General features: G+C 65.5%; 40 protein-coding genes and 1 tRNA gene. 16 read left to right on the top strand and 25 right to left on the bottom strand.

Annotated features, from left to right (window positions below):
* Positions 1–58: 58 nt before the first annotated feature.
* Positions 59–1,228 (bottom strand): methionine adenosyltransferase, encoded by a 1,170-nt coding sequence (metK, locus tag AC3WJD_RS14770; protein WP_492747452.1) that lies wholly within the window; start codon positions 1,226–1,228, stop codon positions 59–61.
* A 54-nt stretch (positions 1,229–1,282) separates the two neighbouring features.
* Positions 1,283–2,770 (bottom strand): apolipoprotein N-acyltransferase, encoded by a 1,488-nt coding sequence (gene lnt, locus AC3WJD_RS14765; RefSeq protein WP_492747451.1) that lies wholly within the window; start codon positions 2,768–2,770, stop codon positions 1,283–1,285.
* A gap of 72 nt (positions 2,771–2,842) precedes the next feature.
* On the opposite strand from lnt, the gene AC3WJD_RS14760 reads away from it, so the two are divergent.
* The 4 genes from AC3WJD_RS14760 (at position 2,843) to AC3WJD_RS14745 (ending at position 5,482) form a co-directional block, all read left to right on the top strand.
* Positions 2,843–3,229 (top strand): hypothetical protein, encoded by a 387-nt coding sequence (locus AC3WJD_RS14760; protein WP_492747450.1) that lies wholly within the window; start codon positions 2,843–2,845, stop codon positions 3,227–3,229.
* Positions 3,222–3,869 (top strand): hypothetical protein, encoded by a 648-nt coding sequence (locus tag AC3WJD_RS14755; protein ID WP_492747449.1) that lies wholly within the window; start codon positions 3,222–3,224, stop codon positions 3,867–3,869. Before AC3WJD_RS14760 ends, AC3WJD_RS14755 begins: the two co-directional genes overlap by 8 nt.
* 13 nt (positions 3,870–3,882) lie before the next feature.
* A complete protein-coding gene (locus AC3WJD_RS14750) occupies positions 3,883–4,266 on the top strand; it encodes a YbaN family protein (protein WP_492747448.1) in 384 nt (127 codons plus the stop codon).
* A gap of 91 nt (positions 4,267–4,357) precedes the next feature.
* The gene (locus AC3WJD_RS14745; RefSeq protein ID WP_492747447.1) at positions 4,358–5,482 is read left to right on the top strand and encodes a protein-glutamine glutaminase family protein; all 1,125 of its coding nucleotides are present in this window, start codon (positions 4,358–4,360) and stop codon (positions 5,480–5,482) included.
* 83 nt (positions 5,483–5,565) lie between these two features.
* Here AC3WJD_RS14745 and AC3WJD_RS14740 read toward each other — a convergent pair whose 3' ends face one another.
* From AC3WJD_RS14740 to AC3WJD_RS14680, 13 genes are all read right to left on the bottom strand, one after another.
* Positions 5,566–6,921 carry a PQQ-dependent sugar dehydrogenase gene (locus AC3WJD_RS14740; protein ID WP_492747446.1) on the bottom strand — a complete coding sequence of 452 codons (1,356 nt, stop codon included), beginning with the start codon at positions 6,919–6,921 and terminating at the stop codon, positions 5,566–5,568.
* Positions 6,922–7,332: 411 nt separating this feature from the next.
* Positions 7,333–8,229 (bottom strand): hemolysin family protein, encoded by an 897-nt coding sequence (locus AC3WJD_RS14735; RefSeq protein WP_492747444.1) that lies wholly within the window; start codon positions 8,227–8,229, stop codon positions 7,333–7,335.
* Positions 8,230–8,240: 11 nt separating this feature from the next.
* A complete protein-coding gene (gene ybeY, locus AC3WJD_RS14730) occupies positions 8,241–8,750 on the bottom strand; it encodes an rRNA maturation RNase YbeY (protein WP_492747443.1) in 510 nt (169 codons plus the stop codon).
* Complete coding sequence (locus AC3WJD_RS14725) at positions 8,743–9,738, bottom strand: PhoH family protein (RefSeq protein ID WP_492747442.1); 996 nt, start codon at positions 9,736–9,738, stop codon at positions 8,743–8,745. The genes ybeY and AC3WJD_RS14725 overlap by 8 nt, the downstream gene beginning before the upstream one ends.
* The gene (gene miaB / locus AC3WJD_RS14720; RefSeq protein WP_492747441.1) at positions 9,738–11,078 is read right to left on the bottom strand and encodes a tRNA (N6-isopentenyl adenosine(37)-C2)-methylthiotransferase MiaB; all 1,341 of its coding nucleotides are present in this window, start codon (positions 11,076–11,078) and stop codon (positions 9,738–9,740) included. Before miaB ends, AC3WJD_RS14725 begins: the two co-directional genes overlap by 1 nt.
* Positions 11,079–11,088: 10 nt before the next feature.
* Positions 11,089–11,820, bottom strand: coding sequence for a lysophospholipid acyltransferase family protein (locus AC3WJD_RS14715; protein WP_492747439.1), 732 nt, complete (start codon positions 11,818–11,820; stop codon positions 11,089–11,091).
* Between the two features lie 19 nt (positions 11,821–11,839).
* Positions 11,840–12,262, bottom strand: a complete 423-nt coding sequence (locus AC3WJD_RS14710) for a Fur family transcriptional regulator (RefSeq protein ID WP_492747438.1) — start codon at positions 12,260–12,262, stop codon at positions 11,840–11,842.
* A gap of 119 nt (positions 12,263–12,381) precedes the next feature.
* Complete coding sequence (locus AC3WJD_RS14705) at positions 12,382–12,795, bottom strand: Ros/MucR family transcriptional regulator (RefSeq protein ID WP_492747437.1); 414 nt, start codon at positions 12,793–12,795, stop codon at positions 12,382–12,384.
* Between the two features lie 82 nt (positions 12,796–12,877).
* Positions 12,878–13,381: a ribosomal protein S18-alanine N-acetyltransferase gene (rimI, locus tag AC3WJD_RS14700; protein ID WP_492747436.1), complete on the bottom strand. Its 504-nt coding sequence runs from the start codon at positions 13,379–13,381 to the stop codon at positions 12,878–12,880.
* Complete coding sequence (gene tsaB, locus AC3WJD_RS14695; RefSeq protein WP_492747435.1) at positions 13,378–13,989, bottom strand: tRNA (adenosine(37)-N6)-threonylcarbamoyltransferase complex dimerization subunit type 1 TsaB; 612 nt, start codon at positions 13,987–13,989, stop codon at positions 13,378–13,380. The genes rimI and tsaB overlap by 4 nt, the downstream gene beginning before the upstream one ends.
* A gap of 4 nt (positions 13,990–13,993) precedes the next feature.
* Entirely contained in the window at positions 13,994–14,587 is a 594-nt protein-coding gene (locus AC3WJD_RS14690; protein ID WP_492747434.1) for a malonic semialdehyde reductase, read from the bottom strand.
* Between the two features lie 35 nt (positions 14,588–14,622).
* On the bottom strand, positions 14,623–15,198 hold the full coding sequence (locus tag AC3WJD_RS14685) for a NifU family protein (protein ID WP_492747455.1): 576 nt from the start codon (positions 15,196–15,198) through the stop codon (positions 14,623–14,625).
* A gap of 52 nt (positions 15,199–15,250) precedes the next feature.
* Entirely contained in the window at positions 15,251–16,582 is a 1,332-nt protein-coding gene (locus AC3WJD_RS14680) for a M20/M25/M40 family metallo-hydrolase (RefSeq protein WP_492747454.1), read from the bottom strand.
* 271 nt (positions 16,583–16,853) lie between these two features.
* Here AC3WJD_RS14680 and AC3WJD_RS14675 point away from each other — a divergent pair, with 271 nt between their 5' ends.
* Together AC3WJD_RS14675 and AC3WJD_RS14670 are read left to right on the top strand one after the other, a co-directional pair.
* Positions 16,854–18,188 (top strand): DEAD/DEAH box helicase, encoded by a 1,335-nt coding sequence (locus AC3WJD_RS14675; RefSeq protein ID WP_492747433.1) that lies wholly within the window; start codon positions 16,854–16,856, stop codon positions 18,186–18,188.
* A 106-nt stretch (positions 18,189–18,294) separates the two neighbouring features.
* Positions 18,295–21,186, top strand: a complete 2,892-nt coding sequence (locus AC3WJD_RS14670) for a M16 family metallopeptidase (RefSeq protein WP_492747432.1) — start codon at positions 18,295–18,297, stop codon at positions 21,184–21,186.
* Between the two features lie 107 nt (positions 21,187–21,293).
* On the opposite strand, the gene AC3WJD_RS14665 is transcribed toward AC3WJD_RS14670, so the two are convergent.
* The 4 genes from AC3WJD_RS14665 to hslV all read right to left on the bottom strand — a co-directional run bounded on the left by AC3WJD_RS14665 (position 21,294) and on the right by hslV (position 25,838).
* The gene (locus AC3WJD_RS14665) at positions 21,294–21,689 is read right to left on the bottom strand and encodes a nuclear transport factor 2 family protein (RefSeq protein WP_492747430.1); all 396 of its coding nucleotides are present in this window, start codon (positions 21,687–21,689) and stop codon (positions 21,294–21,296) included.
* 9 nt (positions 21,690–21,698) lie between these two features.
* On the bottom strand, positions 21,699–23,816 hold the full coding sequence (locus tag AC3WJD_RS14660) for a S9 family peptidase (protein ID WP_492747429.1): 2,118 nt from the start codon (positions 23,814–23,816) through the stop codon (positions 21,699–21,701).
* A gap of 55 nt (positions 23,817–23,871) precedes the next feature.
* Complete coding sequence (gene hslU, locus AC3WJD_RS14655; protein ID WP_492747428.1) at positions 23,872–25,173, bottom strand: ATP-dependent protease ATPase subunit HslU; 1,302 nt, start codon at positions 25,171–25,173, stop codon at positions 23,872–23,874.
* 113 nt (positions 25,174–25,286) lie between these two features.
* Complete coding sequence (gene hslV, locus AC3WJD_RS14650) at positions 25,287–25,838, bottom strand: ATP-dependent protease subunit HslV (RefSeq protein ID WP_492747427.1); 552 nt, start codon at positions 25,836–25,838, stop codon at positions 25,287–25,289.
* Between the two features lie 163 nt (positions 25,839–26,001).
* On the opposite strand from hslV, the gene AC3WJD_RS14645 reads away from it, so the two are divergent.
* Positions 26,002–28,089 carry a PAS domain S-box protein gene (locus tag AC3WJD_RS14645; protein WP_492747426.1) on the top strand — a complete coding sequence of 696 codons (2,088 nt, stop codon included), beginning with the start codon at positions 26,002–26,004 and terminating at the stop codon, positions 28,087–28,089.
* 90 nt (positions 28,090–28,179) lie between these two features.
* Entirely contained in the window at positions 28,180–28,554 is a 375-nt protein-coding gene (locus AC3WJD_RS14640; RefSeq protein ID WP_492747425.1) for a response regulator, read from the top strand.
* A 121-nt stretch (positions 28,555–28,675) separates the two neighbouring features.
* Here AC3WJD_RS14640 and AC3WJD_RS14635 read toward each other — a convergent pair whose 3' ends face one another.
* The 3 genes from AC3WJD_RS14635 to AC3WJD_RS14625 form a co-directional block, all read right to left on the bottom strand.
* Entirely contained in the window at positions 28,676–30,556 is a 1,881-nt protein-coding gene (locus AC3WJD_RS14635) for an ABC-F family ATP-binding cassette domain-containing protein (RefSeq protein WP_492747453.1), read from the bottom strand.
* A gap of 168 nt (positions 30,557–30,724) precedes the next feature.
* Complete coding sequence (locus AC3WJD_RS14630; protein WP_492747424.1) at positions 30,725–31,138, bottom strand: holin family protein; 414 nt, start codon at positions 31,136–31,138, stop codon at positions 30,725–30,727.
* Positions 31,139–31,254: 116 nt separating this feature from the next.
* The gene (locus AC3WJD_RS14625; RefSeq protein WP_492747423.1) at positions 31,255–31,794 is read right to left on the bottom strand and encodes a glycoside hydrolase family 108 protein; all 540 of its coding nucleotides are present in this window, start codon (positions 31,792–31,794) and stop codon (positions 31,255–31,257) included.
* A 259-nt stretch (positions 31,795–32,053) separates the two neighbouring features.
* Here AC3WJD_RS14625 and AC3WJD_RS14620 point away from each other — a divergent pair, with 259 nt between their 5' ends.
* On the top strand, positions 32,054–32,578 hold the full coding sequence (locus tag AC3WJD_RS14620) for a GNAT family N-acetyltransferase (RefSeq protein WP_492747422.1): 525 nt from the start codon (positions 32,054–32,056) through the stop codon (positions 32,576–32,578).
* 138 nt (positions 32,579–32,716) lie between these two features.
* On the opposite strand, the gene AC3WJD_RS14615 is transcribed toward AC3WJD_RS14620, so the two are convergent.
* Positions 32,717–32,793, bottom strand: a tRNA-Pro gene (locus tag AC3WJD_RS14615).
* A 155-nt stretch (positions 32,794–32,948) separates the two neighbouring features.
* On the opposite strand from AC3WJD_RS14615, the gene yajC reads away from it, so the two are divergent.
* The 4 genes from yajC (at position 32,949) to AC3WJD_RS14595 (ending at position 36,395) form a co-directional block, all read left to right on the top strand.
* Positions 32,949–33,290, top strand: a complete 342-nt coding sequence (yajC, locus tag AC3WJD_RS14610; RefSeq protein WP_492747421.1) for a preprotein translocase subunit YajC — start codon at positions 32,949–32,951, stop codon at positions 33,288–33,290.
* A gap of 8 nt (positions 33,291–33,298) precedes the next feature.
* Positions 33,299–34,891 carry a protein translocase subunit SecD gene (gene secD / locus AC3WJD_RS14605; RefSeq protein ID WP_492747420.1) on the top strand — a complete coding sequence of 531 codons (1,593 nt, stop codon included), beginning with the start codon at positions 33,299–33,301 and terminating at the stop codon, positions 34,889–34,891.
* 146 nt (positions 34,892–35,037) lie between these two features.
* Positions 35,038–36,012, top strand: a complete 975-nt coding sequence (gene secF / locus AC3WJD_RS14600) for a protein translocase subunit SecF (RefSeq protein ID WP_492747419.1) — start codon at positions 35,038–35,040, stop codon at positions 36,010–36,012.
* A complete protein-coding gene (locus AC3WJD_RS14595) occupies positions 36,012–36,395 on the top strand; it encodes an Mth938-like domain-containing protein (protein WP_492747418.1) in 384 nt (127 codons plus the stop codon). The genes secF and AC3WJD_RS14595 overlap by 1 nt, the downstream gene beginning before the upstream one ends.
* Here the strand turns inward: AC3WJD_RS14595 and AC3WJD_RS14590 are convergent.
* On the bottom strand, positions 36,378–37,541 hold the full coding sequence (locus tag AC3WJD_RS14590) for a glycosyltransferase (RefSeq protein WP_492747417.1): 1,164 nt from the start codon (positions 37,539–37,541) through the stop codon (positions 36,378–36,380). The genes AC3WJD_RS14595 and AC3WJD_RS14590 overlap by 18 nt on opposite strands.
* Positions 37,542–37,581: 40 nt before the next feature.
* Positions 37,582–38,427, bottom strand: coding sequence for a class I mannose-6-phosphate isomerase (locus AC3WJD_RS14585; protein WP_492747415.1), 846 nt, complete (start codon positions 38,425–38,427; stop codon positions 37,582–37,584).
* Positions 38,428–38,561: 134 nt separating this feature from the next.
* Here AC3WJD_RS14585 and AC3WJD_RS14580 point away from each other — a divergent pair, with 134 nt between their 5' ends.
* From AC3WJD_RS14580 to AC3WJD_RS14570, 3 genes are all read left to right on the top strand, one after another.
* On the top strand, positions 38,562–39,344 hold the full coding sequence (locus AC3WJD_RS14580) for an outer membrane protein assembly factor BamD (protein WP_492747414.1): 783 nt from the start codon (positions 38,562–38,564) through the stop codon (positions 39,342–39,344).
* Between the two features lie 58 nt (positions 39,345–39,402).
* Entirely contained in the window at positions 39,403–41,067 is a 1,665-nt protein-coding gene (gene recN / locus AC3WJD_RS14575) for a DNA repair protein RecN (protein WP_492747413.1), read from the top strand.
* Between the two features lie 212 nt (positions 41,068–41,279).
* Complete coding sequence (locus tag AC3WJD_RS14570; RefSeq protein WP_492747412.1) at positions 41,280–41,948, top strand: TylF/MycF/NovP-related O-methyltransferase; 669 nt, start codon at positions 41,280–41,282, stop codon at positions 41,946–41,948.
* The last annotated feature ends 12 nt before the right edge of the window (positions 41,949–41,960 follow it).

Raw genomic sequence — 41,960 nt, 5'->3', positions numbered from 1 at the left:
CGCTGCGCTCGCCACCCACCCCAACCCCTCCCTGATAGGGAGGGGCTGAGCACAGCGATCAGATCGCCTGCTTGAGCGCGTCGACGAGGTCGGTCTTTTCCCAGGTGAAGAAATCGCCCTCCGCCTTGCGGCCGAAATGGCCATAGGCGGCGGTCGGGCGGTATATCGCCTTGTTGAGACCGAGATGCGTGCGGATGCCCTTCGGGGTCAGGCGCACGAGCTGGGGCAGGATCGCCTCGAGCTTCGCCTCGTCGACCGAACCGGTGCCGTGCGTGTCGACATAGAGCGACAGCGGCTCGGCGATGCCGATCGCGTAGCTGAGCTGGATCGTGCACTTTTTCGCGAGGCCCGCGGCAACGATGTTCTTGGCGAGATAGCGCGAGACATAGGCGGCCGAGCGATCGACCTTGGTGGGGTCCTTGCCCGAGAACGCGCCGCCGCCATGCGGTGCAGCGCCGCCATAGGTGTCGACGATGATCTTGCGGCCGGTGATGCCCGCGTCACCATCGGGACCGCCGATCTCGAACAGGCCGGTCGGGTTGACGAAGATCGCGGCGTCGTCATTGGGCATCCAGCCCTGCGGGAGTACGTCGTTCATCACGCTCTTGGCATAGTCGCGCAGAAGCGCCTGATCGGTGCCCGTGGCATGCTGGGTCGAGACCACCAGCGCGGTCGCGCGGACCGGGCGGCCATTCTCATAGGCGAGCGTGACCTGGCTCTTGGCGTCGGGCTCGAGGAAATCGACGACCTTGTTGTGGCGATCGGCGGCCATCTTCTCGAGGATGCGGTGCGAGTAATAGAGCGTCGCGGGCATCAGGTCGGGGGTTTCGTCGCAGGCGAAGCCGAACATGATGCCCTGGTCGCCCGCGCCCTCGTCCTTGTTGCCGCTCTCGTCGACGCCCATCGCGATATGCGCCGACTGGCCGTGCAGGTGGCACGCGAAATCGGCGTACTGCCAGTGGAAGCCGTGCTGCTCATAGCCGATGCGCTTGACGGTCTCGCGCGCGGCGGCCTCGATCTCGGCCTGGGTCGGGGTGACGTCTTCGCGGCAGCGGACTTCGCCCGCGAGCACGATGCGGTTGGTGGTGACGAGCGTTTCGCAGGCGACGCGCGCTTCGGGATCGCGGCCGATGAAGAGGTCGACGACAGCGTCCGAGATCTGATCGGCAACCTTGTCGGGATGGCCTTCGGAAACCGATTCGGACGTGAAGAGATAGTTGCTGCGCATTGCACTCGCCTTCGTAGATATAAGGAAAACTTTATGTGTGGTGCTGAGCCCCCTTTAGCGGGCGCGACGGCGCAAGGCAACGGCGAGCCCGACAAGAATCATTGCCAGCATGAAAGGCAGGATATTGCCCAAACGCGCGAAGAGCGTGGGCGCGTGCGGTGCGGGCAGGCGCGCGTCGATGAAGCCGGCCCTTTGGTGCGGCAGGCTTTTGAGAACGCGGCCCTCGGCATCGATCACCGCCGAGACTCCAGTGGGGGTCGAGCGGATGACGGGGATACCCTCCTCGATCGCGCGCAGCCGGGCCTGCGCCAGGTGCTGGGGCGGGCCCCAGCGCCCGAACCATGCGTCGTTGGAGGGATTGAAGATGAAGTCCGGCCGGTGCTTCGAGTCGATCACATTCCCAGAAAAGATGATCTCGTAGCAGATCTGTCCGCCCACGCGGCCGAAGCCGGGGAGGGCGTGGCTTTGCGGGCCGGGACCCGGCCAGAAGTCCATGTCGCCAGGCACCAGCCGCGAAAATCCGATCGCCGAGAGGATCGGGCGCATTGGGAGATATTCGCCATAGGGCACGAGATGCGCCTTGTCGTAGCGTGCGATCAGCCGCGCATCGGGGGTCAGCGCGAACAGGCTGTTGCGCGCGCCGATGACGTTGCCGTCCCTGTCGCCGATCAGCGCGAGCCCGCCGGTGAGGAGGAGGTCGCCGCGGCCCAGCAGACCGGCGAGGCGCGCGCGCGCGAACGGGTCTTCCTCGAGGAACTCGGGGATCGCGGCCTCGGGCCAGAAAATCAGTCGTGGCTCGGCGCCCGGCTTGCCGGTGAGGCTGGCGAGCTTGTTGTAGTTGACCGCGTCAAAGGCCTCGTTGTGCTTGTCCTGCTGGCCGATATTGGGCTGGACCACGCGGATGAGCGGTCCCGCTGTGTCGGGCGTGCGCGACAGACTCTTGGGCAGCACGGTCAGCAGCACGAGCGGCACGCCGATCAGCAGCGCCGGTTTCCACAGCCGATGCGCGAACAGCCAGAGCATGCCGGCGCCGAGCACTGCGAAGCCCGACAGGCCGTAGGTGCCGATATAGCGCGCGAGATCGGGCAGTGAACCCAGCGGCACCAACGCGACGCCGAGCGGGTTCCACGCAAAACCCGTGAACATCGTCGCGCGGAGCCATTCGGTGACGATCCAGGCCGCGGCGAAGATCAGCACGAAGGCGGTTCGATGGTCACGGCCCCAACGCCATGCCAGCCCCGCGGCGCAAGCGGGCCAGACCGCGAGATAAAGCGAGAGCAGCAGCACCGCGCCATAGCCGAACCAGTGCGGCATCGCGTCCTGATAGGTGAAGGCGTGGGCGATCCAGTTGAGGCCGACAGTGAAGTGGCCGATACCGAACAGCCATCCGGTCAGAAGCGCGCGCTTCATGCCGGGCGCCTGATGGACGAGATGGAGCAGCAGCGCAAAGGCGACGAGCGTCACGGGCCAGAGATCAAGGGGCGCGAAGCCCGTGGCGGAGGCAAGCCCCGCTAATGTCGCGAGAATCAGCGGGTGGAGCATCACGCGGCGAGCTATCGCCCGCAATTCGCTTGTTTTCAAGCGGCCGCGCGCGTGGCAAGCAGGAATACGAGTATGAGCGTTGGGGAGTTGACTGTGCCGCTATCCGTGCTGGCCGCATTGCTGTTGATTGTCGGGCAGGAGGCGCCGCCCGCGCCGCTGCCCAGTTCGGTGCACTGCGCGGCGCTGTTCAGCCTGACGCATGAGGCGCTGCGCCAGAAGAGCGGCGATCCCGCGATGACGCAGGGCTTTGCCGAAGATGCCGCGGCGCTCCGCAAGATCGTGATTGCCGAACAAGGCTCCATATCCGAGGCCGAAGCACGCGCCGATGCCACGATCGCGGTCGAGAAGAAGGCGATCGCGGCCGAGCGCGCGGCACGCGCCGCACGCGGTGTCGAACCCGCCGAGGAGGATCTGAACCCCTGCTATCGCGTGAAGGCGCTGGGACCGCGGGGTGAATAGCCTGTTGCTCGCGGCTATCGCCGCCCTCGCCGCGGCGGCGCCGCAAACGTCCCTCAATTCCGAGCAGCAACGCCAGATCGGCTGCGTCGCCACGCTGGCGATCGTTGCATCGGAGCAGGAGCGCGGCCGTGCGGGCGAATGGCCACCAATGAAGCAGCGCGGCGCGCGCTTCGCGCAGGTCGTCGGCGAAACCGTGATGAAGGACAGCGGCTGGACCAAGGAACAGGTGCGCGACGCGATCCTGGCCGCGGTGGCGGAGCGGCAGAAGACCGCGAAGGCGGGCGGTGCGGCGCAGGACCTGCCGCACGCGGCGGTCGCTGAATGCACCGCGTTGATGGATGCGCTCACACCGGCGCCACCCGCACCCGGCCTGCCCCAATGCGCCGCGATGCTGGCACTGGCCCATGACGACGCCGCCGCACGTCAGGCGGGCGAGGCGCGGGACCTCAAGACGCTTGCCGCGGTGCTCGACTATCGTGCGCGTGAAGCGCTGCGCGGTGAAGGCAGGAGCGGCAACGAGGTCGACCGCGAAATGGCCGAGGCGCGCGAGGCGATCGCCGCCGAGGCGCAGCGGCGTGCGGCCGATCCCGTCGCGCCCGGGCTCGACTATGGTCCGTGCCTGGAGATGGCGCGGCCATGAGCGGCGGCGGCGCATGCGGCGCTCGCTGAACCTTGCGGCGGGGCTGATCGCGCTCGCGCTCGGGATCATCGGCGCGTTCGTGCCGCTGCTGCCGACCACGATCTTCCTGATCATCGCGGCGTTCTTCTTCGGGCGGTCGTCGGACAGGCTCGAGGCATGGCTGCTCAACCATCCGCGCTTCGGCCCCACGATCGTCGCCTGGCGGCGCGAGCGCGCGATCAGCCCGGGCGCCAAGCTGATGGCGTGTACGGGCATGGCCTTCGGTTTCGGCGTGCTGCATTTCGCGACGCGTCCGGGCGTGCTCGTCGAGACGGGCGCGGCGCTGTTCCTGCTGGCTTGCGCGGGCTATGTCGTCACGCGGCCGAACCCCAAGGCGGGGCCGCTCACCCGCGAATAGTCGTCCGCCAAGCGTGCGATATGGGTGTTTTCGCCGCGACGACAGCGGCGCATCACTCTGATATCATGGCGCATCTGCCGGGAGCACCGCGATGCCCAACCCTAATGCGATCGTTTCGACCCGTATCCGGTTGGAGCCGCCGCTCGATCGGCCTGCGGCCGAGATACTGCGTTCCGAGCGCGGGCTTTCGGTCGAGCTCGATGAGGGGCGTCGCATCCGCTTCGACCCCGCCGACCCAAAATCGCCGGGCTTCGCGCAGGTGCTCGACGGCCTCGCGCGGTTGAAGGCGCCCGTCTATCTCGAGGTTGATCCCGCGACCGACGCGATCGCGCGGCTGCTTATCCCGCATGTCACGCGGATCGCCGCTATCAGCGCGAGCGAGCCCGGCTATGACGTCGAACTGCACTTCTCGCACGCGCGCCACCGGATCTTGCGCGAGAATCCCGATTTCACGGCGCTCGCGGAACAGGCGCGCGCCGCGCTCGAGCGGGGACAGACGGTGATCCTGACCGAGGATGAGGCGCACAATGTCATCGACATCCGCGCCTATATGCCAGGACCCGATGATGGCCCGCTGCCGCCCTGGCCTAAGGAAGACATCCCGCCGCTCGAACGCCGCTGGAACCTTTTCGACTGGATCTGGCGCTGGCCCTTCTGGCCGTGGTGGTGGTTTCGCTGTGTCTCGCGGACGAGGGCGCAGCAGATCTTCGACGCGATGGCGGCAACGACCTGCCCGCCCCTGACCGTGCCCGCGCCGTGCATCCCCTTTCTCTATCCCGATGACGGTTGCTGGGGCCGCGCGCACGAAATGTGCCGGCTGATGATCAACATGGGGCGCAAGCCGCGCAAAGTCTGGATCGAGCACAGCACCGGCTACTGGCTGCATGTCGACACGAAAAACAACCCGCAATGCTTCGTCGAATGGGGCTGGCACGTCGCGCCCACGCTGTGCGTGCGTCGGTACTGGTTCTGGAGCGAGGAGATGGTGATCGACCCCGCACTGTTCACGACGCCGGTGTCGAAGGCGACGTGGAAGTCCGTCCAGAACGACCCTGGCGCGACGCTGACGCCGAGCGATGCGTCGATCTTCTATCTCTGGGGCAGCGTGACCGATCCGGGCTATACGCAGACCAACCAGGTGCTCGCGACCTATCGGCTGGCGCTCCAGAACCGCGCGATCCAGCTCGGCGCCCCGCCCTATGCCTATTGCCCGTGATCGCCGCCCATTTCCTGCAAATGTCCTCGCGCGCCCGAAAAGCGAGCGAGGGGCTCAGGGCATTGCCCGCCTTTTGAACTCGATCAACGTGCCGGCGTTGCCGCGGGCGCCTTGGGCCCGCTGACCCGCCAGATGACGTTGCCGACATCGTCCGCCACCAGCAGTGCGCCCGTCTTGTCCTTGATCACGCCGACCGGGCGACCCTGTGCCTCGCCCTCGGCGTTGAGGAAGCCGGTGAGGAAATCCTGTGGCTTGGCGTTGGGCAGCGGGTAGCCATTGTCGCCAAAGGGCACGAAGACGACCTTGTAGCCCGAGGGCGGCTCGCGGTTCCATGAGCCGTGCAGGCCGACAAAGGCGCCGCTCGCATAATTGGCACCGAGACTGGCGCCATCGGCGAAAGTGAGGCCGAGCGCTGCCACATGCGGCCCGAGCGCATAGTCGGGCCGCTTCACATATTCGAGCCGATCGGGGCGGCGGGGTTCGACGCGGATGTCCTCGTAGCCGCCCCAATAGCTGTTGGGCCAGCCATAGTCGGCGCCGAATTCGACGCAGGTCATATAGTCGGGCACGAGATCGCCGCCGAGCATGTCGCGTTCGTTGACCGTGGTCCACAGGCAGCCATTGTGCGGCTCATAGGCGAGGCCGTTGGGGTTCCTGAGCCCCGCGGCAAAGATGCGCGAATTGCCCGTCGCGATGTCGATCTCGTGGATGGCGGCGCGGTTGACCTCCTTGTCCATGCCGCGCTCGCCGATATTGCTCGCCGAGCCGACGGTGACAAACAGCTTCTTGCCGTCAGGGCTGGGGATCAGGTTGCGCGTCCAGTGGTTGAAGCCAGCGGGCAGGTTGCTGATCTTGCGGCCCGGGGTGGTGATCTTCGTATCGCCGGGCTTGTAGGGGAAGGCGAGGATCGCATTGGTATTGGCGACGTAGAGTGTGTCCCCGATCAGTGCCATGCCGAAGGGCGAGTTGAGCCCTTCGAGCAGCGCCGAGCGCTGATCCGCGACGCCGTCGCCATCGCTGTCGCGCAGCAGCGTGATACGGTTGGCGGAGGCGGAGCCCGCGCCCGCGCGACCCATCAGCAAATTCATCACCCGATCCCTGATCCCCTCGACCACGCGTGGCGGTGAATTGGTCTCGGCCACCAGCACATCGCCATTGGGAAGCAGGTACATCCAGCGGGGATGGTCGAGCTTGTCCGCGAAGGCGGCGACCTGAAGTCCCGCAGGTGCGGTCGGCTTCGCGCCGCCCGCCCAGCCCACAGGTTTGGCAATGTTGATCAGCGGGAAGGTCTCGCGATTGGGCGCGGCGATCTCTGGCTTTGCGCCCGTCACCGCATCGACGGAGAGCTTCGCGGGCTCGCCCCTGCCGACATAATAATAAACGCCTGCGAATACCGCGAGCAGCGCCACGACGATGAGGATAATGACCGACTTTTTCATGGGTTGCGACAATATGCCTGAGCGTGCGCCGGTCAAGGGGATCCGGCGCACGCATCAGGCGCTCCTGTCGCCGGTCTTGGGAGGGGGCCCCGGCGGCAGGGAACTGGCACCGGCGGGAGCTAATTTCGCCAGTGCCGTGGTCCGCGCATCTTAGGGGGCTGAGATGGCGGCTTTGGAGTGACTCTTCGGTGGATCCTCCCAGGCTTTGCGCGGGCGCATCATAACCGGGATGGCCCAGGTTGAACATTGCGATTTGTCGTGCACTGATCATGCCTCAGCCGTGCCGGATAACGAAACGCATTAATCCCATCAGATTGATCGATTGCGTGACTAATCGGCGGTGTGCGTGTCGCAAAGGGATTAGCGGCGCGCGCGAAAGGGTGGGGCGCGTGGATGCGCACCCTGATCCGATCAGGCTTCTTCCTCGACCACGGGTTCGGGTGGATGCAGTCGGATGCGCGTTGCACGGCGCGAATCGCCTTCGGTGATCTCGAGCTTCCAGCCGCTGTCGTGCGCGACGATCTCGCCCGGCTGGGGAACATGGCCCGCCAGCACGAAGGCGAGGCCGCCCAAGGTGTCGACATCCTCCTCGACCTCGGCCAGTCGCGGGTCGACAATCTCGCCGACATCCTCCAGCTCGGCGCGCGCATCGGCGTCCCAGCAGCCATTGTCGATCGCGACGAGCAGCTCTTCGGGCTCGTCGTCATGCTCGTCCTCGATCTCGCCGACGATCTCCTCGACCAGATCCTCGATCGTGACGAGCCCCTCGGTGCCCGAATATTCATCGAGCACGATCGCGAGGTGCGTGCGCGTCGCGCGCATCTCGGCGAGCAGGTCGAGCACGCCCATCGTTTCGGGCACGTAGCGCGGCTGGCGCATGAGTTCGGCGATGTTCGCGGGCTCGGGGCGGCCCTCGGCACGGATCGCGAAGGCGTCGCGGACATGGATCATGCCGATGATCGTGTCGAGGCTGTCGCGATAGACGGGGAGGCGGCTAAGGCCGCTCTCGACGAACAGCGCCGACAGTTCCCTGAAGCTCGCGGTTTCGGCGATCGCGATGATGTCTGCACGCGGCACCGAGACGTCGCTCGCGGTGCGTTCGCCGAAATGGAGGAGGTTCTTGAGCATCTGGCGCTCGATCCGCGACAGGTCGCCATTGGACGGCCGGTCGGCGTCTTCCTCATGCTCCTCGATCGCTTCCTCGATCTGGTCGCGCAGCGTCGGTTCGCTGTCCTCGCCGAAGATCAGGCTGCGCAGTCCGCGCCACAATCGGCCGCTACTGTCTCCGCTACTGGAATCGTCTGGCATGGTCTTTGTAGTCAGCCCCTGATGTCATCATATGGATTGGCCAGGCCCAGCGATGCCAGCGCGCGTATCTCGAGCGCTTCCATCGCCTCGGCCTCGGCGTCCTCCAGATGGTCATAACCTAGCAAATGGAAAGTACCATGAACAATCAGGTGTGTCGCATGGTCGGCCACGCTGATTCCCTTATCGGCGGCCTCGTGCCGGCAGACACCCCGCGCGAGCACGATGTCGCCGAGGAGCACCTCGCCGTCATCGGTATTGGCGAGGCCGTCGAGCAGGTCTGCCTGGACCATCGGGAAGCTCAGCACGTTGGTCGGCTTGTCCTTGCCGCGATACTGCGCGTTGAGCGTTTTCACCTCATCGTCGTCGGTGAGGCGGATCGCGACCTCGATCGCGAGGTTGCGTTCGATCCATTCGCCATAGGGGCTGATCTGCAGCGCAGCGGTCACCGCGCGCGCTGCCAGTGCTTCCCAATCCTCGATCTTGCCCCAGCCGGGTCCGGCCTGGACGGCTATATCAAGCACCGCGCCCCTCATAGGCTTCGACGATCCGCCCGACGATCGGATGGCGGACGACGTCCGAGACACCGAAGGGGACGACGTTGATGCCCTGCACGCCGGTCAGCTTGGAGACCGCGTCGGCGAGCCCCGATTTGGTGGGATCGGGCAGGTCGACCTGATTGGGGTCGCCACAGATGACCATCCGGCTGCCCTCGCCGAAGCGGGTGAGGAACATCTTCATCTGGAGCGGCGTGGTGTTCTGCGCTTCGTCGAGAATGATGAAGGCATTGGCGAGCGTCCGGCCGCGCATGAAGGCGATCGGCGCGATCTCGATCTCGCCCGAGCCGATGCGCCGCTCGACCTGCTCGGCGGGCAGGCAGTCGTGCAGCGCGTCGTAGAGCGGACGGAGATAGGGATCGACCTTCTCCTTCATGTCGCCGGGGAGGAAGCCGAGCTTTTCCCCCGCCTCGACTGCGGGGCGCGAGAGGATCAGCCGGTCGACCGAGCCGGTGATGAGCTGGCTCACCGCCTGCGCGACCGCGAGGTAGGTCTTGCCGGTACCCGCGGGCCCCAATGCGAAGATGATCTCGTCGCGCGCAAGCGACTGCATATAGGTGATCTGCCCCGCCGAGCGCGGCACGATCGTCTTCTTGCGCGTGCGGATCATCACCTCGGGCGGCTGCGAGACGTCGGCGCGGATGATGCCCTCGAGCGTCGGCTCGGAGGACATGGCGATCACCGCCTCGACCGCGCCGGTGTCGAGATCCTGACCCCGAACGATGCGGTTGTAGAGGCCCGTCAGCACGTCGCGCGCGCGGGCGGCTGCCTCGGCCTCGCCCTCGATCTGGATCTTGTTGCCGCGCGCCGAGATATAGACGCCCAGCCGGTTCTCGATCGCGACGAGGTTCTGGTCATATTCGCCGAAGAGGCGGCCGAGCAGCTGCGGTTTGTCGAAGAGGATTTCGAGACGGGCCTTTTGCCCGGGTTGCGCCTGTTCGGCCTTGCGCGACATCAGGCAGCCACCTTTTCCAGCATTGCGCCTCCTAGACTGTTGGGCCCGGCCGAGATGATCTCGACATCGAGCATGTCGCCGATCGCGGCCCCTTCCGCGATGACGTGGATCGATTGCAGCCAGGGCGACTTGCCGATGAGCTGGCCGGGGAGCTTGCCGTTGCGTTCGAGCAGTACCCGTGTGCGCCGGCCGAGCGTGGTGCGGTTGAAGGCATGCTGCTGTTCGTTGAGCAGGTCCTGCAATGCCTTGAGCCGTTCGTCCATCAGCGCGGGCGCAATCTGCGCGTCCATGTCGGCGGCAGGGGTGCCGGGGCGCGGCGAATATTTGAACGAATAGGCCATCGCATAGTCGACATCGCGGACGATCTGGAGCGTCGCCTCGAAATCGGCGTCGCTTTCGCCGGGGAAGCCGACGATGAAGTCGCCCGAGACTGCGATGTCGGGGCGCACTGCGCGGACGCGCTCGATGATCGCCAGATAACTCGCAGTGCTATGGCTGCGGTTCATCGCCTTCAGGATCGGGTCGCTGCCCGATTGCACGGGCAGGTGCAGGAACGGCATCAGCCTTTCGACATCGCCATGCGCGGCGATCAGCCCCTCGGTCATGTCGTTGGGATGGCTGGTCGTGTAGCGGATGCGTTCAAGCCCCGGCAGCCGGTCGAGCGCGCGGATCAGGCCGTCGAGACCCTGCGTCGTGCCCTTGTGGTCCTCGCCCGTCCAGGCGTTGACGTTCTGGCCGAGCAGCGTGATTTCCCTGGCGCCGCCGTCGATCAGCGCCTTCGCCTCGTCGACGATTGCACTCCACGGCCGCGAGACCTCGGCGCCGCGCGTATAGGGGACGACGCAATAGGTGCAGAACTTGTCGCAGCCTTCCTGCACGGTCAGGAAGGCGCTCGGCCGCTGCTGGCGCGCACGCCGGGGCAGCGCGTCGAATTTGGAGAGGAGCGGCATATCGGTGTCGAGCGCGCTTTCGCCGCGCGCCGCCTTGGCCACCAGCTCGGGGAGGCGGTGATAGGCCTGCGGGCCGACGACGATGTCGACATCGCGCGCGCGGCGCACGATTTCCGGCCCCTCGGCCTGCGCGACGCAGCCCGCGACCGCGATCATCGGGCGTTCGCCGGTCTCGGGCTTCGCGAGGCGGCCGATGTCCGAATAGACCTTTTCCGCGGCTTTTTCGCGGATGTGGCAGGTGTTGAGCACGACGATGTCGGCGGCCTCGCCGTCGCCCGCGGGACGCATGCCCTGCTGGCTGAGCATTTCGGCCATGCGATCGCCGTCATAGACGTTCATCTGGCAGCCGAAGGATTTGACCTGATATGTGCGGGGATTGGAGCGAGTCATCTGACCTGCGCTATAAGCCAAGCCGGCGCTGGCGGGAAGCGGCGTCCAACCGGCTCGCGATCTGCGATTGTGCCATCAGCGCGATCGCCTTGCGATCGGCCAGCACATCCTCCGGTAATGGCTCGAGAAAATGGATGGTGAGCGGAATCGTGCCCTTGCGATTGAGGATCCGCTTGGCGTTGGCGCCCGCGGGCTCGGCATCGGTCCATGCGATCTCGGTCGCGGCGGCACCATAATCGAGCGCGACGGGCTGGACGCACACGCCATCGGGCGGCGGCGCGACCGCGGCGAAGAGCGAGGCGCGAAAGGGCAGCAGCGCGATCCCGTCGCCGGTCGTACCCTCGGGGAAGAGGGTGACGGGCTTTCGGTTGACGAGCGCCTGGCGCACCGCGCCGGCCTGCCCCCTTACCGCCGTGCGATCCTCGCGCTCGACATAGACGGTATGATTGAGCCCGGCGAGCCAGCCGATGATCCCCCAGCGTCCGACCTCGGCCTTGGCGACGAAGGCCGTGCGCGCCGCGCCGCCCAGCGCGAGGATCTCGAGCCAGCTGATATGGTTCGATGCAAAAAGAACATTTTGTCGAATGGGTTCGCCGACGACCGCCACGCGTACGCCCGCGGCACGGCCGCAAAGTCCCAGGAAGATCGGGGGCCAGGGCGATCGCGCGCGCATCAGCCGCCAGAGTCCATGCAGGGGAAGGCAGAGGATGAGCGCGCCGACCATGCCAGCGATGCGAAACATCGCCCGCGGTGTCAGCCGATCAGCTCTTGCGATCGATCGAGACGCCATAGAGCTCCATGCGATGATCGACGAGGCGGAAGCCGAGTTTCTCGGCGATCTGCTTCTGCAGCGCCTCGAGCTCGGGATCGACGAACTCGATCACATTGCCCGTCTCGACATCGATCAGATGGTCGTGGTGCGATTCGGGCGCGGCTTCGTAGCGTGCGCGGCCGTCGCCGAAATCATGGCGTTCAAGGATGCCAGCCTCTTCGAACAGGCGGACGGTGCGATAGACCGTCGCGATCGAGATGCCCGGATCGATCGCGGATGCGCGCTCGTGCAGCTTCTCGACATCGGGGTGGTCCTCGGCCTCCGACAGCACGCGTGCAATCACGCGGCGCTGCTCGGTGATGCGCAGCCCGCGTTCATGACACAATGCTTCCACGTCGATCTTGCGGCTCATCAGTTCCTGCTTTCACCCCGGAAATAAAAATATGGGGAGAGCCTAGCCGCTTTTGAAGACTGGCGAAAGCCGTGGCGGCACGTTTCCCAGCCGTGCCGCCTGCGTCTTCGCGCCGGGGGTCAGCGCTTGCGACGCTTGGTGCCGAGCCCGATTTTCTTGGCCAGGCTGCGGCGCTGTTCGGCATAGTTGGGCGCCACCATCGGATAGTCCGCGGGCAGGTTCCACTTTGCGCGATATTGCTCGGGCGTCATCTGATAGTGCGTCATAAGGTGACGCTTGAGCATCTTGAGCTTCTTGCCGTCTTCGAGGCAGACAATGTAGTCGGGCTTCACCGAAGCACGAACCGAAACGGCAGGTTCCTGCTTTACTTCGGGTGCTGCCTCGACGCTGCCAAGGCTGGCGAGCGCACCATGCACATTCTGAATAAGCAGCGGCAAATCCGAGACCGCGACGCTGTTGTTGCTGACATGCGCTGCAACAATGTCGGCCGTAAGCGTGATAAGGGTTTCGGACAGTTCGTTCTGGTTGTCCATCTTGTTCTCTCTATGACCCGAGGCTGGACGTGCATTCTTGCATCGTCCCATCCTATATGGCGGCACAATCGGGGCGTTGCAATCAAGCGTTTTGCAATTTCATAATTTTTTGGAGGGCAAGACTGTAACTGTGCGCGTCGAACAATTGCCCATTTGCTCCGCGATAGTAATTGGTGCGCTCACCAACCTTTGAAAAGCCGAAAGCGGTGTAAAGTGCGATTGCCGGATTGCCTGCACGTACTTCGAGAAACAGGCGATTGACCGATCGTAGGCGGCATCCATCCATCACCGCATCGAGCAGTGCCGCGCCCACGCCGCGCCGTCGCGCCTCGGGATGGACCGCGATGAGCAGCAACTCGGCCTCGTCGAGAACCGCGCGCGTCAGCGCGAAGCCTGCGGGGCGGCCGTCGAGTTCGGCGATGAGCAGCCAGACGCCCGGGCCGCCGATGATCGCTGCGCATTGCGCGGCGTTCCACGCCTCGCCATAGGCCGGGTCGAAGGCGGCGCGCATGATCTCCAGGACCGGAACGAGCGCGGTGGCATCGGCGCCGAAGACGGTGACCGAATGATCCGCCGCCGTGCTCATGGCATCGGCTTCGCATCGGGCGCGCGCCCATAGATCGGAATGGGCGGCAGCGCGCGCAGTTGCGCGGGGATCGCGAGAGCGCCGCTCGCACGCGCATCCGCCGCACGCGCCTCGCCCGTACCGCGCGCCTCAACGAGCGGCGCGGCGCCGTTGCCGATGACCAGCCGGTCAGCGGCAAATGCGCCGGCCGCGGCCGGGACGAGCGAGGCAAGATCGGATGCCGGTCGCATGGGCGTCCTTTCGAACCGCTGAACGAAGAGCTGACCATGCCCCCCGTTGATCGCGACCGCAAGCGTCGCTTCATCACCCCAGTCGGCACCGGCTGCGATCAGGCTGAGTGAGGAAAAGCCGAAGACGGGCACCTTCCAGCCGAGCCCCAGCCCGCGCGCCGCGGCGAGACCGACGCGGACGCCGGTGAAGCTGCCGGGCCCGCAATCGACGAGGATCTCGTCGGCGCGGCCCTTGTCGGGCAGCGCGCCGATCATCGGGATCAGACGCTCGGCATGGCCACGGCCGACCTCTTCATGTGTTTCGGCGATGAGCGCGCCGTCCTCGAACAGCGCCACCGAGCATGCGGCCGTCGCGGTTTCGATGACGAGCTGGCGCAAGGGGTCAGGCGATGCGGTTGAACTTGTCGAAGGCCGGGCGCGGACTGCGACCGAAGATTGTCGCAGGATCGCCATAGCCGAGCGTCGAGATGAAGTTGGACTTGATGTGCGGCGTGTCGGCGAAGAACGCCTTGTCGACCGCGGCATTGTCGAACCCCGACATCGGGCCGGTGTCGAGCCCGAGCGCGCGCGCGGCGATGATGAAATAGGCACCCTGCAGCGAGCTGTTGCGGAAGGCATTGGCCTGACGCAACGGCAAATTCCCCTCGAACCAGCTCTTCGCATCGGTATGCGGAAAGAGTTCGGGCAGATGCTCGTGGAAATTCTCGTCATAGCCGATGATGACCGAGACCGGCGCCTTGCGGATCTTCACCGCATTGCTCTCCATCGCGGTTGCCGCGAGCTTTTCCTTTGCGTCCTCGCTGACGCACCAGACGAGCCGCGCCGGAAGCTGGTTGGCCGAGGTCGGCCCCATCTTCATCAGGTCCCAGATCTGGTGGAGCTGCGCCTCGCTGACGGGCTTGTCGAGATAGCCATTATAGGTCCGCGCGGTGCGGAAGATCGTGTCGAGCCCTTCGGGCGAGAGCGGCTGCCCCATATTTGCTTCCCCTTTTGAACCGGCAGGATTGCGCGTCAGACTGCGCGGACTTCGGTCACTTCCGGCACATAATGCTTGAGCAGCGTCTCGATGCCATGCTTGAGCGTGGCGGTCGAGGAGGGGCAGCCCGCGCAGGCGCCATGCATGCGGAGATAGACCGTGCCCTTGTCGAAGCCGCGATAGACGATATCCCCGCCGTCATTGGCGACCGCGGGGCGGACACGCGTATCGATCAGCTCGCGGATCTGCGCGACGATGTCGGCATCCTCGGGGTTCTCCGCGAACGCCTCGTCATCGTCGGGCACGCTGATGCCGCCCGCACTGCCCGGACGGAAAAGCGGCATGTCCGCGGTGAAATGGTCGAGCAGGACCGACAGCACCTGCGGCTTGAGGTCGGACCAGGCGACGCCGGGCGCGGCGGTGACCGAGATGAAGTCGCTCCCGAAGAACACGCCCTCGACATCGCCCTGCGCGAACAGCGCCTCGGCGAGCGGCGAGATCTCGGCCTCTTCGGGGTTCGCGAAATCGCGCGTGCCCGCGTCCATCACGCGGCGGCCGGGCAGGAACTTGAGCGTCGCCGGATTGGGCGTGGTTTCGGTCTCGATCAGCATGGTGTGCATTTGGGGGCAAAGCCCCCGCGGATCAAGTGCGATTGCGGCCTTTTCAGCGCTTCTCGCGGCTCAGCCGGGTCATCAGAATCGCCGCGCGCTTTGCCTGGCGCCCGAAGCTGTCGAGGTCGACCGCCTCGCCCGGGGCATGATCGCCGGTGCTTGACGGGCCAAGGCCGACGAGGCCGTCGACGTCCTGCGCGACGAAGGCGATGTCACCCGCACCGCGCTTTAGCGGATCGAGCGCGGGCATTTCGGGGAGGGCGAGGTCGCGGTTGACGACGTTCAACCGGTCGAGCAGCGCGCGATTGCCCGGCGTCGGTGCCATGGCGGGATAGGTGTGCTTGCTGAACTCGATCTTCGCGGTTGCGCCGGGCGAAGGGCGCGCAATGATCTCCTGCATCCGCCCGCGGACGCGCTCGGTCTGCTCGTTGCTCAGCGTCCTGATGTCGCCGCGCGCGATGGCGATTTCGGGAATGATGTTGGTCTTGCCCGTCGCCGAGACCGCCGCTCCGCCTTCAGGCGCTTCAGCGGTGGCGCCGCCCGCGATCAGGCCGACATTGAAGGTGAGGTTGGGTTCGGGAAGTTCGCTTCGGAAGGAAGTGATGATCTTCGCCAACGCATAGATCGCGCCGTCGCCAGCCTCCTTGCTGAAGATGCCGCTCGAATGACCGCCCGAGGCCTTCACCGTCACCGTCCAGCCCGAACTGCTGCGGCGCGCGATCGAGCCCATATCCTTGCCGTCCTGGACGACGAGCCCCTCGAAATCGAGCGCGACGTCGGCACGCTTGCCCGCGGCGATGAGGTCGGCGCGCGAAATCTCGACCGGGTCGCCCGCCTCTTCCTCGTCGCCGGTGAGAACGACCTCGATATCGGCGTCCTTGAGCGTGCCTGCCTTGTGCATCGCGCGCAGCGCCATCAGCATCACGACGATGCCGCCCTTGTCGTCGCCCGCGCCGGGGCCGATGCCCTTCGATCCGTGTCGTTCGAAGCGCTGGAAGGGGGAGTCCTTCTCGAACACGGTGTCGAGATGGCCGATAAGCAGCAGCCGCTTGCCGCGGCCATTGCCCTTGTGGACGGCGATCAAATGTCCCGCACGCTCGGTCGTGGCCATCGGCACCCACCGTACGGCGAAGCCCAGCGGCTCCAGTTCGGCGCGCATCATCTCGCCGACCCTGGTCACGCCTTCCAGATTCAGCGTTCCGGAGTTCTGGTTGACCAGCCTTTCGAGCAACGCGACCGAGCGGTCCTGATCCGCCTCGACCGCCACGGTCATGTCGCGTTCGGCCGGAGTCAGCTGCGCGTGGAGCGGCGCGGTGGCGAGGAGGAGTGAAGCGGCAAGCGCGAAGCGCCTGACCTTGAAGCGGTTTCCATGTGCGTGCGGCATGGCGTTTTTGTGCAGCAGGCAGGGGCCGTGATCAAGGGCGGCCTTGCTTTCGCCACGATTTACAGTCATATGCCCGCCAGCGCATCAGGCCGGTGGACCGGCCGTGACCATATTCGGCAGCGTGAACGCCCGGAAATCCGGGACCGGCTGAAGAGATGCGCTTTGCTTTTGCAAGGCTTCCCATTTCACGCGGGTCGTCAACGAACCCCGCGTTTCGCGCCCGCACGTCCCGTGCGTGGCCGCGCTTCGCATGACATAAAGAGAACGATAGATGACGAAATTCACCGACCTTGGCCTGGCCGAGCCGATCATCAAGGCGCTCGCCGCCAAGGGCTATGACAAGCCGACCCCGATCCAGGTGCAGTCGATCCCGCCGCTGCTCGAAGGCCGCGACCTGTGCGGCATCGCGCAGACGGGCACGGGCAAGACCGCGGCCTTCGCGCTGCCCTCGCTCCACTATTTCGCCAACAACCCCAAGCCGCGTCCGCTGGGCAGCTGCCGGATGCTGGTGCTTTCGCCGACGCGCGAGCTGGCGAGCCAGATCGCCACGTCCTTCCGCGACTACGGCCACAACCTGCGCCTCTCGGTCGAGGTCGTGTTCGGCGGCGTGCCGATCGGGCGGCAGATCAGCAAGCTGAAGGCGGGCGCCGACATCGTCGTCGCCACCCCGGGCCGCCTGCTCGACCTGATCGACCAGCGCGCCTTCCACCTGCGCGACGTCGAGATCTTCGTGCTCGACGAAGCCGACCAGATGATGGACCTCGGCTTCATCGTGCCGCTGAAGCGCATCGACAAGCTGCTGCCGACCAAGCGCCAGAGCCTGTTCTTCTCGGCGACCATGCCCAAGGCGATCGCCGAGCTGGGTGACCGTTTTCTGACCGATCCGGTCAAGGTGTCGGTCGCGCCGCAGTCGACCACTGCCGAGCGCGTCCACCAGTACGTCTCCTTCGTGAACCAGAAGGAGAAGCAGGCGCTGCTCACGCTCACGCTCAAGGCCGAACCGATCGAGCGCGCGCTCGTCTTCACGCGCACCAAGCACGGCGCGGACCGCGTCGTGAAGCACCTTGTCGCGGCCGGCGTCGGCGCGCTCGCCATCCACGGCAACAAGTCGCAGCCGCAGCGCACCGCCGCGCTCCAGGCATTCCGCAACGGCGACATCAAGATCCTCGTCGCGACCGATATCGCGGCGCGCGGCATCGACGTTCCGGGCGTGAGCCATGTGTTCAACTTCGAGATGCCCAACGTACCCGAACAATATGTCCACCGCATCGGCCGCACCGCGCGCGCCGGAGCGGAAGGCGTTTCGATCAGCTTCGTCGATGGCGAGGAGAAGCAGTGGCTCAAGCAGATCGAGCGGCTGACGCGCGTCAAGCTCGACACAGTGCCGCTGCCCGAGGATTTCCTCGCGCAGGCCGCCAAGCTGCCCCAGCCCCCGCGCAGCGCGCCGTCTGCTGCGCAGCCGGGCAAGCGGCGTCATGACGATCGTGGCGGCGAAGCGCGTACGCAGCAACCCGCGGGCGACAAGACCAAACGTCCTTTCCACCGGCGCCGCAAGGGTGCGCCCGGCGCGCATAAGGGCGCGGTAAAGCGCTTCGGCAGCCGCTGAAATTGACGGGCCTCTCCCTTCGGGGAGGGGCCTTTCGTCATCTGGTCGGCGCCGTCCGCCGAATCCGTATTGGAATTATTCAGCTTCGGCCCATATCCTCCAGGCCATGAAATCCCGTAGCTGGCGCCTTGCGCGCTTCACCCTGCTTCCGCTCGCCGCGACGATCGGCTTTACCTCGGTTCCGCTCGTCGCTCAGCAGGCACCCGTACTCGCGCCGCAGGCCCTCGCCGCCAAACAGGCCGAGGTGCCGTGGCTCTACGTCAACTCGGATGTCCCGCAGGAAAAGGCGTGGCTGTTCGGCACGCTCGACAACGGGCTGCGCTATGCGATCCGCAAGAACGGCGTGCCGCCGGGGCAGGTATCGATCCGCGTGCGGATCGATGCGGGTTCGCTGATGGAGGAGGACAAGGAACAGGGCTTCGCGCATTTCCTCGAGCATCTGTCCTTCCGCGGCTCCAAATTCGTGCCCGAGGGCGAATCCAAGCGCATCTGGCAGAGGCTTGGGGCGACATTCGGCAGCGACAGCAACGCGTCGACCACGCCGACCGAGACGGTCTACAAGCTCGACCTGCCCAATGCGCGCGCCGCGGGGCTCGACGAAAGCATCAAGATCCTCGCGGGGATGATGGAGGCGCCCAATATCAGTGACAGCACGGTCAATGCCGAGCGTGCGGTGGTGATGGCCGAACAGCGCGAACAGTTTGGCCCCGCGGTACGGATGGGCGACGCGACACGCGAACATTTCTTTGCAGGACAAAAGCTCGCCGCCCGCTCGACGATCGGAACGACCGAGACACTGGCGGGGGCGACCACTGATGGGGTGCGGGCATTCCATGATCGCTGGTACAGACCCGAGCGGACTGTGGTGGTGATTTCGGGCGACGCCGATCCCGTGGCGATGGAAGCGCTGGTCAAGAAACATTTCTCGGCCTGGCGCGGCGTTGGGCCCAATCCCAAGGATCCCGATTTCGGCAAGCCGGATCCCGATGCGAAGACGGTGACCGCGATGGTCGAGCCGAGCTTTCCGACGATCGTTCAGCTTGGAGTGATGCGCCCCTGGGAGCAGGTCAACGACACCGTCACATATAATGAGGGGCTGATGGTCGACGCGCTCGCGGTGCGCATGATCAATCGCCGGCTCGAAACGCGCGCACGTGCTGGCGGCAGCTTCCTCCAGGCGCAGGTGCAGCAGGAAGACATCTCGCGCTCGGCCGATGCGACGATGGTGTCGCTGGTGCCGCTGGGTGACGACTGGCAGGCCGCGCTACGCGACGTCCGCGCGGTGATCGCCGACGCGACCACGACCGCGCCGTCGCAGGCCGAGATCGACCGCGAGACGCAGGAATTCGATCTGGCTTTGCTGGCACAGCTTGAGAATGAAGGCGCCGAGCCGGGCACGCGTCAGGCGGACGATCTGGTCCGCGCGGTCGACATCCGCGAGACCGTGACGACCGCCCAGGGCGCGCTCGACATCTTCCGCGGCGCCAAGCGGCTGTTCACGCCCGAAAATCTGCTCGCCTCGACCAAGCGGCTGTTCACGGGCGCGGGGCCGCGGCTCATGCTCAGCACACCCAAGCCGCTGGCCGATGGCGAAAAGCTCGCTGCCACCGCACTCACCGAGGACGTGACCTCGGTCGGCGCGCGAAACGACGGGAAGCCCGTGACCTTCGCCGACATCCCCAAATTCGGGGCGGCGGGCAAGGTGACGGGCACTTCGCAGATCAACGGCTTCAACATCGAGACCGTGTCGTTGTCCAACGGCACCAAGCTGATCCTGTTTCCCAACAAGGGCGAGCCGGGCAAGGTCTATGTCACGGTCCGCTTCGGCAATGGCTACAAGGCGCTGCCCGCCAATCGCGAGACGGTGGCATGGTCGGGGGCGCTGGCGCTGGTCGGCAGCGGCATCGGCAAGCTGGGGCTAGAGGAACTCGATCGGCTGACCAACGGCCGCAAGATCAACATGGGGCTCGATATCGAGGAGGACGCCTTCGTCCTCAAGGGCGAAACGCGGGCGCCCGACCTTGCCGACCAGCTCAAGCTGATGGCGGCGAAGCTCGCCTTTCCCGGCTGGGATCCGGCGCCCGTGATCCGCGCGCGTGCGCAGACGCTGGCGGGGTATGACGTGATGAACGCGTCTCCGGCGGGCGTGATCACGCGCGATCTCGAAACGCTCGTGCGCGGCGGCGATCCGCGCTGGGCGACGCCGAGCCGACAGGAGATCGAGGCGCTGACGCCCGAGAGATTCCGCAAGCTGTGGGAGCCCATCCTGGCGAGCGGCCCGATCGAGGTGCAGATCTTCGGCGATTTCGAGACAGCACAGGCGATCGAGGCGGCGCGCACGACCTTCGGTGCTATGAAGCAGCGCAAGCCCGCTTCGATCGATCCGGCCAATGCGCTGACGGGTGTGCCGACGCACAATGCCAAACCGGAGCTGCGCACGCATACCGGCGCGGCCGAACAGTCGGCGGCGGTGATCGCCTGGCCGACGGGCGGCGGGCTCGACAATATTTCGGAGTCGCGCAAGCTCGAGGTGCTGGCGGCGATCTTCAACGACCGGTTGTTCGATCAGCTCCGTTCCTCGGCTGGCGCGAGCTACAGCCCGACCGTGGCGAGCCAGTGGCCGACGGGCATGGACAATGGCGGCTATCTGATCGTGCTCGGACAGCTGAAGCCCGAGGGGACCGAGCAGTTCTTCAAGCTCGCGCGCGAGATCGCATCGGATCTCGTCGCCAAGCCGGTCGACGCCGACGAGTTGCAGCGCACGCTGGGCCCCATCCAGCAATATTACATGCGCGCGGCCACCGGAAACCAGTACTGGATGCGTGAGACCGCGGGTTCATCGCGCGATCCGCGCAGGATAGCGGCGATGGAAAGCCTGGTGCGCGACCTGATGACCATCACGCCCGTCGAGATCCAGCAGACCGCGCAGCGCTATCTGGTTGCCGACAAGAGCTGGTCGATGGTGGTCATGCCCGAGAAGCAGACCGCGGCACGATAGGTCCGGATCAGTGCTCCTGTGAAAGCAGGAGCCCATGGCGACAGCAATCGATCGCTTCAGCCATGGGCTCCGGGTCACGCCCGGAGCACAGAAGGTCGACCCATCGTTTACGCCGTTACCTGGTCGATCCAGTCCTGCAGGTTGTAGTGGTTGGTGACGCGCGTGATGCGGTTGCCTGCGATATCGAAAAACGCGCCGACACGAAGCCGGTAATGCTGGCCCCTGGCCGCAGGCAGGTCGCCGTCGGTCTTGAGATATTTGCCCTCGAGCATGAACTCGGCCGAGGCATGATTGTCCGCGGGCGAATAGAGGATAAGCGGTTCGATCGCGTGCTCCTTGTAGCAGCGATTCATGTGATCGAGAAAATCGCGGAACGCGCCCACGCCCACGCGCGGGTTGCCCTGGCAGGGTTCGTGGACGACGTCCTCGGCGAGCAGCGAGAGCATGCGCTCGGCATCGCCGTGGTTGAACGCGTCGTAATAGCTTTCGATGATTCCGGTCATGATCTTCCCCTATTTGGCGACGCCGAGCTGGTCCATCATGAAGGCAAGATATTCGGCCTGCTCCTCATAACGCCTGAAGCGCCCGGACTTTCCGCCATGGCCTGCCTCCATCTGGACGCGGAAGAGCAGGGGGCTTTCGCCCGTCTTCATCGCGCGCAGCCGCGCGACCCATTTGGCGGGCTCGTAATACTGTACCTGGCTATCCCACAGGCCTGTGCTGACATAAATCGCCGGGTAGTTCCGGCGCGCGATATTGTCATAGGGAGAGTAGCCGAGGATGTAGTCGTAGAACGGCTTGCGTTCGGGATTGCCCCATTCATCATATTCGTTGGTGGTGAGCGGGATCGTCGGGTCGAGCATCGTCGTGACGGCGTCGACGAAGGGCACCTGCGTCACGATCACGCCATAGTCGTCGGGGGCCATGTTGGCGACGGCACCCATCAGCAGCCCGCCCGCGCTGCGCCCGAAACCCGCGGTACGCCTGGGAGCGGCGTATTTCTGGCCGACGAGATGGCGCGTGACGTCGATGAAGTCGGTGAAGCTGTTCATCTTCTTCATCAGATGGCCGTTGTCGTACCACGCGCGGCCCATATCCTGCCCGCCGCGGATCTGCGCAATCGCGACGACCATGCCGCGGTCGGCAAGGCTGGGCCAGGCGACATTGAATTCGGGATCAAAGGATGATCCATAGGCGCCGTAACCGACCTGGTAGAGCGCGGCGGTGCCGTTGCGGTGGAATTTCCTGTGACGCACCAGCGAGACAGGGATTTTGGTCCCGTCGCGCGCGGTTGCCCAGACGCGCTCCGTCACATATTGCGCCGGGTCGTAGCCCGGCGTCGGCTGCCGTTTCAGCAATCGACGTTCGCCCGTTTTCGCGTTGATCTCGTAGATTGTGGGCGGCGTCACCATCGATTCGTAGCGATAGCGCAGCCAGTCGGTCGCAGGCTCGGCATTGGTGTCGAGCGTCATCGTATAGGCGGGCTCGTCGGCGCCGACGGGCGTGGATTTGCCGTCATTGCCGAGCAGGCGGATGCGCTTGCTGCCGTCGACACGCTCCTCGATCGCGACGAAGCTGTTGAAGGGCTTGAACGCCTCGATGAAGGCGGTGCCGCTGGGACGCACGAGATCGCGCCATTGCGTCCGATCCGCGGTCTTCGCGGTGTCGGGTACCGTCATCAGCCGGTAATTGGGTGCCTGATGGTTGCTCCACACCAGCCAGTGATCGCCGATATGGTCGACATTATAGAGCCAGCCCTTCTCGCGCGGCGCGAAAACCGTGAACTCGCTTTTGCCCGACGCGGGCGCACAGCGCGCCTCGTTGCTCGTCGTGCTCCACAGGAAGATGCAGGCATGCTTGTCCGAGGTCGTGCGCTTCAGGCTGATGTAGAAGCTGTCGTCCTTTTCCTCGTGGATCAGGCGGTCGGCACTCGCGGGGGTGCCGACGACATGCGCCTTGACGCGCTTGGACAGCAGCGTCACCGGGTCCTTGTCGATATAGTAGATCGTCCGGTTGTCGTCGGCCCAGACGAGCGCGTCCTCGATATTGGCGACGGCCTCGTCGACGATCCTGCCCGTCGCGATCTCCTTCACCTTGAGCCTGAACTGCTGGCGACCGACAGCGTCCTCTGCATAGGCGACGTAGCGGTTGTCGGGGCTGACCTCCCATGCGCCGACGTTGAAGAAGCCCTTGCCCTTCGCCATTACGGGCTGGTCGAGCAGTATCTCCTCGGGCGCGGTCATTGCGCCCTGTCGCCGCGCGATCACGGGATAGTCCTGCCCGGCGTCAAAGCGACGATAATAGAGATAGCCGCGCTGACGATAGGGAACGCTGCTGTCGTCGGGCGCGATGCGGCCGGTGATTTCCTTGAACAGCGTGTCCTTGAGCGGTGTCAGATGCGCGAGCTGCGCATCGGCATAGTTGTTTTCGGCGGCGAGATAGGAAAGGACCTCGGGGTTCTTTCGCGTATCGTCGCGCAGCCAGTAATATTCGTCCTCGCGGCTCGCGCCGAAGGGCGCGGTGACCTGATGGGGCTTCCTGGCGGCGACGGGCGGAGCAGACGGCGTTTCTGCGTTTCCGGCGGTTGCGATCAGCGCCAATGCTGCGCCCACCAGATAGTGTTTCGCCATTCAGTCCCTCCATTACCGTGCGATGACGCTGCATCGCACGGCAAAAGGGCAACGGCTAGAGGACGTATTTGCTCAGATCGGTGTTGCGCGCGACTGCGGCGAGCTGCCCATCGACATAGGCGGCGTCGATCACGAGCTTCTCGCCATTCCGATCCTCAGCGTCGAAGCTGACTTCCTCGAGCAGCTTTTCCATCACGGTCTGCAGCCGCCGCGCGCCGATGTTCTCGATCTGGCCGTTCACCTCGGCCGCGATGCGCGCCACCGCCTTGATCCCGTCCTCGGTGAACTCGACCTCGACGCCCTCGGTACCGATCAGCGCGCGATACTGCTCGGGTAGCGACGCCTTGGTATCCGAGAGGATGCGGATGAAATCGTCTTCCGTCAGCGCTTGAAGCTCGACGCGGATCGGCAGGCGGCCCTGCAACTCGGGCAGCAGGTCGCTCGGCTTGGCGACATGGAAGGCGCCGCTCGCGATGAAGAGGATGTGATCGGTCTTCATCGGGCCGTATTTGGTCGCCACCGTCGTGCCCTCGATCAGCGGCAGCAGGTCGCGCTGAACACCCTCGCGGCTGACCGAGCCGCCGCGCACGTCCGAGACCGCGATCTTGTCGATCTCGTCGAGAAAGACGATGCCATTCGCTTCGGCATCGGCGAGCGCGGTGCGGCTGACCTCATCCTGATCGAGGCGCTTGTCGGCCTCTTCCTCGACGAGCTTGGTCCAGGCCGCGCGGACATTCATCTTGCGGCGCTTGAGCTGGTTGCCGCCAAACGCCTTGCCCATCATTTCGGACAGGTTGATCATGCCGATCTGGCCGCCCTGTCCGGGGATTTCGAAGGGCATGTTGGGCGCGGCCTCAAGCTCGACCTCGATCTCGGTCTCGTCGAGATGGCCGTCCTGGAAGCGCTGGCGAAAGGCGCTGCGCGTCGCCTCGCTCGCGTCCTTGCCGGTGAGCGCGTCGAGCAGCCGGTTCATCGCCGCCTCCTCGGCCTTGTCCTTCACCGCATTGCGGCGGCGCTCGCGTTCGAGGCGGATCGCTTCTTCCACCAGATCGCGCGCGATCTGCTCGACGTCGCGGCCGACATAGCCGACCTCGGTGAACTTGGTCGCCTCGACCTTGACGAAAGGCGCGTCGGCGAGCTTCGCGAGGCGGCGGCTGATCTCGGTCTTGCCGCAACCCGTGGGCCCGATCATCAGGATGTTCTTGGGGGTCACCTCGTCGCGCAGATCGGCCTTGAGCTTCTGGCGACGCCAGCGGTTGCGCAATGCGACCGCGACCGCGCGCTTGGCGTCCTTCTGGCCGATGATGTGTGCGTCGAGCGCGGCGACGATGGCTTTGGGGGTAAGGGCGTCGTTCATGTTCATCTCTTTTCGTATCGTCATGCCAGCGAAGGCTGGCATCTCCCAACCAGATCGCGCCTGGTTTTACCGGAGACCCCAGCTTTCGCTGGGGTGACGCGGTGGAATTGCGTTCAGGAAACGCCGTCGAGCGTTTCGACGGTCAACTGGTCGTTGGTGTAAACGCAGACATCGGCGGCGATGCCCATCGCCTTGCGGCAGATCGTCTCGGCATCCTGCTCATAGTCGACCAGCGCGCGCGCGGCGGCGAGCGCGAAATTGCCGCCCGATCCAATCGCGGCGATACCGCCGACGGGTTCGAGCACGTCGCCATTGCCCGTGAGGATCAGCGTCGTTTCCTTGTCGGCGACGATCATCATCGCCTCGAGGTTGCGCAGATACTTGTCGGTTCGCCAGTCCTTGGCCAGCTCGACCGCGGCGCGCATCAGGTGGCCGGCATGGCGTTCGAGCTTGGCCTCGAGCCGCTCGAACAATGTGAAGGCGTCGGCGGTAGCACCGGCGAAGCCGCCGATCACGCTGCCGTCGCCCAGGCGGCGTACCTTCCTCGCATTGGGCTTCATCACGGTCTGGCCCATCGAGACCTGACCGTCGCCCGCCACCACAACCTTGCCGTTCTTGCGCACCGACAGGATCGTCGTGCCGTGCCATTTGGGTAATTCGCTCATTGATATCCCCGCTGGGTCTTGTCGGGCGTGAATATGGGGTGCTGTCGCAGTCGTGCAACGGTCGCGCTAATTCATCTGGAGGGGTGGTATTTGCTGGCCCGACACGTCATGAAGCGCAAAACACAATGAAGGGCGCAGATCGGGCAACCGGACAGGAGGCTGCGTGGCTGACGATGCATCGACCCCATTGCCCGGCAATGCGCGCGCGCCGTCGCAGACCGACCGGATGTCGGCGAGCGAGCTGCGCATGCTCGCCGACAATATGGGGCAGCTCGCCTGGCTGAATTCGGCCTCGGGCGCGCGCTACTGGTTCAACAAGCGCTGGCACGACTATACCGGCAAATCCTATGACCAGGTCAAGGGCTGGGGCTGGTTGTGCGTGCACCATCCCGATCATGTCGAACGCGTCGAGTCGGGATTGCGCAAGTGCCTCGTCAGCGGAGCGCCGTGGGAGGACACCTTTCCGTTGCGCGCCGCCGACGGCAGCTATCGCTGGTTCCTTGCACGCGCATTTCCGGTGCGCGACGAGCATGGCGTGATCCGGCGCTGGTTCGGGACGGATACCGATATCCATCGCCAGATCGAGGCCGAACAGGCATTGCGCTGCGCGGTCGAGAATGCCGAGATCGAGGCCGCCGAGCGCGCGGCGCTGCTCGGCCAGCTCGACGAAGGCGTGATCGTCGCCGATCCCCAAGGCCGGATTACCTTCATCAACGAGGCGGCGAAGCGACTGCATGGCGTGGATCGGCTCGACATCGGTCCGGAAGAATATTCCAGCACCTACAATCTTTTCACCGAGGACGGGCGTCCCTATCCGCACGAGCAGCTGCCGCTGGCAAGGGCGGTGAGGCGCGGGGAAGTCACATCCGATGCGCGCTGGCGCATCCGCAGGCCGGACGGCCATGAAGTGCTCGCCATCGGTTCGGCACGCCCCATTCATGGTGCCGAAGGCAAAGTGCTGGGCGCGGTGCTGACGGTGCGCGACGATACCGCGCGCCACGCCGCCGAGACCGCGCTCAGGGAGCTCAACGCGACACTCGAGGATCGCGTCGCCGAGACGATCCGCGAGCGTGAGGTGCTGGGCGATGCGCTGCGCCAGGCGCAGAAAATGGAGGCGGTGGGACAACTCACCGGCGGCATCGCGCATGATTTCAACAACCTGCTGACGATCATCACAGGCAATCTTGACATGCTACGCCGCGCGCTGGGTGAGGCCGCGGAACCGCGCGTCCGACGCATGGTGGACAATGCGCTGACCGGCGCGGATCGCGCGGCCTCGCTCACCCAGCGGTTGCTCGCCTTTTCACGCCGCCAGCCGCTTTCGCCCAGGCCCGTCGAGATCGACGCGCTGATCGCGGGCATGTGGGACCTGCTCGGGCGTTCGCTGGGTGAACTGGTCGCGATCAGGACGGTTTCGGGCGGCGGCCTGTGGCGCGTCGAGGTCGATGCGAACCAGCTCGAAAATGCGATCCTCAATCTCGCGGTCAACGCGCGCGACGCGATGCCCGGCGGCGGAACGCTGACGATCGAAACCGCCAACGTCACGCTCGATGAAGCCTATGCCGCGCGGCAGGCCGAGGTCGTGCCCGGGGATTATGTCGTGATCGCGGTGACCGACACGGGCGCGGGCATCGCGCAGGATACGCTGGAACGCGTCTTCGAGCCCTTCTTCACGACCAAGGATGTCGACAAGGGGACGGGGCTCGGCCTGTCGATGGTCTATGGCTTCGTCAAGCAGTCGGGCGGGCATGTCCGGCTCTATTCGGAGCTGGGGCAGGGGACCACGGTCCGTATCTATCTGCCCCGGATGACCTGGGCATCGGCCGAGGAGGCCGAGGCGATCGAGGCACCGCCACGTGCGCGCAGCGAGCGTGCGGAGACGCTGCTGGTGGTAGAGGACGATCCCGGCGTGCGCGCCTATTCGGTCGAGCTGATGCGCGAGCTTGGCTACACCGTCATCGAGGCGCATGACGGCCCCTCGGCGTTGCGGCTGATCGAGCATCACGACGCGCCGATCGACCTGTTGTTCACCGACGTTGTGATGCCCGGCATGTCGGGCCGCGACCTGGCCGAGGCCGCGCGAAGGCTCCAGCCCGGCCTGCCCATACTCTACACGACAGGCTATGCGCGCAGCGCGATCGTCCATGGCGGGCGGCTCGATCCCGGGGTCGACATCATCACCAAGCCCTTCACCTATGACGGGCTCGCCAAGCGGTTGCGCGAGGTGCTCGATCGCGAGTTCGGCGGCTGACGCCGAATCGCGCGCAATTTCCGTACAGATGCGCTATGGTGTCGCGCAATAATCACCCGGCTGGCGAGGTATCGCATGGGACAGGAGAGCGTGCCGACAGGTCTTAAGGTCCTGTTGGTGGAGGATAACGGCATGCTGGCCGATGCGGCGGCGGAGCTGCTCCTCGATATGGGCTGCGCGGTGGTCCACTGCGCCGGGTCGGCCGAGGCCGCGATGGACTGGATCGACCAGGGCGGCGAACTCGACCTGCTGATGACCGACGTCGTCATGCCCGGCATGAACGGTGTCGAGCTGGCATGGCACGTCCGCGAACAGCTTCCCGACCTCCCCGTACTGCTCGTCAGCGGCTATGGCGACGCGCTGCTCGTCGAGCAGCAGCGGCACTTCCCGATGCTCAGCAAGCCCTATCGCGGCGAGGATATGGCGCGCGCGATCGGCAACGTGATCGCCGTGACGGCAAGCTAGACCTTGATCGTTTCAGGCTGATTCAGCCTGAAACGTGAATCAAGGTCTCAACTGTTTAACTAGAGCCTGATTCACGCTTTCGGCGGAAGCGCATGGCGCTTCCACCTCAAACGATCAGGCTCTACGCGGCCTGGCTTTCCTCCAACGCCTCTGACGCTTCCAGCCACCGTGCCTCGGCGGCTTCAATGCCGTTGCTCAGCTCGGCGCGCAGCATCATCAACTCGCTCATCGTGCGCTTCGAATCGGCGGGCGCGGCCGAGGCCGGATCGAACATCGCACGGTCGACTTCCGAACGGCGCGTCTCGAGCCTCTTCATCTCGGCCTCGGCGCCCTTGACCGCATCGCGCAGCGCCTTGTTGCGCTCGCGTGCTTCGGCGGCAGCCTTGCGCGCGTCCCTGGCGGAGGCTTTGGGCTTTTCGGCCGGAGCGGCCTGAGCCTGACCCTTGCCGAGGACGAGATCGGTATAGTCGTCGAGCGTGCCCGCAAATTCGTTGGCCATGCCCCCATCGACGAGCACCAGCCGGTCGGCGGTGAGCGCGAGCATGTGGCGATCATGGCTGACCACGACGACCGCGCCGTCATAATCGTTGAGCGCCTGGACCAGCGCCTCGCGCGCATCGACGTCGAGGTGGTTGGTCGGCTCGTCGAGGATCAGCATGTGCGGCGCATCGCGCGTCACCAGCGCAAGCGCGAGGCGGGCGCGCTCGCCACCCGACAGGCTGCCGACCTTCTGCGTCGCGCGGTCGCCCGAAAAGCCGAAGCGGCCGAGCTGCGCGCGCACCGCCGCCGGTGTCGCGCCCTTCATTTGGCGGGTCATGTGTTCCAGCGGCGTGTCACCCGCGTCCAGCTCCTCCACCTGATACTGCGTGAAATAGCCGACCCGCAGCTTGCCCGAGGTCGTCATCGTGCCGTCCATCGGCGAGAGCTGCCCCGCGAGCAGACGCGCGAGCGTGGTCTTGCCGTTGCCGTTGCGACCAAGCAGCGCGATGCGGTCGTCCGGGTCGATTCTGAGCCCGAGCTTCCTGAGCACGGGCATGCCCTCGACATAACCGACCGCGGCGTCGTCGAGCGTGATGAGCGGCGGACGCAGTTCCTGCGGGCTGGGGAAACCGAAGGACAGGCTGGGATCCTCGACCACCGCCGCGATCGGTTCCATCCGTTCGATCATCTTGAGACGGCTCTGCGCCTGCTTGGCCTTGGTCGCCTTGGCGCGCCAGCGGTCGACGAAGGCCTGCAGTTTTGCACGCTCGGCCATCTGCTTGTCGCGCGCGCTTGCCTGCTGCGCGAGGCGTTCGGCGCGCTGGCGCTCAAAGGCATCATAGCCGCCGACATAGAGCGTGGTCTTGCCCTTATCGAGATGGAGGATGTGATCGACGACATTGTTGAGGAAGTCGCGCTCGTGACTGACCACGACCATCGTCGCGCGGTAGGTCTTGAGGAAATTTTCCAGCCAGAGCGTCGCTTCGAGATCGAGGTGGTTCGAGGGCTCGTCGAGCAGCAGCAGATCGGGCTCGGAGAAGAGCAGCGCCGCGAGCGCGACGCGCATCCGCCAGCCGCCCGAATAGCTTTCGAGCGGGCGTTGCTGCATCTCCTCGTCGAAGCCGAGCCCGACAAGGATGCGCGCGGCGCGGGCGGGGGCGGCGTGCGCGTCGATCGCGATCAGCCGCTCGTGAATCTCGCCGATGCGGTGCGGATCGGTCGCGGTCTCCGATTCGGTGAGCAGCGCCGCACGTTCGGTATCGGCGGCGAGCACGGTCTCGAAGGGCGTTGCCTGACCCGCGGGCGCTTCCTGCGCAATATAGCCGAGGCGCGCGCCGCGGGGCATTTCGGCGGAACCCTCATCGGGCTCGGAAAAGCCCGCAATGACCTTCATCAGCGTCGACTTGCCTGCGCCGTTGCGCCCGATCAGCCCCACGCGGCTCCTGGGCGGCAGCGCTGCGCTGGCGCGGTCGAGGATCGTGCGTCCGCCAAGGCGCACCGTGATTCCGTTGAGGTTGAGCATGCGCGGCTCGGTAGCCGAAACACCCGCGATCGTCACCCCCGTCGCAATGTCATCCTGAACTTGTTTCAGGATCCATGAACACGATCGAGGCCGAATCCGCACCACCGGTGTTCATGGATGCTGAATCAAGTTCAGCATGACGCAAAGCAGGGGTATGGGCTGCGAAGCCTATTTCTCCAGCCCCTTGGCCTTTCCCCATTGGCGCGCCGCGGTGTAGCCGAGATAGCCCGTGCCGAAGAGCGCATAGAGCGGCTCGGGGATGCCCGAAAGGTACGCGTTCATGCCGCGTGCGATCGATTCGGCCATCTCGGGGCGGATCGCGGCGATCAGACCCATCGGGATCGCCCAGAGCAACAGCGTATACATGACATAGAGGAAGCTCGGGCGCGCGCGGCTGGTCCAGGGATCGTTCGATTGCGCCTCGGCGACGATCGCGGTCAGCTGCGTCCGAATCTCCTCCATTTCCTGGCTGCCTTCGAGTTTGAGCAGTTCGAGCTTGGCGCGATCTCGCGCGTCGGGATCGGGGATGATCCTGTCGATCAGCTTGGCGACGGGGCCGATCAGCCCTTCGAGAATGGACATGATGTTTTCCTGTTCAGAAGGGCGAAGTTCACACCGTTCATCGCGTGAAGTTCACACCGTTGATGGATCGAAGTTCACAAGGTTCACATCGTTGCTGGACATGAGAAATCCGGTGCTTATCCGATGCGATTGGCGAGCCATCCGTAGAGAAACGCCTCATTGGCCGGACGCTTCTCGGCGAGGCGGAGATAGCGTTCGCCCTGCAGCGCCTCGACCGCCTTCAGAAGCACCGACTCGCCGCCCACGTCGCGCTTCTTCATGAAGGCTGCGAGCGCGGCCTCGGTGGCAGCGTCGATGCGCGTCGCGGACCGGACGTCGGGATAGTCGGCCGCGCCGCGGTTGAGCGCGTTCAATGCGCGCTGAAGGAAGCCGACCGCGACTGCGGGGCCCATATTGACGCCCGTGTCGAAAAGTTCGGCGGCGAGCGCGGGGGCATGCGCCGCGACGCGATCGAAGCCGGGGGCGTGCCAGTAGAGCCGCCGGAAAATGTCTGTCGCAGTTTCGCGCGGGAGGCTGCGCATGTCGCCGCCATAGCCATTGGCGCGCGCGACCGCCTGGGTGATGCCCCAGCGCGTGGGGCCGCCGCGATCGGCCGGGTGGTTGGAATAGCCGCCCTCGCGGCCGATGACTTCATCGATGAGCTTTTCAACGTCCACAGGATTCTCCCGGTTCATGCCGAGTCGTTCAATTAACCCATATGGATCGTTGTAGGACAGCAGTCTTTCCTGTGTGGCTGGGGGGCGTTGGAGTCACCGTTTCCCTCGACATCCCCGACTTGATCCATGGATGCTGACTTTCGTCAGCATGACGAAATGGGTCGGTGGTGGGGGGTGCCGTTCATAGGGGTTCACGCGAAGACGCGAAGGCGCGAAGAAGGGCAATTCAAACGGGGAGAAGCGGGCGATGAGTCTTGGCGTGTCATTGTCACGGGGGTCGGTGCGGCTGGTGCCGTGGAGCGACGACTATCGCGAGAGGCTGCGCGCTGCCTGCGCCGAGGATGACGACATCTGGGAGATCTATCCGATCTCGCTCGCGGGCGCACATTTCGACGCGTCGCTTCCTACGTTCCTCGCGCGGCCCAACTGGGTGGGATTCGTGGTGCTTGACGGCGATCGCGTCGTCGGCATGACGAACTATATCAATCCAGATCCCAAAAATGGCGTGGTCGAGATCGGCGGCACCTATATCGCACCCTCGGTGCGTGGCGGTTCTTTCAACCGCACTATGAAGGCGCTGATGATCGAGCATGCCTTTGCGCAAGGCTTTCGACGGATCGAGTTTCGCGTCGACGCGCGCAACCTGCGCTCGCAGCGCGCGGTGGAAAAGCTGGGCGCGGTGCGCGAGGGGATGCTGCGCAGGAACATGATCACCTGGACGGGCCACCTGCGCGATACGGTGGTGTTCGGGCTGCTCAAGGAGGAGTGGCGAGGGGATGAGTAATGGCGCGCGAAGCCCCTTGCGTCATTCCCGCGAAAGCGGGAATCCATGAACGCCGCGTTGTCCCGATAAGTCCGTGTTCCTGGATTCCCGCTTTCGCGGGAATGACAAGGAAAAGCTGAATCTTGGGGGAGGGAAATTTGGTCGGGACGAGAGGATTCGAACCTCCGACCCCCACACCCCCAGTGTGATGCGCTACCAGGCTGCGCTACGTCCCGACCGGAAGCGCGGCCTTTAGGGCCATTGCCCGAGTCTTGCAACCGCCTTTGCGCAATTACGCGAAAGTTGCCGCCCACCCTTGAACATGTTAGGCGCGCGCCTTTCATACAGGGCTGTTCACCGCAGCCCATCGATAGAGACAGGTTCACCGTCCATGCTCATCACACCCGCTTACGCACAGGCCGCAGGCAGCGCCGCATCCGGCGGGGGCGCCGCGTTCTTCGTGCAGCTCGCGCCGCTCGTCCTGATCTTCGTGATCTTCTGGTTCCTGCTGATCCGCCCGCAACAGAAGCGGATGAAGGAGCATCAAGCGAAGATCAACGCGGTGGCCAAGAACGACCAGGTGGTGACGGGCGGCGGGCTTGTCGGCAAGGTGGTCAAGGTCGACGAGCAGTTCGTCGACGTCGAGATCGCCAGCGGCGTCAAGGTCAAGGTAGTGAAGTCCACGCTGTCGGACGTGACGCCCGCGGCCGGCTCGCGCCCCGCGAACGACTGAGTTAGGCAATGCTCGATTTCCCGCGCTGGAAGGTCTGGCTCGTCTGGATCACGATCGCCGTCTGCATCGCCTATTCGATTCCGAGCTTCTTCCCCAAGGAGCAGGTCGCCAAATGGCCGGCCTTTGCGCAGGTGCGCTTCAACCTGGGCCTCGACCTCGCCGGCGGCAGCCACATCCTGCTCGAGGCCGAGACCGGCGACGTCGCCAAGCAGCGGCTCGAGCAGATGGTCGAGACCGTCCGGACCGAAATGCGCCGCAATCAGCCGCGCATCGACATCGGCGACATCTCGCTGCAGGGCGGGCAGGTTTCCTTCATGGTGCGCAACCCGAGCCAGGTCGACGCCGCGGTCGAGCGTCTGCGCGCGCAGACGCAGGGCGCCGGGATGACCGGCCAGCGCGACTGGGACGTCAGCGTCGTCGATTCGTCGCGGATCGTGCTGAAGCCCACGCAGGCGGGGCTCGTCCGCGCGGTTGACGATGCGCTCGCGGTCGCGCGCGATGTCGTGGCGCGCCGCATCGACCCCGACGGCACCAAGGAAGTGACCGTCATCCGCCAAGGATCGAGTCGAATCGTCGTCCAGGTGCCGGGTCTCGAAGACCCCGAGGCGCTGAAGACCTTGCTCGGCAAGACCGCCAAGCTCGAATTCAAGCTCGTCGACCTCAACGCCGATCCCGCGCTGGTCGCGCAGGGCCGCGCGCCGGTGGGCAGCGAAGTGCTGCGCATGGCCGACGGCACGGGCGCGATCGCGGTCAAGCGTCAGGCGATCATCTCGGGCGACCAGCTGGTCGACGCCACGCAGGGTTATGACCAGCGCGACAATACTCCCGTCGTCAACATCCGCTTCGACGGGCAGGGCAGCCGCCGTTTCGCGCGTGTGACGCAGGAAAATGTCGGCAAGCCCTTTGCGATCATCCTCGACAATCAGGTGCTCTCCGCGCCCAACATCAACGAGCCCATCCTTGGTGGTTCGGCGCAGATCTCGGGCGGCTTCACGGTCGAAGGGGCGAACCAGCTCGCGGTTCAGCTGCGTTCGGGCAAGCTGCCTGTCGCGCTTAAGGTCGTGCAGGAAAGCACGGTCGGGCCGGACCTTGGCGCCGATTCGATCCAGAAGGGGATGATCGCGGGCATCGTTGCGACGCTGGCGGTGATCCTGTTCATGGTGATCACCTATATGCGTTTCGGCGTCTATACGACCGCCGCGCTGATCGTGAACGCGTTCATGATCCTCGGCATCATGGCGATCTTCAACGCGACGCTGACCTTGCCGGGCATCGCGGGCTTCGTGCTCACCATCGGTGCCGCGGTCGACGCCAACGTGCTGATCAACGAGCGCATCCGCGAGGAGCAGAGACGCGGCCGCGCAACGCTGCAGGCGGTGGAGTTCGGCTACAAGGAAGCCTCGCGCGCGATCTTCGACGCCAACATCACCAACGTGATCTCGGCCGCGATCATGTTCACCTTCGGTTCGGGGCCGGTGCGCGGCTTCGCGGTGGTGCTCGCGATCGGCATCATCACCTCGGTGTTCACGGGCGTGACCTTCACGCGTCTGCTGGTTGCGGACTATCTCAAACGCAACCGTCCCAAAGAGATCGTCATCTGATGGGCATTGAATCTGCCTTTGGTGTCATTCCCGCGAAAGCGGGAATCCATGCACACCGCATCTTCCGGAAAAGTCCGTGTTCCTGGATTCCCGCTTTCGCGGGAATGACAGGAATGTGGAAATCGTGATTTAAGGACTGACACGCGATGCGTCCGCTCAAGCTCGTCCCCGACAATACCAACATCCCCTTCCTGCGGTATCGCTTGCCCGCGATGGCGTTCTCGATCCTGCTGATCCTGGCGTCGCTCGGCCTCGTGGCGGTCAACGGGTTCAATCTGGGCGTCGACTTTGTCGGCGGGCAGTTGATCCGCGTGACCTTTTCCCAGCCCGCCCAGCTCGACGAGCTGCGCGAGACGATCACCGACCTCAATTTCGGCGAGCCGACGATCCAGCATATGGGCTCGCCCAAAGAGGTGTCGATCCGCATGCCGCTGCCCGAAGGTGGCGAAGAAGGCGCCAACAAGGCCGCCTCCGAGATCCGGCGTGTGATCACGGCCACGCATCCCGACGCCAGGTTCAACGCGGTCGAGACCGTCTCCGGCAAGGTGTCCGAGGAACTGTTCAGCGCGGGCGCCTGGGCGCTCGGCCTCGCGATGCTCGCGATCGCGCTCTATATCTGGTTCCGCTTCGAATGGCAGTTCGGCGTGGGCGCGCTGTTCGCTCTGTTCCACGACGTGGCACTGACATTGGGCTTCTTCGCGGTGACCCAGCTCGAATTCGACCTCAACGTCGTCGCGGCGATCCTGACGATCATCGGCTATTCGCTCAACGACACGATCGTCGTCTATGACCGCATCCGCGAGAATATGCGCAAATACCGCAAGATGGACATTGAGGCGCTGCTCGACCTCTCGGTCAACGAGACGCTGTCACGCACGATCGTGACCTCGCTGTCGCTGATCATCGCGCTGACCATCCTGCTCGTGCTCGGGCCTGAGGTGATCTTCGGCTTCACCGCGGCGATGCTGCTGGGCATCGGGATCGGCACCTTCTCGTCGGTCTATGTCTCGGCGGCGATCCTGATGTGGCTCAAGGTCAAGCCCGACAGCTTCCTGCCCAAGGATGTGGGCAAGGCCGGCAAGGCCGAGCGCGTCGTCAAAGACGACGGCGCGGTGGTCTGATGCCCCCCAGCCTCGTCTCCGAGGCGAAGGGGCCCGGGCCGCAGATCACGGGCTTTGCGGAGGGCGGCTTCCGGATCGATGGCGAGGTCTATCGCGCGGCGTTGCTGACACCCTCGGGGGTTGCGGCATGGGGGGCGCCCGCGCTCGACGCACTGGGCCTCGCCGATGTCGAATCGCTGCTTGCGATCGATCCTCAGCCCGAATTTCTGCTACTCGGCACCGGAGCGGAAATGCGCCGGCCGCCGCGCGCCTTCATCGCAGCGCTTGAGGCGCGGGGGATCGGGGTCGAGGCGATGGACAGCCGCGCCGCGGCGCGCGCCTGGGGTGTGCTGCGCGCCGAGCAGCGCTGGATCGTCGCGGCGCTACTACCGTTTCAAGGCTGACAGGTGCGCGAACAGCGCGTTGCTGTTCGCGGTCCAGGTGAAGCGCTCGGCGGTTTTTCGGACCTGATCGGGGTCGGGCGGCTGCGCCAGCATCTCTATGATCGCGGCGGCAATGGCGAGCGGATTGCGTGCGACGATGCGCCCCGCCTCGGGGCGGTCGATCAGTTCGCGCGCGCCCCCGCAATTGGTGATGACGACGGGCGTGCCGCAGGCAAGCGCTTCGACCCAGGCATTGGCTAGTCCTTCCGAGGCTGAGGGTAGCGCCATAACGTCGGCGGCAGCGAGCCATTGCGGCAGCGCGTCATGCGCGACGCTGCCGAGGAAGCGCACGCGACTGTCGACGCCCAGCAACGCGGCCTGCGCGGCGAGCGTGTCGCGGTCGGGCCCTTCGCCCGCAAGCGCAAGTGTCACATCCTGCAACACGGCGAGCGCATCGATCAGCAGCGCCTGCCCCTTGCGTGGGATCAGCGCCCCGACGGCGAGCACCAGCGGACCAGATATGCCCAGCGCCGCCTTGAGCGCGGCACGGTTGCCGGGCTGGAAGCGGTCGAGGTCGACCCCGGTATAATGGACGCGCGTCTTGTCCGCAGCGATGCCGAGCGCGGCCATGTCGCGTCGCAGCGCCGCGCTGACCGCGAGCAGGCCGTCGGCGGCCTGACCGGCTTCCCTGACCGCGTCGCGACTGGCGCGCTGCGTGCCCCAATAGTGGATGTCGGCGCCGCGCGCCTTGATCGAGAAGGGCAGATCGAGCGCGCGCGCGAGCCGCATCGCCGCGGGGCCGTCGGGGAAGAAGAACTGCGCGTCGATCACATCGAACGGCCGCTCGGCATGGAGCCGGCGTGCGAGCGGCAGTACCGCGCGCGCCATCAGCGCGGCGGATGCAAGGCCGTTGCTGCCGGGAATGACGGGAAAGCGTGGCCGATGGACACTGAGCCCCTTCCACCGTTCGGCGCGCGGGACCGCGGCGAAGCGGCGATATCGTGCGTGGCGCGATAACGGCCAGGGCGGTATGCCGATCGGCGCGACCACCTCCAGCTCAACATCGTCGCGCGCCGCGAGCCCCAGCGTCTGGCGCTCGACAAAGACGCCGAACACCGGACGGCTCGCATCGGGAAAGAGCGAGGAAAGAGTAAGCACGCGAAGCATCGCCGCGCTGATAGCGCGCGGATATTAAGAAACTGGCGCTTTAACCCTGAAAAACCGTGTCGAGACGCTGCTGTGCGGGATAGGCGAAGAGGAGGTCGCTGCCCGGAGCGGCATCGAGTGTGGCAGCATCCTCGACCAGCCAGGTCTCGCCCGCCTGCCATACGCCGTCGTCGATCGTGCCTCTGCCCGCGACAGCCACCAGCCACCCGGGCATGCCTTGTGGCAGCACGATCGTATGCGCACCGTCGGGCCGCCACCTCTCGAGCACGAACTTGCCGCCTTCGGTCAGGATCGTCCGGCCGGGCGCCGCTTGTTCGGGTTCGAATTCGGCCACAAAGGGGCGCGCATCGGAGACCTCGATGCCCTCGTCCAGATGCAGTTCGCGCGGGCGGCCATAATCGTAGAGGCGATAGGTGAGGTCGACATTCTGCTGCACCTCGACCAGCGTGATTCCCGCGCCGATCGCGTGGACGGTGCCGGCAGGCGAATAGAAGACGTCGCCCGCGCGGACGGGCTTCCAGTCGACCAGATGCTCGATGCTGCCGTCGAGCGCAGCGGCGCGCAGCGCCTCGTGATCGACCGGTTGATGCGTGCCGATCGCGATCGTGGAGTCGGGTTCGGCAGCCAGGATTACCCAGGCCTCGTCCTTGCCGCGCGGATAGCCCGCCGCCTGCGCGGCCGCATCGTCGGGATGGACCTGGATCGAAAGCTTTTCGGAGGTGAAAAGGTATTTGACGAGCAGTTCGGGCGCATCGTCGCCTTCGTCCTGGAACCAGACCTCCCCCACCGGCTCATCGTCCGGCGCGGGATCGGCAAAGCCCGGCCACAGATGGTGGCGGCCCCACGGCTTGGCGACGCGATGTGTCTTCAGGCGTTTGGCGGTCATTTCAACTCCGTTACCCCGTTAGGTTCAATGTCCGGGGCCGCGCAACCGTTCCCGCGCGCTGTCCCGAAAATGTGCCTGACCGGAGCCATCTCGGCGCTTGGCGAAGTCCGATTGCTTCGCTAGAACCCCGCCTCATGCGAAATTCTGCCCTGAAGCCAATCGCCCTTCTTATCGGCGTCGCCCTGATCGCCCCGCTCGCGGGATGCGCGCGCACCTCAGCCAGCACCAAGGCCGACACCAACTATGTGGCGAGCGACGTCAACACGCTCTACACCGCGGCGAAGAACCGGCTCGATCGCGGGCAGTACAAGCTGGCGGCCGCCTTGTTCGACGAGGTCGAGCGCCAGCATCCCTATTCGCCCTGGGCGCGCCGCGCGCAGCTGATGAGCGCGTTCAGCTATTACGCCGCGAAACAGTATAATGAGTCGATCCAGTCGGCGCAGCGCTTCCTGACGATCCATCCGGGCAACAAGGACGCGCCCTATGCCTATTATCTGATCGCGCTCGATTATTACGAGCAGATCACCGACGTGACGCGCGACCAGAAGATCACGCAGCAGGCGCTCAATGCGCTGGGCGAGCTGACGCGCCGCTATCCCGACACGCGCTACGCTGCCGACGCGCGGCTCAAGATCGACCTCGTCAACGATCACCTCGCGGGCAAGGAGATGGAGATCGGGCGTTTCTATCAGCGGCGTTCGCAATGGCTCGCGTCGGTCGTGCGCTTCCGCGCCGTGGTTGACGACTACGAGACGACGACGCACGCGCCCGAGGCACTGATGCGCCTGACCGAGAGCTATCTCGCGCTCGGCATGCGCGACGAGGCGAAGAAGTCCGCAGCGGTGCTCGGCACCAACTATCCTGGCACCAAATGGTACGAGCGCGCCTTTGAACTGATGGAGCGCAACCCGGCCTGACGCGATATGGGCGCGGTGCTCTTCCAAACCCCGCCCGCACTGGTCTAGTAACGGCCGCATGCTCTCCGCGCTCGCCATCCGTGACGTCGTGCTGATCGAAGCGCTCGACCTCGAGTTCGGGCGTGGTCTCGGCGTGCTGACGGGCGAGACGGGGGCGGGCAAGTCGATCCTGCTCGATGCGCTGGGGCTGGCGCTGGGCGCGCGCGCCGACAGCGGGCTCGTCCGCCATGGCCAGCCGCAGGCCAGCGTCACCGCGAGCTTCGATCTCAACGGGCGCGATCATCCCGCCTTCGCCCTGCTTGCCGAAAACGGGCTCGATGTCGAAGACGGCGAGCCGCTGATCGTGCGCCGGATGGTCAAGGCCGATGGCGGCAGCCGCGCTTTCATCAACGACCAGCCGGTTTCCGCCGGGTTGCTGCGCGATCTGGGCACGATGCTCGTCGAGATCCACGGCCAGCATGACGATCGCGGCCTGCTCAATCCCAAGGGACATCGCGCGCTGCTCGACAGCTTTGCGCGCGCCGATACCGCTGCGGTCGAGGCCGCGCATAGCGCATGGCGTGCGGCCGAAGCCGCGCTCGATCAGGCGCGGATGGACATCGCGACCGCCGAGCAGGACCGCGAATGGCTGGAGCATGCGATCGACGAGCTGCGCCGCTTCGATCCGCAGGATGGTGAGGAAGAGAGCATGGCGGCCGAGCGCGCCGACATGCAGAAGGGCGCGCGTATCTCGGACGATCTGGTCGCGGTGATGGCGGCGTTCGAGGGATCGGACGGCGGGCTGGCACAGTTGCGTCAGGCGGCGCGGCGACTCGACCGGATGGCGGTGGAGCACGCACTGCTCGCCGAGGCGCTGGCCGCGCTCGATCGCGCGGTGATCGAGGCGTCCGAGGCCGAGGAGAAGCTGGAAGCCGCCGCCGAGGCGCTGCGCCATGACCCCGAACGGCTCGAGGCGATCGAGACGCGGTTGTTCGAGCTGCGCGCGCTGGCGCGCAAGCATCGCGTCGGACCCGACGAGCTGGGCGCGCTGATGCGCGAACTCGAGGACCGGCATGCGCGGATCGAGGCGGGGAGCGAGGGGCTTGTCGCGCTTGAGGCCGATTGCCGTGCGAAGGGCGAGGCTTATCGGGTCGCCGCCGATGCGCTGAGCACCACACGCCGCGCGGCGGCAGAGCGGCTCGACGCCGCGGTGAAGGCCGAGCTTGCGCCGTTGAAACTCGACGCCGCGCGCTTCCGGACTGCGATCGAGACGCTGCCCGAGAGCGGGTGGGGGCCGCACGGCAAGGACCGCGTCGAGTTCGAGATCTCGACCAATCCCGGCGCGCCCTTCGCGCCACTGATCAGGATCGCGAGCGGCGGCGAGCTTTCGCGCTTCATCCTTGCGCTCAAGGTGTCGCTCGCCGAGGAAGGCGGGGCGGCGACGATGATTTTCGACGAGATCGACCGCGGCGTCGGCGGCGCGGTCGCGAGCGCGATCGGCGAAAGGCTCGCGCGGCTGGCCGGCAAGACGCAGCTGCTCGTGGTGACACACAGCCCGCAGGTCGCGGCGCGCGGTGCGGCACATATGCTGATCGCGAAGAGTCATGACGGCGTGGTGACGCGCACCGGCGTCGTGCGACTCGCTGACGGGGAACGGAGGGAGGAGATCGCGCGTATGCTCTCCGGCGCCAGTGTTACCGACGAGGCGCGTGCACAGGCGGACCGATTGCTGGAGGCCGCCTAGAGCATCGCGCGTTTAATAGGGTTCGGTGCTCCTGCGAAAGCAGGAGCCCATTTTCCCGGGCGTACAGTCGTTTCCGGCATGGGCGCCGGGTCAAGCCCGGAGCACGAATATGGATCAGATATAACGCACGATGCCCTAGAAAGAGGTGGCCCGCCGTGAGCACAAGGCTGTCGACGATCAGGTCCTGGATACGAAGCACGGCGAACACGGCGATGCTGAGCAGTCTTGCGCGATCGGTCCGACACGATCGTCTGACCTATCTCTCGCCCGCCAAGCTCCTTCGCATCGAACGCGCGCTCGATGTGGCGCTGCGCCCTGACGTTCCCGGAGATATTGTCGAGTTTGGCGTGGCGCTCGGCGGCTCGACGATCGTTCTGGCACGGCGCTGTGCGCCGCCGCGCCGTTTCTTCGGGCTGGACGTGTTTGCGATGATCCCCGCGCCGGCATCCGACAAGGACGGTGCCAAGGCAAAAGAACGGTATCAGGACATTGTGGACGGCAAATCCACCGGCCTCGGCGGCGATATCTATTATGGCTATCGTGATGACCTCTACACGCAGGTCGCCAGCGATTTGCGACGCTACGGCGCGCCGGTCGACGGCGATCGGGTGAACCTCGTCAAAGGGCTGTTCGAGGAAAGCTGGCCTGCGCTCGACATATCCTCGATCGCCTTCGCGCATATCGACTGCGACTGGTACGATCCCGTGAAATATTGCCTGGCTCAGGTGGCGCCGCGGCTCAGCCAGGGCGGCGTGATCGTGATCGATGACTATCACGACTATGCGGGCTGCAGGGCGGCGGTCGATGAGTTCCTTATCGCGAGACCGGATTTCGAAATGGCGGATGGTGCGAATCCCATCCTGCGTCACCGCTGCACTTGATCCCGCCCGCCC

It is taken from the genome of Sphingobium sp. FW306-1B-F04DB (assembly GCF_058781925.1).
Note: the sequence above shows the minus strand (reverse complement) of the source record. Positions and strands in the feature narration are given on the sequence as shown.

What these genes read in the sequence shown, in the direction of transcription:
- hslU (WP_492747428.1), bottom strand. Translation starts at nt 25,173, where the DNA reads ATGAACGACGCCCTTACCCCCAAAGCCATCGTCGCCGCGCTCGACGCA.
- secF (WP_492747419.1), top strand. Translation starts at nt 35,038, where the DNA reads ATGCGTCCGCTCAAGCTCGTCCCCGACAATACCAACATCCCCTTCCTG.
- AC3WJD_RS14580 (WP_492747414.1), top strand. Translation starts at nt 38,562, where the DNA reads ATGCGAAATTCTGCCCTGAAGCCAATCGCCCTTCTTATCGGCGTCGCC.
- AC3WJD_RS14685 (WP_492747455.1), bottom strand. Translation starts at nt 15,198, where the DNA reads ATGCTGATCGAGACCGAAACCACGCCCAATCCGGCGACGCTCAAGTTC.
- AC3WJD_RS14630 (WP_492747424.1), bottom strand. Translation starts at nt 31,138, where the DNA reads ATGTCCATTCTCGAAGGGCTGATCGGCCCCGTCGCCAAGCTGATCGAC.
- AC3WJD_RS14675 (WP_492747433.1), top strand. Translation starts at nt 16,854, where the DNA reads ATGACGAAATTCACCGACCTTGGCCTGGCCGAGCCGATCATCAAGGCG.
- AC3WJD_RS14595 (WP_492747418.1), top strand. Translation starts at nt 36,012, where the DNA reads ATGCCCCCCAGCCTCGTCTCCGAGGCGAAGGGGCCCGGGCCGCAGATC.
- AC3WJD_RS14740 (WP_492747446.1), bottom strand. Translation starts at nt 6,921, where the DNA reads ATGAAAAAGTCGGTCATTATCCTCATCGTCGTGGCGCTGCTCGCGGTA.
- metK (WP_492747452.1), bottom strand. Translation starts at nt 1,228, where the DNA reads ATGCGCAGCAACTATCTCTTCACGTCCGAATCGGTTTCCGAAGGCCAT.
- AC3WJD_RS14670 (WP_492747432.1), top strand. Translation starts at nt 18,295, where the DNA reads ATGAAATCCCGTAGCTGGCGCCTTGCGCGCTTCACCCTGCTTCCGCTC.
- AC3WJD_RS14715 (WP_492747439.1), bottom strand. Translation starts at nt 11,820, where the DNA reads ATGTTTCGCATCGCTGGCATGGTCGGCGCGCTCATCCTCTGCCTTCCC.
- AC3WJD_RS14635 (WP_492747453.1), bottom strand. Translation starts at nt 30,556, where the DNA reads ATGCTCAACCTCAACGGAATCACGGTGCGCCTTGGCGGACGCACGATC.
- recN (WP_492747413.1), top strand. Translation starts at nt 39,403, where the DNA reads ATGCTCTCCGCGCTCGCCATCCGTGACGTCGTGCTGATCGAAGCGCTC.
- AC3WJD_RS14660 (WP_492747429.1), bottom strand. Translation starts at nt 23,816, where the DNA reads ATGGCGAAACACTATCTGGTGGGCGCAGCATTGGCGCTGATCGCAACC.
- AC3WJD_RS14680 (WP_492747454.1), bottom strand. Translation starts at nt 16,582, where the DNA reads ATGCCGCACGCACATGGAAACCGCTTCAAGGTCAGGCGCTTCGCGCTT.
- AC3WJD_RS14705 (WP_492747437.1), bottom strand. Translation starts at nt 12,795, where the DNA reads ATGGACAACCAGAACGAACTGTCCGAAACCCTTATCACGCTTACGGCC.
- AC3WJD_RS14750 (WP_492747448.1), top strand. Translation starts at nt 3,883, where the DNA reads ATGCGGCGCTCGCTGAACCTTGCGGCGGGGCTGATCGCGCTCGCGCTC.
- rimI (WP_492747436.1), bottom strand. Translation starts at nt 13,381, where the DNA reads ATGAGCACGGCGGCGGATCATTCGGTCACCGTCTTCGGCGCCGATGCC.
- AC3WJD_RS14760 (WP_492747450.1), top strand. Translation starts at nt 2,843, where the DNA reads ATGAGCGTTGGGGAGTTGACTGTGCCGCTATCCGTGCTGGCCGCATTG.
- AC3WJD_RS14745 (WP_492747447.1), top strand. Translation starts at nt 4,358, where the DNA reads ATGCCCAACCCTAATGCGATCGTTTCGACCCGTATCCGGTTGGAGCCG.
- AC3WJD_RS14590 (WP_492747417.1), bottom strand. Translation starts at nt 37,541, where the DNA reads ATGCTTCGCGTGCTTACTCTTTCCTCGCTCTTTCCCGATGCGAGCCGT.
- AC3WJD_RS14725 (WP_492747442.1), bottom strand. Translation starts at nt 9,738, where the DNA reads ATGTCGCGCAAGGCCGAACAGGCGCAACCCGGGCAAAAGGCCCGTCTC.
- hslV (WP_492747427.1), bottom strand. Translation starts at nt 25,838, where the DNA reads ATGAGCGAATTACCCAAATGGCACGGCACGACGATCCTGTCGGTGCGC.
- AC3WJD_RS14735 (WP_492747444.1), bottom strand. Translation starts at nt 8,229, where the DNA reads ATGCCAGACGATTCCAGTAGCGGAGACAGTAGCGGCCGATTGTGGCGC.
- AC3WJD_RS14690 (WP_492747434.1), bottom strand. Translation starts at nt 14,587, where the DNA reads ATGGGGCAGCCGCTCTCGCCCGAAGGGCTCGACACGATCTTCCGCACC.
- secD (WP_492747420.1), top strand. Translation starts at nt 33,299, where the DNA reads ATGCTCGATTTCCCGCGCTGGAAGGTCTGGCTCGTCTGGATCACGATC.
- AC3WJD_RS14570 (WP_492747412.1), top strand. Translation starts at nt 41,280, where the DNA reads ATGCTGAGCAGTCTTGCGCGATCGGTCCGACACGATCGTCTGACCTAT.
- AC3WJD_RS14665 (WP_492747430.1), bottom strand. Translation starts at nt 21,689, where the DNA reads ATGACCGGAATCATCGAAAGCTATTACGACGCGTTCAACCACGGCGAT.
- yajC (WP_492747421.1), top strand. Translation starts at nt 32,949, where the DNA reads ATGCTCATCACACCCGCTTACGCACAGGCCGCAGGCAGCGCCGCATCC.
- lnt (WP_492747451.1), bottom strand. Translation starts at nt 2,770, where the DNA reads ATGCTCCACCCGCTGATTCTCGCGACATTAGCGGGGCTTGCCTCCGCC.
- AC3WJD_RS14585 (WP_492747415.1), bottom strand. Translation starts at nt 38,427, where the DNA reads ATGACCGCCAAACGCCTGAAGACACATCGCGTCGCCAAGCCGTGGGGC.
- miaB (WP_492747441.1), bottom strand. Translation starts at nt 11,078, where the DNA reads ATGACTCGCTCCAATCCCCGCACATATCAGGTCAAATCCTTCGGCTGC.
- AC3WJD_RS14710 (WP_492747438.1), bottom strand. Translation starts at nt 12,262, where the DNA reads ATGAGCCGCAAGATCGACGTGGAAGCATTGTGTCATGAACGCGGGCTG.